Source organism: Staphylococcus sp. HMSC14C01, assembly GCF_001808085.1.
GTDB lineage: Bacteria > Bacillota > Bacilli > Staphylococcales > Staphylococcaceae > Staphylococcus > Staphylococcus hominis.
Genome location: NZ_KV792021.1, coordinates 115,343 through 158,097, shown reverse-complemented (window position 1 = coordinate 158,097; position 42,755 = coordinate 115,343). Strand labels below are relative to the sequence as shown.

The window sequence follows — 42,755 nt, the reverse complement described above, 5'->3', positions numbered from 1 at the left end:
TGTTAGAAATTATGTCCCAGCCTCTTTTTTACTTTAGTAGCTCATTCAACTATTAATAATCCTAAATATATAATCAACAACTATATTTATTTTATATAAATTAATATAATTTTTTAACTTAAAATAATTTGAATTATCACAAATGACATCACTATATAATAACGTTATAATATATATTAAAGGATGGGAGAAAGAATGGGTAAAAAACAAATTAGAAAAAATATCTTATCACAAATGAAAGACTTTGATAAAAAAAGTAAGCATAAAGCTGATATTTGGTTAATGAAACAATTAATTGAAAACGAAAAATTCAAAAATGCACATCGTATCGGTATATTTTTGTCTATGCCACACGAGATTAATACATACAATATTATTAATTTCGCTTTAGATAATGGAAAACAAATTTTTGTGCCCAATACAGATTACAGAAGTCGTAATATGAACTTTAAACAACTATTAGATTTGTCATCAATAGCTACCGATGATAAAGGCATTAATTATGTTAATGAAGATACATCTATTAGTAATGACATGGATTTACTTATTGTACCTGGAGTAGCTTTTCAAACAAATGGTTTTCGTATAGGGTATGGAGGAGGTTACTATGATAAATTTCTAAATCAACACGATATTAACTCAATTAGTCTTATATATGACTTCCAAATATCAGATTTCGATGTGGAAAAACATGATCAACCTGTAGATAATTTAATTATATGTAACACTAAATTTGGGAGGAATTAATGAATATTGATAAACTATATTGGAAATCAATTTATTATTGGATCAAATATTTTAACTATAAATTAGAACACACAGATAAAAATACAAATGAAATTTGGTTATTCAATAAGAAAAAAGAAGAACTTATTGTATTTAGAAAAGAAGTGAGTTCAACTCAAGAGATACGCTTCGACAAATCTAAAATAAATGATCATAAAGAGAATTTACAAAAAAAGTTAGGATTTAAAATTAAAAAAGTTGAGTTCTTCTACTTTTTAGAAACATCGATGAATATTGATAATTTCGATGAAACGCATCCTACTAAGTTGATTTATCATAGTATCACTAATAAAAAAGACTTAGAAAATACAATGCCTAATTTTATTTTAAAAAAACGCGTTAATAAAAAAGATAAAAAATCATCGTTAGATTATAAAAAGCGTGTACTTAATACGAACCTTGTTGATAAGTATATGATGATATTTTCACCAATGACTTATACACTTATAGCTATAAATGTCCTAGTATGGTTATATATGAAGATTTATCTAAATCATTTTTCAGATATTAAGCTACTAGATGTTGGGGGATTAGTACACTTCAATGTAGTGCACGGAGAGTGGTACCGTCTTATTACCTCGATGTTTTTACATTTTAATTTTGAACATATTTTAATGAATATGCTATCTTTATTCATTTTTGGTAAAATTGTAGAGACGATCGTTGGTCCATATAAAATGTTAGGTATCTATTTAATTTCTGGATTATTTGGAAACTTTGCTTCGTTATCCTTTAATATAAGTACAATATCTGTTGGTGCAAGTGGAGCCATTTTTGGTCTTATAGGGGCTATTTTAACGATGATGTACTTAAGTAAGACTTTTAATAAGAAAATGATAATACAATTGTTAGTTGTTGTATTAATATTGATTTTTGTCTCGCTATTTATGTCGAATATTAATTTAATGGCTCATTTAGGTGGTTTCATAGGTGGTATCCTTATGACATTAATAGGCTATTATTTTCATGAAAATCGTAATTTATTTTGGTTATTTTTAATTTTATTATTAGTACTTTTTGTTTTATTACAAATTAGAATATTTTCAATTAAAGAAGAAAATATTTACGATAAACTTATTAAAGACGAAATGATATCCTATAATTATGATGATGCTTTATCAATTGTTGAACATACAATCAATAAAGGATACGATGATGATGAAACATATTACTTAAAAGGTTTAATAACTGCTACTAAAAGTTCTAAAGCAGAGGCAATGGCTGATTGGGAAAGAGGCCTAAGAAGTCATCCTAACTCTGCATTATTAAACTATGAATTATCCATAGCTAATAGAGCATTAAATGATAACGATAAATCTTTAAAATATATAAAAAAAGCTTTGAAAATTGATGCCAATAACCAAAGCTATAAAAATTTAGAAAAAGAATTGAAAGATAGTAATGAATCGAAAAATTAACAATTTTTATGATGTCTTGCAACTTTTGAAACGTTATGGTTTTATTATATATTTTAAAGATAAAGAAGATATGTATGAAATGATGCAACAAGAAATACGTTCTCTTTACAATTATGATCTTTTAACAAATGAAGAATATCTAAAATGTATTTTAATAATTAATCAAAGAAGGAATGAGCATAAATGAAAAATATTATTTTAGCAGCTGATATAGGTGGAACAACATGTAAACTTGGTATCTTTGATACAAAATTAGAACGATTACATAAATGGTCTATTGAAACCGATACTTCAGACCATACAGGTCGAACTTTATTAAGGCAAGTCTTTGATTCTTTTAAAGAAGCAACTGAATCTTATCATTTTGATCTTCAAAATGTTATCGGAGTTGGTATAGGAGTTCCTGGTCCTGTTGATTTTGAAACGGGAATCGTACATGGGGCTGTTAATTTACATTGGCCTGGAAATGTAAATGTGAGAGAGATTTTTAGTGAATTTATAGATTGTCCTGTATATGTGGATAATGATGCAAATGTAGCTGCACTGGGTGAAAAGCATAAAGGTGCTGGTCAAGGTGCAAATGATGTAGTTGCTATTACACTTGGTACTGGTCTTGGTGGAGGCATCATTTCAAATGGTGAAATTGTACATGGTCATAATGGTTCAGGTGCAGAAATAGGTCATATTAGAACTGATTTTGATCAACGTTTTAATTGTAATTGTGGCAAATCAGGATGTATTGAAACTGTTGCTTCAGCTACTGGAGTGGTTAATTTAGTCAATTTTTATTATCCTAAACTAACTTTTAAATCATCTATTTTATCACTTATAAAAGAGAATAAAGTAACTGCTAAAGCTGTATTTGATGCAGCAAAAGCAGGAGATCAATTCTGTATATTTATAACAGAGAAGGTCGCAAATCATATCGCTTATTTATGTAGTATAATTAGTGCTACAAGCAATCCTAAATATATTGTTTTAGGTGGAGGAATGTCTACAGCTGGATTAATATTAATTGAAAATATTAAAACAGAATATCATAATTTAACATTTACTCCTGCTCAAAAAGATACTGAAATTGTCCAAGCAAAACTTGGAAATGATGCTGGTATCACTGGTGCTGCTGGACTAATAAAAACATATATAATTGAAAAGGATGGTGTTAAATAATGGCTATTATTGATGTAGTTGTTATACCAGTCGGAACGGAAGGTCCTAGTGTTAGTAAATATATTGCAGAAATCCAAACGAAACTAGAAGCATTTAAAAAGCAAGGTAAAATTGACTATCAATTAACCCCTATGAATACGCTTATCGAAGGTGATCTTAAAGATTTATTTGAAGTAGTTCAAGCAATTCACGAATTACCATTTGATAAAGGATTAGATAGAGTATGTACAAATATCCGTATTGATGATAGAAGAGATAAGTCTCGTAAAATGAATGATAAATTAAAATCTGTTCAAAAACATTTAGATAAACAAGGTGAATAATATGAGAATTTCTAATTTATCTTTAGGATTAGTTGATACAAACGCGTATTTTGTAGAAAGCGATAACAGTGTATTATTAGTTGATCCTGCTGGAGAATCTGATAAAATATTTAAGAAATTAAATCAAATCAATAAACCTTTAAAAGCAATACTACTTACACACGCTCATTTTGATCATATTGGTGCTTTAGACGATGTATTATCCAAATATGATGTACCTGTTTATATGCATAAAGAAGAATTTTCTTTCTTAACTGATCCTGAAAAAAATGGTTCTTCAAAATTTAAACAATATGGTATGCCACTCACTACTAGTAAAGCTCAACCAATTGCTTTAGATGAAGGTAATTTTACAATCGATGAATTTAAATTCAATGTTCTTCATACACCAGGTCATTCGCCAGGAAGTTTAACTTACGTTTTTGACGATTTTGCAGTAGTAGGAGATACATTATTTAATAACGGTATTGGAAGAACAGACTTATATAGAGGAGACTATGAAACATTAGTAGACTCAATTAAGGATAAATTATTTGAATTAGACGGAGATTTGCCTTTATTCCCAGGTCATGGTCAATACACTACGGTAGATGACGAACAACTCAATCCATATTTAGATGGACAATAAAAAAGTAATTTAAACACCTCTTACGTTTATATATGTAGGAGGTGTTTTTTTTGAAATTATTATTTCAAGAAATAATTAATAAAGCAATTTCAAAAAATGCAAGTGACGTACACTTTATTCCTTCAGAGGATAAAGTACATATTAAATTCAGAGTGAATGATATATTAGAGACATATGAAATGTTTAGTAATGACATTTATGAAAAATTATTAATTTATATGAAATTTAAAGCAAATTTAGATGTATCAACACATCAAATAGCTCAAAGTGGTAGATATACTTATCATGCTAAATCAATATTTTATTTAAGAATTTCTACTTTACCTTTGTCATTAGGAGTAGAAAGTTGTGTTATTAGACTTATCCCTCAATATTTCACTTCTAAAAGAGAGTATAAGGACTTTAATGACTTTAAATCTCTAATGAATAAAAAGCAAGGTCTCATTTTACTTACTGGTCCAACAGGTTCAGGTAAAAGTACTTTGATGTATCAATTAGTACTCTATGCTTTTCAAGAATTAAATTTAAATGTTATTACAATTGAAAATCCTGTTGAACAATTATTAAAAGGCATAACACAAGTGTCAGTAAATCATAAAGCCGGTATAGATTATGTTAGTTCATTTAAAGCAATATTAAGATGTGATCCAGATGTTATTTTAATTGGTGAAATTAGAGATGCTGAAGTGGCAAAATGTGTTATTCAAGCAAGTTTAAGTGGTCATTTAGTGTTAACTACTATGCATTCAAGCAATTGTAAGGGCGCAATACTCAGATTGTTAGAGATGGGGATTAGTGTTCAAGAAATTTCACAAGCAATAAATGTTATTTCAAATCAAAGATTAGTTACAACTACTTCAAATCAAAGAAAGCTTGTTTGTGAGTCTATTACAAATAATCAAATTCAATATTTTTTTGAACATAACCATACGCTTCCTAAGACATTTAATAATTTAAAAGAAAAATTGTTATCGCTATCGAAAGAAGGTCTTATATGTGAAGATGTGGTTGAAAAATATATTTAACAAACATTCTAAAGTTCTTAATGAAAACCAACAAATTATACTTCTAAATAATTTGAATAACTTACTTAAAAGTGGATTTACATTATTAGAAAGTTTTAATTTTATAAATTTGTATTTTAATTATAAAAATAAAGATATAGCAAATAAGATAGTTAAAATAATAAAAACAGGAGGAGAATGCGATCAAATATTAGAATTAATAGGCTATCCTAAATCTATTATCACTCAAATTCAATTTGCGCAGAAATATGGGAATATAAATGAAGCACTAGAGGAAGCAATGAATTATTTAAAAACAAATCTTCAAGCTAAACAACGAATATTAAAAGCTATTCAATATCCCATCATTTTAATTGCAATATTTATAACTATGTTAAGTATATTAAATTATACAGTTTTACCTCAATTTGAACATCTGTATTCAATGATGGATGTTAAACTCAATTTATCACAAACTATTATTACATATTTAATTAGTCATTTACCGCAAATTTTTCTTTTTGTTTTTTTTACTTTACTAACTTTATCCATCATTATATTTATCTTTCTTAATAAATTAGATATATCCAAAAAACTTACATTCATTTCTTACATACCAATTGTACGTTTTTATTATTCGACTATAAAAACATATCAACTTGCTAATGATTTAGCTTTATTTTATAAAAATGGTATTAGTATTCAACAAGTCGTAGATATGTACATTCATCTACAAAACAACTCATTTTTGAATTATATTGGTATCGTTATTCAAAATGAACTAAATAGAGGCATTAATTTACCCAATATTTTGATTAAAATACCATGTTATCAATATGATTTAATACAGTTTATTAAGCAAGGTGAGAAAAATAATAAATTAGATATTGAGTTGAAAATGTATTGTCAAATATTAATTCAAAGGCTCCAACAAACAGCTTTAAAACAGTCAAAAATTATCCAACCTATCGTATTTATATTCTTAGGAGCCTTTATAGTCAGCTTGTATCTAGTGATCATGTTACCCATGTTCCAACTTATGCAAAATATTAAGTAAAGTAAAATGGAGGTTTTTTATGAAAAAATTCAAAAATAAATTAAAAGCTTTTACTTTAATTGAGATGTTACTTGTACTATTAATAATTAGTGTTTTACTCATTCTTATTATTCCGAATATAGCTAAACAAATGTCACATATTCAATCAACAGGATGTGAAGCACAAGTGAAAATGGTCAATAGTCAAATTGAAGCTTATACTTTAAAACATAATAGAGTTCCTAATTCTATTGAGGACTTAGTAACTGAAGGGTTTATAAAACAAGGGCAATCATCTTGTAAGTCTGGAGAAACTATCAGTATTAAAAATGGAGAAGCAGTTGCAGAGTAAGAATATTAAAGCATTCACTTTTATAGAGAGCTTGTTAATCATTTTGATTTTAACAATCTTACTTAATGCAACTTTAAGGGTAAATGTATTTAACAATATTTCTTTGTCAGACGATTTAAAAGCAACACAATTTGTTAATCAATTAGAATATTTTAAATCTAAAGCGATGCATGATCATCAATCTATTACATTGTTAATTTCAAAACATTCCTCAATTATAAAAGTAATAGAAGCACATGGTGGGCGGTACAACTACAATATTGAAGATGGAAAAATAGTTGAAGTTAGAAATTTAGAGAAAATTACTTTTAATAAAGAAGGAAGAATAAATCAGTTTGGCTCTTTAATATTGAAAATCAATCAACATCAATATAAGTTGATTATTAATATTGAAAAAGGAAGAATTAGATATTTTAAAATTTAAAGCAGTGTTACTCATCGATAGTTTATTTAGCTTGTATATATTCACTACTATAGTTTTTACTTTAATTCCACTACTAATCAGTTTAAATCATACATTAAAAAGAGAATACCAAATTATTGAAATCAAGCAAACTATAATGAGTAGTATCAACCATTATGATAAAAAAACCCTTTCAAAAGGTATAAATTTAGGTGATTATCATATTAAACTTTATTCCAACAAAATATGTGGACTTCACAAAGAAACTGAAATCGAATCATGCGTTAAATATTAAATTAAAATCATTCACTTTAATAGAAATGTTAGTTTCATTATTTTTAACAACAATGATGTTAACATTTTTTCCTCAATTAATTAAATTGACTCATTCCTATTTATACGAGTCATATAATAGTTATCAAACAGAATATGCTTTTTTTCAGACAAATATAACTCAAATTATTTCGAAAAAGCATCATGCCCTTATAATTAAGGATAAACATACAATTATCATTGATAATGAATCGTCTAAAGATTATATAGAATTTAAAAACAACAAACTATTTTACAAAATTAATGGGAATGGCAATATCGTTTTACTAAATAACGTCATCAATGCAGAATTTCAAATTTTACCTTCTAACATCATAAAATTAAAACTAAAAATAGGTGATAAAAACGATTACTATGAAAAAAACTTATTTTTATAAAATGAAAGGATATATAAGTAGCTATACATTATTTATTCTTAGTATATATTTGATAATTATATCTACTTATTCTGCTCAATATAGTATAAAATTAAAAACAATACATAATATTCAAATATATTATGATAGTATAATAAGTGATAAACTTAAGAGAGGTGATTAGGATGACTCATTCTTATTTACCACTTATATTAACAGGCTTTATGGGTACTGGTAAAAGTACTATTGGCAAATATTTGGCTTCAAAATTACACTATTCATATATTGATTTAGATACATATATAGAAATGAAAGAATTTAAAACAATACCAGATATTTTTAATGAAATTGGTGAAAAAGGATTTCGTAAGTTAGAGTATAAATATTTAAATGATTGTATTGGTAAATATGATATTATATCAACCGGGGGAGGAATTATAGAAAACGATAATTCTATCTCACTTTTAAAAAATAAAACAGTTATTTGGTTAGATTGTGATATAGATATTATCTATAATAGAATTGCTAATGATCCACATAGACCAAATGCGAAAAACAAAAGTGAAAAACAATTAAAAGACTTGTATTTATCGAGAGTTTCAAGATATAATGAAATCGCATCCAAAAAAGTAGATAGTAGTAAAACAATTGAATGTGTATATAAAACAATTTTAAATCATATACCATGCGAATGATCAGTATTAGAGAGAATAACTTGAACTGATTCTATAGTTGTTTTGAAATTATGTCATGTTATCGCCGAAGGTGCAAGTAAACTACGAAACTCTCAGGCAAAAGGATAATACTGTTACGCAGTCCTGGATTTGTTATTTAGACAGGGTAGCTTCTGCTACTCTGCTTTTTTTATAAAAAAATAGGGGGTTTTTAAATGACAAACGAATTAAAAAAGACACCATTATATGAAACTTATGTAAATAGTGGTGCTAAAATAGTTGAATTCGGTGGGTGGGCTATGCCTGTTCAATTTACTAGTATTAAAGAAGAACATAACGCAGTTAGATACAAAGTAGGTATGTTCGATGTAAGTCATATGGGAGAAATTTTAATAGAAGGTGAAAATGCTAGTAAATTTGTTCAATATTTACTTTCGAATGATACTACTAATTTATCTGAAACTAAAGCTCAATATACAGCTTTATGTAATGATGAGGGTGGTATTATTGATGATTTAGTAACATATAAAATTGCTGATAACAAATACTTATTAATTGTTAATGCAGCCAATACTGATAAGGATTTCGAATGGATTCAAAAACATCAATCTAAATTTAATGCTACTGTAACAAATGTGTCTGAACAGTATGGTCAATTAGCGGTTCAAGGCCCTCAAGCAAGAACTTTAGTAAGTGAACTTGTTGATATTGATGTAAGTGAAATGAAGCCTTTTGAATTCAAACAAAATGTAACTATTTTTGGAAAAAATGTTATCTTATCTCAATCTGGATATACAGGTGAAGATGGTTTTGAAATTTATTGTAATTCAAATGATACAGTTGACATTTGGAATGGTTTTATTGATAAAGGCGTTGTACCTTGTGGTTTAGGTGCAAGAGATACACTTAGATTAGAAGCTGGTTTACCTCTTCATGGACAAGATCTCACTGAATCAATTACGCCTTATGAAGGTGGAATTGCTTTTGCTGCTAAACCTTTAATTGAAGATGAATTTATTGGTAAATCTGTTTTAAAAGATCAAAAAGAGAATGGGTCAAAACGACGTACTGTAGGTTTAGAACTTATAGATAAAGGCATTGCAAGAACGGGTTATACAGTAATGAATCTTGACGGAAAAGAAATAGGTGAAATTACTTCAGGAACTCAATCACCTTCTTCAGGAAAATCAATTGCTATGGCTATTATTGATCGTGATGAATTTGAGTTAGGTAAAGAATTACTAGTTCAAGTTCGTAAAAGACAATTAAAAGCTAAAATTGTTAAGAAAAATCAAATCGAAAAATAACTAAGGGGTGTGCAATGTGAGTCATCGTTATATACCATTAACTGATAAAGATAAAAAAGAAATGTTAGAAACAATTGGAGCAAATTCAATTACCGAGCTCTTTGGAGATATTCCAAAAGATATTTTACTTAATAGAGATTTGAATATAGATAGTGCAGAAGCTGAAACTTCACTTTTAAGAAGATTGAATACTATTGCAAATAAAAATATTACTAAAGAAACACATGTGAGTTTTTTAGGTGCAGGAGTATATGATCATTACACACCTGCAGTAGTAGACGCTATGATTTCTCGTTCTGAATTTTATACTGCTTATACACCTTATCAACCTGAAATTTCTCAAGGTGAACTACAAGCAATTTTTGAATTCCAAACATTAATTTGTGAACTTACTCAAATGGATGTCGCAAATTCGTCTATGTATGATGGCATAACTAGCTTTGCCGAAGCTTGTATATTAGCTTTTAATCATACTAAAAAGAACAAAATTGTAGTATCTAAAGGTCTCCATTATCAGGCTCTACAAGTATTAAAAACGTATATTAAAGTAAGAAAAGAATTTGAAATTGTTGAAGTTGATTTAAATGGAACGATTACTGACCTAGAAAAATTAGAACAAGCAATTGATGATGATACTGCAGCAGTTGCTGTACAATATCCTAACTTCTATGGATCAATTGAAGATTTAGAAAAAATTCATTCTTATATTGAAAATAAAAAAGCGTTATTCATTGTTTATTCTAACCCATTAGCATTAGGCGTTTTAACACCTCCAGGCCAATTTGGAGCAGATATTGTTGTTGGTGATACACAACCATTTGGTATTCCTACTCAATTTGGCGGTCCTCATTGTGGTTACTTTGCTACTACTAAAAAGTTAATGCGTAAAGTTCCTGGCAGATTAGTAGGACAAACGCAAGATGATGAAGGTAATAGAGGGTTTGTTCTTACTTTACAAGCTCGTGAACAACATATTCGTCGTGATAAAGCCACATCAAATATTTGTTCAAATCAAGCATTGAATGCTTTAGCATCCTCAATTGCTATGTCAGCTCTTGGTAAACAAGGTATTTATGATATTGCGGTTCAAAACTTAGAACATGCTAATTATGCTAAAAATCAATTTAAAAACAACGGTTTTGAAGTCCTAGATGGTACATCTTTTAATGAATTTGTTGTTAAGTTTAATCAACCTATCAAAGATGTAAATAAAAAATTAGCAGAACATGGTTTCATCGGAGGCTTTGACTTAGGTGAAGCTTCATCAGACTTTGACAATTATATGTTAATTGCTGTTACTGAATTAAGAACGAAAGAAGAGATTGATACATTTGTTGAGAAAGCTGGTGAGCTAAATGGTAGTAAGTAAATCTAGTCCATTAATTTTTGAAAGATCTAGAGAAGGTAGATATGCATATTCTTTACCACAAAGTGATATTAAAACAGACTCTGTTGAGAGTATTTTAGATGATAAATTTATTCGTAAAAATAAAGCAGAGTTTCCTGAGGTGGCAGAATTAGATTTAGTACGTCATTACACGGAACTTTCGAATAAAAACTTTGGGGTAGATTCTGGATTTTATCCCTTAGGTTCTTGTACTATGAAATATAATCCAAAAATCAACGAAAAAGTTGCTCGTATTTCTGGATTTGCAGAATCTCATCCACTACAAGAGGAAGAACAAATTCAAGGTTCATTAGAAATTATTTATAGTTTACAAGAAGAACTAAAAGAAATTACAGGTATGGATGAAGTAACTCTACAACCAGCAGCAGGTGCTCATGGTGAGTGGACAGCTTTAATGATTTTTAAAGCATATCATATAAAAAATGGTGAGGGCCATCGTAATGAAGTTATTGTTCCAGACTCTGCACATGGTACAAACCCTGCATCAGCTTCATTTGCCGGATTTAAATCAGTAACTGTTAAATCTAATGAACGCGGTGAAGTTGATATCGAAGACTTAAAGCGTGTCGTTAATGAAAATACCGCTGCTATTATGTTAACTAACCCAAATACTTTAGGTATCTTTGAGAAAAATATTATGGACATTCGTGAAATTGTTCATGAAGCAGGCGGGTTACTCTATTACGATGGAGCAAACTTAAATGCTATTATGGATAAAGTTCGTCCTGGAGATATGGGATTTGATGCTGTGCACCTAAACTTGCATAAAACATTCACAGGTCCTCATGGCGGTGGTGGCCCTGGTTCAGGTCCAGTCGGCGTAAAAAAAGAATTAGCAAGTTATTTACCAAAACCAATGGTGATTAAAGACGGTGATACATTTAAATATGATAATGATATTGAAAATTCAATCGGTCGAGTAAAACCATTTTATGGTAACTTTGGTATTTATTTAAGAGCTTATACGTATATTAGAACGATGGGTGCACAAGGATTAAAAGAAGTGTCTGAAGCAGCTGTCTTAAATGCGAACTACATTAAAGCTCGATTAAAAGATCGTTATGAAATCCCTTATGAACAATATTGTAAACATGAATTTGTCTTAAGTGGATCTAAACAAAAAGAATATGGTGTCCGTACTCTAGATATGGCAAAACGTTTACTAGACTTTGGCGTACATCCACCAACAATTTACTTCCCGCTAAATGTGGAAGAAGGTATGATGATTGAACCAACCGAAACTGAATCTAAAGAAACTTTAGACTACTTCATTGATGCAATGCTTCAAATTGCAGATGAAGTTGAAAGTGATCCTGATAAAGTATTAGAAGCACCTCATACAACTATCATTGATAGATTGGATGAAACAACTGCAGCTCGTAAACCAATTCTTAAATTTGAAGATTTACATCAAGAAAAACTTTAATATTGTAAATAATTTAATGAATGATTTAATTATCAGAAATAATAAAACTCTCAAGAAATTTCTTGAGAGTTTTATTTCTGATAATTATTTTTTAGTTTTAATTTTACCAGTCCATTTTTTATAGCCGCCTTTAAGCATGTATAAATCTTTATATCCATTTTTTTTCAAAATGCGAGCAACACGATAACTGGCAATACCATTTGCATCACAAAGATATACAGGTTGATCTTTACGTAAACCTTGAAATCTTTGTCTAAACATAGATATTGGAATATTGCGAGCACCATTAATATGACCATAATCATAATCAACTTTTTCACGTACATCAATGACTTGAGCTTTTCTTAAACCTTTATGAAATTCGTTTTGATCTAGTTCAGTTACAGCTCGTCGATTAAGAAAGAAATTTCCAACCATGTAAAGGATTATTAAAACTATAATTATTAATGCTATAATCAAAGATACATTCATATTGCATCCTCCCTAATTAACCGTTATTATTAATTATAAAGGTGTTAGCTCAATTTATCAAAAATTTTTTATTGTTTCATATTTCTAATACATTCTAAAGTAACATTAACGTTGAATTTATATAAATTAAGTTGTGATTGGAGTTTTTATATGACTGAAACATGGAATTTTATCAATACTGGGAGCCATGATCCTTATTATAATATGGCAATGGATGAAGCCTTATTAAATTTTGTTTCAAGAGGGGAAATTGATCCTGTAGTTAGATTTTATACTTGGAATCCTGCTACCTTATCTGTAGGTTATTTTCAAAGATTAAAAAAAGAAATTGATATCGATAAAGTGAAAGAAAAAGGATTTGGTTTAGTTCGCCGTCAAACTGGTGGTAGAGGCGTTCTACATGACAAAGAATTAACATATAGTGTTATCGTACCTGAATCTCATCCAAATATGCCTTCTACAATTACTGAAGCCTACCGTGTCATTTCAGAAGGACTTTTAGAAGGCTTTAAATTATTAGGATTTGATGCTTATTTTGCTATTCCACGTTCTAAAGAAGAGAGAGAAAAATTAAAACAACCAAGAAGTGCCGTTTGCTTTGATGCCCCAAGTTGGTATGAATTGGTCGTTGAAGGACGTAAAATTGCAGGTAGTGCACAAACACGTCAAAAGGGTGTTATTCTTCAACATGGGTCACTACTTCAAGATGTAGATGTAGACGAATTATTTGATATGTTTATTTTTAAGAATGATCGCTTGAAAGAAAAAATGAAAAAAGCTTTTGTAGATAAAGCTGTAGCAATAAATGATATATCAGATAGACACATCTCTATTGAAGAAATGGAAAAAGCATTTGAAGAAGGATTTAAAAAAGGTTTAAATATCGAATTTAAACCACTATCTCTAACTGAAAATCAATTAGCCGAAGTAAAAGTTCTTGAAGAAAAATATCGTTCAGAAGAGTGGTTATATAAAAAATAGATATAAAACAAGGAGGCTTAAGAGTACTAATACTCTTGAACCTCCTTGTTTTTATTTTCTTTGTCTTTTTTTATATTTTCGGACTGCTCTTCGATATTTTCTCTGATCTTCTGTAAGGAAGAAGAAATAATAGATAAAGTAAATAATAAGAGCAATCATTATAAGTGTGAAAATTGTTTTCATGAACGACATTACAAAAATATTTAGATTTAGCAGTAAACCTATAGCTGCTATAATTAAAACGAAATAAAATATAATATTTTTCAACTAAAAAACTCCTATTTTATGAACTACTAGAAACATTAATTTGTGATAACTTCATCTTACCTTGATTTATTTTCTTTTTATTGTTAGATTCATAGCCATTTTTAATATCTTTAAAAGCAGATTGAAGATTTTTGTTTATTTGTTTAATAGTTTTATCTTCGTTAGTATTATCATTTGATATATTACTTTTATCTGTATCACTTTTATATTTGCTATAGGCATCATCTATATCATTTGATAATGAATTTAGCTTTTCAAGATTTTGATTTTTATCATCTTTTTTAGTTTTATTTAAATCAAGTTGATTAAATTTATCGATAATCTTAGCAATATCTTGATAATAATTTGAAGAAGCTTGTAAAAAATTAGCTTCATTATTATTATCAACAGTTTTAGATACATTCTTTTTATCTTTATTTAATGCTTCTAACTGAGATTTTTGATTATTTATATCTTGATTTAGTTGTTGAATTTTTAATTTTAAATTATGATTCTCATCTCTTAAATTAGTTGTTTTATCTTCTAAAGGTCCTAAATTTTGAGAGCCACAGCCAACCAAAAACAAAGAAGCTCCTAAAATCGTTAATAATCTTTTCATGTAAATCTCCCTAAATCAAAATATCTTTAATATTTTAAGTATGTTATTATTTTAATGTATATAATAAAAATGTACAAACGTTATACAAGGAGTGGGTTAAATGGATAAATTAGCTAAAGTTCGTCATATATTAGAAAGTGAAAATCTTGATGCTCTTGTTATATTATCTGACTATAATAGACGTTATATTTCTGATTTCACTGGAACAAGTGGCGCTTTAATCATTTCTAATAATGAAAATAAGTTGATTACAGATTTCCGTTATATTGAACAAGCCACAAATCAAGCCACTCACTTTGAAATTGTAAATCGACGTAGTGGGATTATTGATGAGATAAAAGAAATTATAAAAAACAAGCAGTATAAAACAGTAGGTTTTGAAGGTCATTTAGTTAGCTATGATACGTTTCAAGAATTAAGCCAAATTGATACGAAGTACGTAAGTATAGGCAATGCCATTGAAAAAATTAGAGAAATTAAATCACCTGAAGAAATCGCTAAAATAAAATATGCGGCTAAGATCGTGGATGATACTTATAACTACATTTTAAATATTGCAAAAGTTGGAATGACTGAAAGAGAGTTAAAAGCATTGCTTGAAAGTAAAATGTTAGAACTAGGCGCTGATGGTCCATCATTTGATACAATCGTTGCTTCTGGTTATAGAGGGGCTTTGCCTCATGGAGTTGCTAGTGATAAAGTAATCGAAAAAGGTGACATGATTACTCTTGACTTTGGTGCATATTATAGAGGATACTGTTCAGATATTACTAGAACATTTGCGATTGGTGAACCTGATAAAAAATTGAAAGAAATCTATAATATCGTGCTTCAATCTCAAATAAAGGCAATTGAAGAAATCAAGCCAGGTATGACAACTAAGGAAGTTGATGCATTATCTAGAGATTATATTAAAGCACATGGTTATGGTAATGAATTTGGTCATTCTTTAGGTCATGGTATTGGTTTGGATATTCATGAAGGTCCAGTATTATCTAAAAATACTAATGATACAGTTCAAGTTAATAATTGTGTTACTATTGAACCAGGTATTTATGTAGATGGTCTTGGTGGAGTGCGTATAGAAGATGACATTTTAATTACTGAAAATGGGTGTGAAGTCTTTACTAAATGCACAAAAGACCTTATTATTTTATAGTAAGCGTATAATTGAGGAGGAAACTGAATGATTTCGGTTAATGATTTTAAAACAGGTTTAACTATTTCAGTAGATAATGGAATTTGGAAAGTAATTGATTTCCAACACGTAAAACCAGGTAAAGGTTCTGCTTTTGTTCGTTCTAAATTACGTAATTTAAGAACAGGCGCTATTCAAGAAAAAACTTTCCGAGCTGGTGAAAAAGTAGAACAAGCGATGATTGAAAATCGTCGTATGCAATATTTATATGCTGATGGAGATACTCATGTCTTCATGGATAATGAAACATTTGATCAAACAGAATTATCTGGCGATTACTTAAAAGATGAATTAAAATATTTAAAAGCGAATATGGAAGTTCAAATTCAGTCATATGAAGGTGAAACGATTGGTATTGAATTACCAAAAACTGTTGAACTTGAAGTTACTGAAACAGAGCCAGGTATTAAAGGTGATACTGCAACTGGTGCTACAAAATCTGCTACAGTTGAAACCGGTTATACTTTAAATGTACCATTATTCGTTAATGAAGGCGATGTGTTAGTTATTAATACAAGCGATGGTAGTTACATTTCAAGAGCATAATTAATAATTTTAAAATTTTAAATTAAAACAGGTTAATGCATATTTAATTATGGATTAACCTGTTTTTATATAAATAATGAAAAAGAATAATCAATATTTTAGTATCTAAGTTTTAATATAAATTTACTATATTATAATTACTTATATACTTTTTTAATCATAAGTTAGATCTCAGTTAAATGAACACGCTTGAATTGATTTTCACACTCAAGTAAAATAGATGGGTAGATGAAAACTAAGTCGAGGAGTCATTAAATTATGAACTTTAAAGAAATTAAAGAATTAATTCAAATTCTTGATGAATCAAGTTTAACTGAAATTAATATAGAAGATAATAAAGGTAGCGTAGTTAATTTAAAAAAACAAAAAGAAACTGAAATTATTACGCCTCAATATTCACAACAACCAACAGTGATGGCATCTCAACCATCTGTACAAACACCAATGGCAAATGAAATGTCTCAAACTAGTGAAGTAAACCAAGAAAATGAAATGTCAAACTACGAAACAATTAATGCCCCGATGGTAGGGACTTTTTATAAATCTCCATCACCTGAAGAGGAAGCTTATGTACAAGTTGGGGATAAAGTCACTAATGATTCAACTGTATGTATCTTAGAAGCCATGAAATTATTTAATGAAATTCAAGCAGAAGTCACAGGAGAAATCGTTGAAATTTTAGTGGAAGACGGACAAATGGTAGAGTATGGCCAGCCGTTATTTAAGGTGAAATAATGAAAAAAGTATTAATCGCAAATCGTGGTGAGATTGCAGTTAGAATTATTAGAGCTTGTCATGATTTAGGTATTCAAACTGTTGCTATATATTCTGAGGGAGATAAAGATGCATTACATACTCAAATCGCTGATGAAGCATATTGTGTCGGTCCAACTCAGTCTAAAGATTCATATTTAAATATTCCAAACATCCTATCTATAGCGACTTCAACAGGATGTGATGCAATTCATCCAGGTTATGGCTTTTTAGCCGAAAATGGTGATTTCGCTGAACTTTGTGAAGCTTGCCAATTAAAATTTATTGGACCAAGTTATCAATCCATTCAAAAAATGGGTATTAAAGATGTAGCTAAAGCTGAAATGATAGCAGCTAACGTGCCTGTAGTACCAGGAAGTGATGGATTAATTGATTCGATTGAAGATGCTAAAAAAGTGGCTAAACAGATAGGATATCCAGTTATTATTAAAGCTACTGCTGGTGGCGGAGGTAAAGGAATTCGCGTTGCACGAAATGAGAACGATTTAGAAAATGGTTACCGTATGACACAACAAGAAGCGCAAACAGCTTTCGGTAATGGTGGATTATACTTAGAAAAATTCATTGAAAATTTCCGTCATATTGAAATTCAAGTGATTGGTGATCAATTCGGTAATGTAATTCATTTAGGCGAACGTGACTGCACAATTCAAAGACGTATGCAAAAATTAGTAGAAGAGTCACCTTCGCCAATACTTACAGATGAAAAACGTAAAGAGATGGGTAAAGCCGCTATTCGCGCAGCTAAAGCAGTGAATTATGAAAATGCTGGTACTATAGAATTCATATATGATTTAAATGAAAATAAATTCTATTTTATGGAAATGAATACACGAATTCAAGTAGAACATCCAGTTACTGAAATGGTAACCGGTGTAGACTTAGTGAAATTGCAATTAAAAGTTGCTATGGGAGAACCGCTACCTTATAAGCAAGATGATATTACAATAAATGGCCATGCCATTGAATATAGAATTAATGCTGAAAATCCTTATAAAAATTTTATGCCTTCACCAGGTAAAATTACACAATACCTTGCGCCAGGAGGATACGGAGTAAGAATCGAATCAGCATGTTATACAAACTATACGATTCCACCTTATTATGACTCAATGGTAGCAAAATTGATTGTGCATGAACCTACCAGAGATGAAGCAATAATGACTGGGATTCGAGCACTAAGTGAATATTTAATTCTAGGAATAGATACAACAATTCCATTCCATCTTAAATTAATGAATAATGATATTTTTAAATCTGGAGATTATAATACAAACTTTTTAGAAAAGTATAATATTATGGCTGAGAGTGAATAGGAGGATAAAACAATGGTAAATGTAGCAGATTATTCACATGCTAATTTAGGTAAAGTAGAAATTGTACCAGAAGTTATTTCAGTAATAGCAAGTATTGCTGTTTCTGAAGTTGAAGGAGTGACTGGGCATTTTTATGAACTAAGAAAGAGTAATATTGAAAAAATAAGTCGTAAAAATTTAAATAAAAATTTAAAAGTTAATACTAAAGATGATGGTATTCATATTGATGTTTATTGCTCTATTAAACATGGAATAAAAATAGCTAAAGTTGCAAGTAAAATTCAGACTTCTATTTTTAATTCCATTAAAACAATGACTGCTATCGAACCCAAAGAAATTAACATTCATATCATGCACATTACAGCTGAATAAATCAAAGTTACCATAATACAAAGGAGTTTCTTATGAGTCGTAAAGAATCAAGAAAACAAGCATTTCAGACATTGTTTCAACTAGAAATGAAAAATACAGATTTAACAATCAATGAAGCTATAAATTTTATAAAAGACGATTATCCAGACTTAGATTTTGAGTTCATTCATTGGCTTGTTACAGGAGTGAAAGATCATGAACAAGTTTTAGATCAAACAATTGAACCAAAATTAAAAGACTGGTCTATACAACGATTATTAAAAACGGATCGTATTATTTTAAGAATGGCTACCTTTGAATTGCTTCATAGTGATACGCCCCCTAAAGTCATCATTAATGAAGCAGTAGAGCTAACAAAACAATTTAGTGATGAAGGTCATTATAAATTTATAAACGGTGTCTTAAGTAATATAAAATAAACATATTTGAGTGATGAATCATGTCAGAATATTTAAGTGTCTCTACTTTAACTAAATATATTAAATATAAATTTGATCAAGATCCCCACTTACAATCTATCCTCTTAAAAGGTGAACTCTCAAACTTTAAAAAACATTCTAGTGGTCATCTTTATTTTAATGTGAAAGATAAAAATAGTGTGATAAGTGCTATGATGTTTAAGGGAAATGCTTCTAAACTAACATTTGATCCTAAAGAAGGAGACGAAGTTTTATTAGAAGCTCGAGTTTCAGTTTATGAACGTAGAGGAAATTATCAAATTTATGTTAATAAAATGGAAATTGATGGTATAGGAAATTTATACCAAAAGCTAGAGCAATTAAAAGAAAAACTAAATAAGCAGGGAATTTTTAATCAAAATCATAAAAAAGCAATCCCTAGATTTCCTAAAAAAATTGCTATTCTTACAGCTGATACTGGAGCAGCAATCAGAGATATTCACACTACCATAGATAGTAGATACCCTCTAGTAGAAAAAATATCAATTAGTACATTAGTGCAAGGTATTAATGCTAAAAATGACATTATTGAAAAAATTAAGTATGCAGATACTTTAGGAGTAGATACCATCATTTTAGGCCGTGGAGGCGGCTCTATTGAAGATTTATGGAATTTCAATGAAGAAGAAGTTGTTCGAGCTATATATGAGTGTCATACACCAATTATCTCAGCTGTAGGACATGAAACTGATTTTACTCTTAGTGATTTTGTAGCAGATATGAGAGCAGCAACACCTACTCAAGCTGCTGTTATCGCTACACCAGATCAGTACGAACTCATTCAACAAATACATCAGTATCGATTTTCTCTTACTAAAAGTATTAAACAACTAGTAGAAAAACAACATAAACAATTAGATTATTTGTCATCATATTATAAATTTAAGCAACCTACATTATTATATGATCAACAGATTCAACGAAGAGACGATTTAGAGAAAAAACTAACACAACGTTTAACGTTAAATATTGAAAAAAATAGAAACAATATCACTGTATTGCGTCAACATTTTAATATAAGAAGATTAAATGATTTAATTGTACAATATCAAAAAATGAGCCGTAATAATGAAAATAGATTAATAAATTTAACATATAACTTAATTAATCATAATAAAGCTAATTTAAAAAATAAAATTGAGCAATTAAATCAACTTAGTCCAACTAATACAATGTTAAGAGGATATTCAATTGTTAATAAGGATAATAAAGTCATTACAAGCACACACGATTTAAATGAACAAGATGAAATCACATTATCAATGAAAGACGGTAATATAGATGCTATAGTTAAGAAAGTAAGGTGTGAAGATGAGTAAAGAACAACAAAGTTTTGAAGAAATGATGAAAGAATTAGAAAGTATAGTTCAAAAGTTAGATAATGAAACTGTTTCATTAGAAGAATCTCTTGATTTATATCAACGTGGTATGAAATTATCATCTGCTTGTGACAAAACTTTGAAAGATGCTGAAAATAAAGTAAATCAATTAATCAAAGAAGAAACAAAGGATGAAGATGATGTTGAAGAAATCAATGAATGAATTGATTGAAATTATAAATAATAATCTTGACGGTATTATAAAATCGTCTCCATTAAATACTAAACTAGAGGAAAGTATGCAATATTCACTTGATGCTGGTGGTAAAAGAATTCGTCCAGTGCTTGTATTACTCACTTTAGAAGTGTTAAATGAAAATTATAAAAAAGGGTTACAAACCGCACTGGCATTAGAAATGATTCATACTTATTCACTTATACATGATGATTTGCCTGCAATGGACAATGATGATTTTAGAAGAGGAAAATTAACAAATCATAAAGTGTACGGAGAATGGAAAGCGATTTTAGCGGGAGATGCCTTACTAACAAAAGCATTTGAACTAATTGCAAATGATAAAAACTTAGAAGCTGAAACAAAAGTAAAAGTTATTTCAAGACTAGCACATGATAGTGGCAATCTCGGCATGGTCGGTGGCCAAACCTTAGATATGGATAGTGAGAATACTCCAATAGAATTACATACTCTAGAGCAAATTCATAAGGCAAAAACTGGAGCTCTTTTAAAATTTTCTATTTTAAGTGCTGCGGATATTGCCAATGTAAATGATGAAACTTTAAATACATTAGATTGTTTCAGTGAACACTTAGGCCTAATGTTTCAAATAAAAGATGATTTATTAGATGTTTATGGTGACGAGAAAAAATTGGGTAAAAAAGTGGGAAGCGATGTAGAAAACCATAAAAGTACTTATGTTTCTTTACTTGGTAAATCAGGCGCTGAAGAAAAACTAAAATATCATAAAGATGCTGCAATAGATGCAATTAATCAATTGAAATCACAATATGATGTTGAACCGCTTCTAGAAATTGTAGATTTATTTTATTCACGTGACCATTAATAGTTAGAGTTTTTCTCTTTAAAGATTACTAAAACAATAATCTTTAAAGAGTTTTTTGTTTTAGTAATCTACTTTTAATGATTTATAATGCATAAATGTATATAAATTTAAATTTAATTTAAATAGAAAATATGATAATACGTATCATAAATAATAATATCTTTCTTCAAATCAACCTTTCTAAAGGATAACTTTAGTAGTAGTTAAAATAACGTTGTGTTAAAATCATTGTATAAATATTCGAAACTAGGAGTGTTCATAATGGCAAAAAAATCTGTAAGACATATAAAAATAAGAGAGATTATTTCAAGTGAACAAATTGAAACACAAGATGAACTTGTAAAACGTCTAAATGAATACGACCTAAATGTTACTCAAGCGACTGTCTCTCGTGACATTAAAGAATTGCAATTAATTAAAGTACCTGCTTCATCAGGACAATATGTATACAGCCTCCCCAACGATAGAAAGTACCATCCTTTAGAAAAATTAGGTAGATACTTAATGGATTCATTTGTAAATATTGAAGGAACAGGAAACCTACTCGTACTAAAAACGCTTCCTGGTAATGCTCAATCTATCGGAGCAATCTTAGATCAAATTGATTGGGATGAAGTATTAGGAACTATTTGTGGTGATGATACCTGTCTATTAATATGCAGAGATGAAGAAGCAAGTCATACAATTAAAACAAGAATTTTCAATTTATTATAAGGATGCGATTAATCTATGTTACAAACCTTATCAATAAAGCAATTTGCAATTATAGATGAACTCGAAATTCATTTTTCTGATGGTTTAACTGTGCTTAGTGGTGAAACTGGATCTGGTAAATCAATTATTATAGATGCAATAGGCCAACTTATTGGTATGCGTGCCTCTTCTGATTTTGTAAGACATGGAGAGAAAAAAGCAATTATCGAAGGGATTTTTGATATTGATAATAGTAAAGAGGCCATTTCAGTTTTAAATGAGTTAGATATTGATATTGATGAAGACTTTCTATTAGTAAAAAGAGAGATTTTTAGTTCGGGAAAAAGTATTTGTCGTATTAATAATCAAATTGTTACGCTTCAAGATCTAAGAAAAGTGATGCAAGAACTTTTAGACATACACGGCCAACATGAAACGCAAACGTTATTAAAACAAAAATATCATTTAAAATTATTAGATGATTATGCTGAAAATCAATATAGCCGTGTTAAAGAACAATATGAAACGACATTTAATGAATATAAAGAAAAGAAAAAAGAACTTGAAGAATTACAGTCTGCTGATCAAGCATTATTGCAACGTCTTGATTTAATGAAGTTTCAATTTGAGGAATTGCAAGAAGCTTCTCTAAAAGAAGGTGAAATTACTCAATTAGAATCTGATATAAAACGAATCCAAAATTCTGAAAAATTAAGTTTAGCATTAAACAATGCGCATGTCACACTTACAGATGAACATGCTATCACCGACCGTTTATATGAATTAAGTAATCATTTACAAACTATTGATGACATTATTCCAGGTAGATTTAAAAAACTTAAAGCAGATATTGATCAGTTCTACTATACCTTAGAGGATGCTAAACACGAACTATACGATGAAATGTCAAATACTGAATTTGATGAACAATTACTTAATGAATTAGAATCTAGAATGAACTTACTGAATAATCTTAAACGTAAGTACGGTAAAACTATTGATGAACTTATTACTTATCAATCTAAATTAGAAAGTGAAATTTCTAAGATTGAAAATTATGAAGAAAGTACTTCTCAATTAAAAGAAGAAATTGACTTGCTTTATGAAAAAGTAATAAAATATGGACAGTCATTATCGAAGGAAAGACGAATTGTAGCTCGAACGTTACGGGATCATATCGTGGCTGAAATTCAAAATTTACAAATGAAAGATGCTAACCTCGAAATTTCATTTCAGCCCTTAGAAACTCCTACAATAGAAGGAATTGAGTTTGTAGAGTTTCTAATTAGTCCTAATAAGGGAGAACCACTTAAAAGTTTAAATAAAATAGCTTCTGGCGGAGAACTTTCTCGTATTATGCTAGCGTTAAAAAGTATATTCGTTGAATCAAGAGGTCAAACTGCTATTTTGTTTGATGAAGTTGATTCGGGGGTTTCTGGTCAAGCAGCTCAAAAAATGGCTGAAAAAATGAGAGATATTGCAAAATATATTCAAGTTATCTGTATATCTCACTTACCGCAAGTAGCTTCTATGAGTGATCATCACTTATTAATTAGTAAAATGACTAAGAATGATCGTACAACAACTCAAGTGAAAGAGTTAAAAAAAGAAGATAAAATTGACGAAATTGCCCGTATGATTTCTGGAGCAAGTGTAACTGAATTAACAAGAGAAAATGCTAGAGAAATGATTGCTCAAAATCATAAATAGTTTATAATTAAATAATTTAAATTAAGGTTGGATGTCGAAAAGAAATAGAACATATTGAGTATAATGTTATTTTTTATATTCAAATTGTTTATTCACACTTTTCAATTCTAACCTTTAAATCTGATTAATAAGGAGTAGCAAAATGTCTGAAAAACAATATGACTTAGTTGTTTTAGGTGGTGGGACAGCAGGATACGTAGCAGCGATTCGTGCTTCTCAATTAGGAAAAAAGGTAGCAATTGTAGAGAAATCTTTATTAGGTGGCACATGTTTACATAAAGGGTGTATTCCTACTAAAGCGCTACTTAAATCTGCTGAAGTGACTCGTACTGTTAGACAATCTTCAGAATTTGGTATAGACACAAACGGTTTACATATTAATTTTGAAAAAATGATGAATCGAAAAACGGATATTGTTAATCAAATGCATAATGGCGTTCAAAGTTTAATGCAAAAAAATCATATTGATATTTATAATGGTATTGGACGTATTATGGGAACTTCTATATTTTCTCCACAAAGCGGAACAATCTCTGTTGAATACGAAGATGGCAGCTCAGAGTTACTTCCAAATCAATTTGTACTTATCGCTACAGGGTCACGACCTCAAACATTACCATTTTTAAAAATTAATCATCGAAATATTTTATCGAGCGATGATATATTACAAATTGATACACTTCCAGACAGTATTGCTATTGTTGGGGGCGGCGTGATTGGCCTTGAATTTGCTTCCTTACTAACTGATTTAAATGTAAATGTTAAAGTAATTGAAGCAGGTAAACGTATATTACCTTCTGACAGTAAATCCATTTCTACATTTTTAAAAGATAGTTTAATTGAACGAGGTGTAGAATTTTTTGAAGATTGCCAACTAAGTGAAGAGAATATCATACATAAAAATGATGTCATCCAAATACATATAAATGAAAAAACTACTATTACAGTTGATAAAATATTAGTTGCAGTAGGTCGCGTACCTAATACAAGTGATATTGGTATTCAAAATACTAAAATTCAATTAGATACTCATGGGTATATCAAAGTAAATGAATTTCAACAAACGAATGATAAGCATCTTTATGCAGCAGGTGATTGTATCGGAACATTACAATTAGCTCACGTAGCTTCTAAAGAAGGAATCACTGCAGTTGAACATATGTTTAATAATCATCCGCTTCCAGTGAATTATCATTTAATGCCCAAATGTGTTTATACTTATCCAGAAGTCGCATCTATCGGTTTGAATATAGAAACTGCTAAATCTCAAAATATTAAGGCAACAAGTTATAAAGTTCCTTTTAATGCTATTGGAAAAGCAGTTATTGAAGAAACTAAAAATAAACGTGGTTTTTGTGAAATTATATTAAATAAGGACAATGGAGATATTATTGGTCTAAGTATGGTAGGCCCACATGTCACGGAGTTAATAAATGAAGTTGCTTTATTACAATTTATGAATGGATCAACATTAGAATTAGGATTAACGACTCATGCACATCCGTCATTGTCTGAAATATTGATGGAACTTGGACTAAAGGCTGAAAATAGAGCAATACACGTTTAAAGGAGGAAATAAAAATGATTGACTACAAATCTGTGGGACTTACAGATGAAGATTTGAGAGAAATATATAAATGGATGGACTTAGGACGAAAACTAGATGAACGCTTATGGTTACTTAACCGTGCTGGAAAAATACCATTTGTAGTAAGTGGTCAAGGACAAGAAGCCACTCAAATTGGTATGGCGTATGCAATGAAAGAAGGAGATATTTCATCTCCGTATTATAGAGATTTAGCTTTCGTTACATATATGGGGATTTCACCTTATGATACAATGTTAGCTTCTTTCGGTAAAAAGGATGACATTAATTCTGGAGGAAAACAAATGCCTTCTCATTTTAGTCATAGAGAAAAAGGTATTTTATCTCAAAGTTCTCCGGTAGCAACACAAATCCCTCACTCAGTAGGAGCAGCATTAGCATTAAAAATGAATCAACAATCTAATATAGCAACTGCTACTGTAGGAGAAGGTAGTTCTAATCAAGGAGATTTTCATGAGGGATTGAATTTTGCTGGAGTCCATAACTTACCGTTTGTATGTGTAATTATCAATAATAAATACGCAATTTCAGTACCAGATTCATTACAATATGCAGCAACGCATCTATCTGATAGAGCAATAGGTTATGGTATTCATGGAGAAATCGTAGATGGAAATGATCCAATTGCGATGTACAAAGCAATGAAAGAAGCAAGAGAAAGGGCACTTAATGGCGAAGGGGCAACATTGATTGAAGCTATTACCACTCGAATGACTCCTCATTCTTCTGATGATGATGATACATATCGTTCTAAAGAAGAAAGAGATGCTTTTAAGACATCTGACTGTAATCTTAAATTCAAAAATGAATTACTCGATTTAGGCATTATTGATGAAGATTGGTTAAACGAATTAGATAACGCACATAAATCTATTATAGATAAAGCTACAAAAGATGCTGAAAATGCTCAATATCCAGATGTAGAAGAAACATATCAATATGTGTATGATCCAGAAGGAGATATTTTCAATGACTAAAATGAGTTATATAGAAGCCATTCAAAATGCACAAGACTTGGCTATGGAAAAAGATAATAATATTTTTATATTAGGAGAAGATGTAGGACGAAAAGGTGGTGTATTCGGTGCGACACGTGGTTTACAAGAAAAATATGGAGAACTGCGCGTAATTGATACGCCTTTAGCAGAATCAAATATTATCGGTACTGCAATTGGTGCAGCAATGCTTGGCAAACGTCCTATAGCTGAAATTCAATTCGCAGATTTTATTTTACCAGCAGTTAATCAAATTATTAGTGAAGCCGCTAAAATGCGATATCGTTCTAATAACGATTGGCAATGTCCTTTAACTGTTCGTGCACCATTCGGTGGTGGCGTACATGGTGGTTTATATCATTCTCAAAGTATTGAGAGTATCTTTGCGTCTACACCTGGATTAACAATTGTAATTCCTTCAACTCCATATGATGCGAAAGGTTTATTATTATCTTCAATTGAATCAAATGATCCAGTATTATTTTTTGAACATAAAAAAGCATACCGATTTTTAAAAGAAGAAGTACCCGATTCTTACTATACTATTCCTTTGGGCAAAGCTGATGTTAAACGTGAAGGTGATGATATTACAGTTTTCACTTATGGTTTATGTGTTAACTATTGTATTCAAGCAGCTGATATTTTAGAGGCAGATGGCATTAATGTTGAAGTAGTTGACTTAAGAACAGTTTATCCATTAGATAAAACAACGATTATTGAACGCGCTAAACGAAATGGTAAGATTTTGCTTGTAACTGAAGATAACCTTGAAGGTAGTGTCATGTCTGAAGTTTCAGCAATCATAGCTGAACATTGTTTATTCGAATTAGATGCACCAATTATGCGGTTAGCTGGTCCTGATGTTCCATCAATGCCATTTTCTCCTAACTTAGAAAATGAAGTAATGATGAATCCTGATAAGATATTAAAAAAAATGCGTGAGTTAGCACAATTTTAGGGAGGTAACATAATGGATGTTAAAATGCCAAAATTAGGAGAAAGTGTCCATGAAGGTACAATCGAACAATGGTTAGTTTCTGAAGGGGATCATGTAGATGAATATGAACCACTATGTGAAGTAGTTACAGATAAAGTAACAGCAGAAGTTCCTTCAACTATTTCTGGTACAATTACAGAGTTAATTGCTACTGAAGGTGAAACGATTGAAATCAATCAAATCATTTGTAAAATTCAACCCGATGATACATCTTTAAATTCTAATCAAGACGATACTAATGAAACACCTAGTCAAACACAAAGTAATTCTGTAAAGAGTCAGTCTAAGCCTTCTAACACAAATCAATCATCTACGAATTCGATCAATAATGGAAGATTTTCTCCAGTCGTATTTAAGATAGCTTCAGAAAACGATATTGATTTATCACAAGTACCTGGCACAGGATTTGAGGGTAGAGTAACTAAAAAAGATATTGAAACTTATATTCAAGAAAATAACCAGCAAGACTTAAAAGAAACACCTACCACTCAGATAACCAATCATTCCGAAACGAGTTCAAGAAATAATAACGCTTCATCAAATGAACCATTAGACGATTATACAGTACCAGTTAAAGGCGTGCGAAAAGCAATTGCCCAAAATATGGTTACCAGTGCCACTGAAATTCCACATGGCTGGATGATGATAGAAGTCGATGCTACAAACCTTGTGAAAACTAGAAATCATTATAAGACTGTGTTTAAAAAACAAGAAGGATATAATTTAACATTCTTTGCTTTCTTTGTAAAAGCTGTAGCAGAAGCTTTGAAATCTAATCCATTACTTAACAGCAGTTGGGATGGTAATGAAATTATAATTCATAAAGACATCAATATTTCGATAGCTGTAGCTGATGAAGACAAATTATATGTTCCTGTAATTAAAAATGCAGATGAAAAATCAATTAAAGGTATTGCTAGAGAAATCAATCAACTAGCACAAAAAGCTCGAAATCAACAACTGACTCAAGAAGACATGACTGGTGGTACTTTTACAGTTAATAATACTGGGACATTGGGTTCTGTATCTTCAATGGGTATTATTAATCATCCTCAAGCAGCAATCTTACAAGTAGAATCAATTGTTAAAAAACCTGTTGTCATCGACGATATGATAGCTATAAGAAATATGGTTAATTTATGTATTTCAATTGATCATCGTATTTTAGATGGTGTTCAAACTGGACGATTTATGTCGCAAGTAAAAAATCGAATTGAAAGCTATTCAATTGAAACAACAAATATTTATTAAAAGTTTGTTATATTACAACCAACCTATTTGAACTATATGTTGGAAATTAGTAAAATGACAATAAATAATAATTGACTGAAAGGTGATTCTAAATGGATTTAAATTTTGATTTATATATGAATGGTGTTGTAGAACAAGCTAGAAATGAAATTGAATCTGCTGGTTATGAACAATTAACTACTTCAGATGAAGTTGATAAAGTATTTAAACAAGATGGTACTACACTAGTAATGATAAATTCAGTTTGTGGATGTGCAGGAGGTATAGCGCGTCCAGCCGCAAGTCACGCACTTCACTATGATAAGTTACCTAATAGATTAGTTACTGTATTTGCTGGTCAAGATAAAGAAGCAACTCAGCAAGCAAGAGACTATTTTGAAGGATACGCACCTTCAAGTCCTTCATTTGCACTTATGAAAGATGGTAAGATTACTGAAATGATAGAACGCCATCAAATAGAAGGTCATGACGTAATGGATGTTATCAATCAACTTCAAAAGTTATTTGATAAGTATTGTGAAGAAAGATAAGAGGAACAATACATGCTAACTTTAAATCCTTATAGAATTGGATTTAGAACACTTAAAACAGCTGTAGGAATTACATTAGGCGTTATTTTAGCTAAATGGATAGGACTTGATAACTATGCTTCAAGTGCTATCCTCATCGTTCTATGTATTAAACATACTAAAGTTCACTCACTACAAGCAATTAGTTCTCGATTCGTTTCGTGTTTATTAATGTTATTTTTTGGTTCATTTATTTTTAATTTACTTGGTCAAAATGCAGTCGTTTTAGGATTAATTGTTTTATTATTTATTCCACTTACAGTGATGTTGAATGTTCAAGAAGGTGTAGTGACAAGTTGTGTCATTTTACTTCACGTATTTAATGCCAAAGTTATTGGTCTTCATTTAATTATTAATGAAATTTTACTTCTTATAATTGGTTTAGGAATAGCATTTTTAATGAATTTAATTATGCCTAGTCTAGATAATACATTAGGTAATTTTAAGAAGGAAATTGAAAATGAAATTAAAGCAATATTTAAACAATATAGTGAAGCATGTTTAAATATTAATAAACAATTGTCAATTTCTTTTGATACATTAGAAAACAATATTCGTAAGGCTAAATCTATTGCGTTTAGAGACGTTAAAAATCACTTTGTGCGAAATGAAAACTCATATTATCACTATTTTGATATGAGAGAAGAACAACTAGAAATACTACGCAGAATCCAAACATTAATTCATAATACTTCATCTAATGATCCTTTGTTAGAGACTGTTGCCCATTTAATGGCTGAAATTGGAGATAATGTTAATAGTAATGATTATACTGTGTTAAGACTACATTCATTATATGAGATACGTTTAAAATTAGACGAATTGCCATTGCCAGAATCACACCAATCTTTAAAATCAAGAGCAAGTATGATGCAAATTTTAAATGAATTAGAAGAATATTTAAATATTAAATCTCAATTCGGCTCTTTAAAATTACATAGTGAAATATAACACCTAAGACTAACTTCTAATCAAAGTAAAAAGACAAACTTCCTTTATATACAACAAGTTTGTCTTTTTTATTTGCATAAATTTGAGAAATAATAATAAAAACTATCGTCAAATTTGAATTTTTTGTCGATAGTTTCTAATCTAATTAATTTTTAATGCATGAGAGGAACAAGACTTGTAAGTAACAATGCAGCTACAACTGCAATTAACATGATAATGATAATAATCTTTAGCACTTTATTATTCAATGTAAACGCTCCTTGAAACCTTTAAAATAATTTAATTATTCGTTATATTAATAACTTATAGTATATAAAATAACCTTAAATGATTTCGATAAAAATGGCAATCAATTTATTTACTCTAATTGTCATAGTCAGTTAAAATATTATCTATATAAGAAAGGGGTTTTTATAATGATTAATAGTCGCCGTTTACTTAATACTTTTTTAGAGTTAGTGCAAATTAATTCTGAAACTGGGAATGAAGAAACGATACAACCCATTCTAAAAAAGAAATTTGTAGATTTAGGATTAAATGTTGTAGAAGATAATGCGTCTAAAAGAGAATGGTTAGGGGCAAATAATTTAATTTGTACCTTACCAAGTAGTAAAGGAAAAGAACATGTTTCTAAAATCTATTTTACTAGCCATATGGATACAGTTGTTCCAGGTATTAACGTTAAACCAATCCTTAAAGAAGATGGCTATGTATATTCAGATGGTACAACTGTACTAGGAGCAGATGATAAAGCAGGTATAGCTGTTTTGTTAGAAACGATTCAAACTATAAATGAACAACAATTACCTCATGGACAAATTCAATTTATTATCACTGTAGGAGAAGAAGCAGGTTTAAAAGGTGCTAAAGAATTAGATCAAAACTTAATAGATGCAGAGTTCGGCTATGCTGTCGATGCCAGCCAAGCGGTTGGAACAACAGTGGTGGGTGCCCCAACTCAAATGATTATCAATACAACTATATATGGGAAAAAAGCACATGCTAGTAAACCCAATCAAGGTATAAGTGCAATTCATATTGCAGCTAAAGCGATTAATAAAATGCGTTTAGGTCAGATTGATCAAGATACTACAGCTAATATTGGTAAATTTTATGGCGGTTCTGCTACAAATATTGTTGCAGATAAAGTCATTTTAGAGGGAGAAGCTCGTTCGCATAATGATAAAAGTTTAGAATATCAAGTCAACCATATGAAAGAGACTTTCGAAACGACAGCAAAAGAATTAGGCGGTAAAGCAAACGTTGAAATTTCTAAGAGTTATCCAGGTTTTAGAAGAAACGATTCTGAGACTGTAACTCAATATGCTATAAAGAGTGCGAAAACTTTAGGCCTTTCAGGTAAAACTGTTATTGCTGGCGGAGGTTCAGATGGAAGTATTATTAACACGTATCATATTCCAACTGTCATATTAGGTGTAGGATATGAACACATTCATACTACTTCTGAACGTATTCCTGTAGCTGCTTTAAATCAACTTACGAATCAATTGATTAAAATTGTTGAATTAGTAGCGAAATAATATTTTACTTTAGTGAAGTCATTTATATTTTTGTGATACAATACTAATGAAATTATTGAATAAGAGAGGTAAGTAATATGACTCAACAAATAGGTGTAGTAGGTTTAGCTGTTATGGGTAAAAACCTTGCATGGAATATCGAATCACGTGGTTATAGCGTATCTGTTTATAACCGTTCTAGTGATAAAACAGATTTAATGATTAAGGAATCAGAAGGTAAACAAATTCATCCAACGTATTCTTTAGAAGATTTTGTAAACTCTTTAGAAAAACCACGCAAAATATTATTAATGGTTAAAGCTGGTCCTGCTACAGATGCAACAATAGATAGCTTATTGCCTTTATTAGATGACGATGACATTTTAATTGATGGCGGTAATACAAACTATCAAGATACAATTCGTCGTAACAAAGCACTCGCTGAAAGTGGTATCAACTTTATTGGAATGGGTGTTTCTGGTGGTGAAATCGGTGCGTTAACTGGTCCATCTTTAATGCCTGGTGGTCAACAAGAAGCTTACAACAAAGTAAGTGATATTTTAGATGCCATTGCTGCTAAAGCAAAAGATGGTGCTGCATGTGTAGAATATATTGGACCAAATGGTGCAGGACATTATGTAAAAATGGTTCATAATGGTATCGAATATGCTGATATGCAATTAATTGCTGAAAGTTATGCAATGATGAAAGAATTATTAGGTATGTCTCATGAAGAAATTTCTAAAACTTTTAAAGAATGGAATGCTGGAGAATTAGAAAGTTATTTAATTGAAATAACAGGCGATATTTTCACTAAATTAGATGAAAATAATGAGCCTCTTGTAGAAAAAATTCTTGATACTGCTGGTCAAAAAGGAACTGGTAAATGGACATCAATTAATGCATTAGAATTAGGTATACCATTAACAATCATTACTGAATCTGTATTTGCACGTTTCATTTCTTCAATTAAAGAAGAACGCGTGAAGGCATCGAAAGTATTAAGTGGTCCTAAATCAAACTTTGATGGAAATAGAGAAGAATTCTTAGAAAAAATCCGTAAAGCGTTATATATGAGTAAAATTTGTTCATACGCCCAAGGTTTCGCCCAAATGCGTAAAGCGAGCAATGAAAACGAATGGAACCTTAAATTAGGTGATTTAGCAATGATTTGGCGTGAAGGTTGTATTATTCGTGCCCAATTCTTACAAAAAATTAAAGACGCATATGACAATAATTCAGGTCTTCAAAACTTATTATTAGACCCTTATTTCAAAGGTATTGTTACTGAATATCAAGATGCACTTAGAGAAGTAGTTGCTACTGGTATTAAAAATGGCGTACCAACACCTGGTTTCTCAGCAAGTATCAGCTATTATGATAGCTACCGTTCAGAAGATCTACCTGCTAATTTGATTCAAGCACAACGTGATTATTTTGGGGCACATACTTATGAACGTAAAGATAAAGATGGTGTTTTCCATACTCAATGGACTGAAGAATAATTATTGCATGATTAAAAATCTGGGACATCATTAAGTGTCTCAGATTTTTTTATTATGATAGGTTTGTATAGATGTCTTAATAAATATAGTCTTGTTATTTTAATTTATATTTAATCGATATATCCCAAGTTGACATTTAGAGACTCGATTAGTACGATAAATATAGGTGTAAACGTTTTCTAAAAAACTGGATTATCCATATATAATGTTATTACATATTATTTTATATTTCTATAAATCCAGAAAAAATTAGATTATATATTAAAGACTAACATTGACTATTAAAATAACTAACTCGAATACTATGATTTATTATTTCAAAGTTCATTTATTTACATAATATTTTCAAAGGAGCGATATAAATGGAAAAAAATTGGTGGAAAGAAGCCGTAGCATATCAAGTGTATCCAAGAAGTTTTAATGATAGCAATAATGATGGTATTGGTGATTTACCAGGGATGGTAGAAAAGTTGGATTATCTGAAAGATTTAGGTATTGATGTCATTTGGCTTAGTCCTATGTATAAATCTCCAAACGACGATAATGGTTATGATATTAGTGATTATCAAGATATTATGGAAGAATTTGGAACAATGGAAGACTTTAATCATTTGTTATCTGAGGTTCATAAGCGTGGAATGAAATTAATTTTAGACCTTGTTGTTAATCATACATCTGATGAACACCCATGGTTTATAGAATCTCGTTCTAGTAAAGATAATCCTAAACGAGATTGGTACATTTGGGCAGATCCTAAACCTGACGGTTCTGAACCTAATAATTGGGAGAGTATTTTCAATGGTTCAACATGGGAATATGATGACACAACAAAACAGTATTATTTCCATTTATTTAGTAAAAAGCAACCTGATTTAAATTGGAGTAATCCTGATGTTAGAGAAGCTGTTTTTAAAATGATGAATTGGTGGTTCGAAAAAGGAATTGATGGTTTTAGAGTCGATGCGATCACTCATATCAAAAAAACATTTGAAGCTGGTGATTTACCTGTTCCAAAAGGAAAACAATACGCTCCAGCATTTGATGTTGATATGAATCAACCAGGCATTCAAGATTGGCTTCAAGAAATGAAGGACAAATCACTTAGTCATTATGACATTATGACTGTTGGAGAAGCAAATGGCGTGAATCCAGATAATGCAAAAGAGTGGGTTGGAGAAAAAGAAGGTAAATTTAATATGATTTTCCAATTTGAACATTTAGGTTTATGGAGTACTGGAGACTCTAAATTTGATGTTTTATCTTATAAAAATGTATTAAACCGTTGGCAAAAACAACTAGAGGGTATAGGATGGAATGCACTATTTATTGAAAATCATGATCAACCTAGACGTGTTTCTACTTGGGGAGATGATACAAAGTATTGGTTTGAATCTGCTACTAGCCATGCAGTGGTATATTTCTTACAACAAGGCACACCTTTTATTTATCAAGGTCAAGAAATTGGTATGACAAACTATCCATTTGAAAGTATTGAAACATTTAACGATGTTGCTGTAAAAACAGAATATCAAATTGTTAAATCTCAAGGTGGAGATGTTAATCAGTTATTAGATAAATATAAAATGGAGAATCGTGATAATTCTAGAACACCTATGCAGTGGACTAATGAAGTAAATGGAGGTTTTACTGAAGGTACGCCATGGTTCCCAGTCAACCCTAACTATAAAACAATAAATGTAGCACAACAATCCGAAGATTCAGATTCCGTTCTTAATTTTTATAAACGTCTAATTAAATTAAAAAAATCCGATGATATATATACTTATGGTGAATTTAATTTAATCGATGATGCGAATGAGAATATTTTTGCTTACACACGTAAACTTAATAATAAGACAGTTCTAGTTGCAGGAAATTTAACAGATCATGTTGCATCATTAAATTTACCATTTGAAGTTGAAGCATCTCAAATTAAGCTACACAATTATAAAAATGATTTAGATATCACTAATATGAAACCTTTTGAAGCATTCGTAGCCGAACTTTAATAGTAAAGCGTTAGATGACATAAGTTTAATAACTTAGTCATCTAACGCTTCTTTTATTCTATATCATAAGTTTCTTGTTTAATAGGTAGCCATAATTGTATTTTAGTGAACGGGTCCTCGAATGAGAGATCAAAAGGATAAATTTCAACATATAAGCTATTTTTTTCATAGGGTAGAGTAAGTTGTAAGCTGGATTCAATATAATACCAAGCTTCATTAACAGTATAATCCACTTGACCTTGCAAATTAAATTTTGCATAGTGTCGCCCTGGTAACAATCGGCTTTCTAAGTGAGCTGGATAACGTTCACTAGGTACGCCCACAAATAATTCTACACCTTCATCTAAAGGACATGTAATAACAAATAACTCATATGGACTTATATTATTATATCGTTTTAATTCTTTTATTTTACCATCTAAATATAAATCTTCTAAAAAGTCAGGAACTTTGTAAGGGTTAGATAGTTGATTAGCCTCAATATATTTTACATATCCAACTAAAGGTGTGTCTTTAGTCGTTTCTAGTCTGTAAGGGTATGGTGCTCTTTCTGTAGTTGTTAATTTAATATACAAGCGTTCATTCATTTTTAGTTCTTCTTTTTTAGTAGAAGCTTGAATAGGAGATATTCCATGAAAATCACTAAAATCATTTGCAAAGTCATTTGAACTTAAATAATTATAGCGTTTTGCTACATCAACTAATCTCGAAGAACTTTGTATCATTTCTTTAGCAGCTTCAGTCATTTTTCGAGAGTGAGCATAACTTTCAGGAGGTTGTCCAACAATCATTTTAAACGATTGATCAAGATGGTAAGGAGAGAGACCAACGTAATCACTTAAATCTTGCAAATTAAAAGGCTCTAATAAATGATCTTCTATATATACAATTGCCTGTTGTATCTGCTTGATAACGTCCAAAACTTTCACTCCAATAAATTTACAATCAATACTAATATTTTACATTATTTTATAAAAATATACATCAATAATATAAAATTAAATTAAATTTTTAAATGACTCTTTCAATATTCAATTTAAAAAGGACAAGACCTTATTTTCAATGAGTGAAAATAATATAATGTGTCTTATCCTTTATACATTTATCACATGAAACGTCTAGTATATCTGTTTATTGAATATCGTCCCACCAATGATTTCCGTCTCTGCTTAATAATAAATCACTTTCGATAGGGCCATTTGTCCCTGATTTATAGTTAGGGAAGTTTGGATCAATCATAGTCCAATGTTCTTGAATAGCGTCTACAAATTTCCATGTAGATTTAAGTTCTTCCCAATGTGTAAAGTTCGTTGCATCACCTTTAAGACAATCGAATAACAAGTTTTCATATGCATCTACTGTGTTCATTTTATCTTGTGCACTCATAGCATAAGACAGTTGAACAGGCTTTGTTTCGATACCTTGAATACTTTTCTTAGCATTTAAGTGTAATGAAATACCTTCATTAGGTTGAATATTAATAACTAATAAATTAGAATCTAGTAATCGATCCGTTTGATAATATAAATTCATAGGAACTTCTTTAAATTCTACAACAACTTGTATACATTTAGACTTCATACGCTTACCAGTACGAATGTAGAATGGTACACCAGCCCAACGGAAGTTATCGATAGTTAATCTTCCAGAAACAAAGGTTGGTGTATTGGAATCAGATGCAACACGATCTTCATCTCTATAAGCGATAACACGTTGGTCATTAATAGTTCCTTCTCCATATTGTCCACGCACAAAGTTTTGATTGACTTCTTCAGGTTTTAATTGTCTTAAAGATTTTAATACTTTCACCTTTTCAGCTCGAATATCTTCACTTTTAAGACTAATAGGTGCTTCCATTGCTAGTAATGCAACCATTTGTAACATATGGTTTTGTACCATATCTTTTAATGCACCGCTCGATTCATAATAACCTCCACGATCTTCAACACCTAGTATTTCTGAAGAAGTGATTTGTATATTAGAGATATACTTATTATTCCAAAGAGGTTCAAACATCGCATTAGCGAATCGTAGAACTTCGATATTTTGCACCATATCTTTACCAAGATAGTGATCAATTCTGTATATTTCTTCTTCTTTAAATGATTGTCGTAATTGATTATTTAATTTTTCAGCAGATTTAAAATCACTACCAAATGGTTTTTCAATTACAAGGCGTTTAAATCCTTTAGTTTCAGTTAAGCTAGAAGCTTTTAAATAATCAGAAATTGGTCCAAAGAATTGAGGTGCCATTGCTAAATAGAATAGGCGATTACCTTCTAATTTAAATGTATCATCAAGTTCATTAGAGAATGCTAATAATTCATGATAACTTTCTTCTTCATTGACATCATTTTTAAAATAAAAAACATGTTCTATGAATTCATCGAGTCGATCAGTATCTTTGACGTGCGTTTGAATAGATTGTTTAACTTGTTCACGGAAAAAGTCGTTAGTATAATCTCTTCGACCAACGCCAATAATGGCAATATGTTCATCTAAATTATCTTGTTGATATAAGTGGAATAAAGAAGGGAATAATTTTCTATGACTCAAATCTCCAGTTGCGCCAAATATAGTAATTAAACAAGGGATATGTTTAGTGTGTGTGTTCAAATTCAAAACCTCAATTCTTTAATTGCTATGATTAATTCATTATAAATTAAAACTGTTTTTCTTGATATGTTTTTGCCTAAAATTGTTGATAATATTTACAACATTAAACTAAATAACATACAATTTATTTTTTATAAGTTACATTATACCCTAAATTCTGATAAATTCATTTATTTTATTTCATATGATAACAAACTTATAGACGTATGATAAAATATATTGAAGAAAGAGGAGGCAAATGCATGGAAGTTACATTTTTTGGAACGAGTGCGGGTTTACCTACTAAAGATCGTAATACTCAAGCGATTGCTTTAAACCTAGAACCTTATTCAAATTCAATATGGTTATTCGATGTAGGAGAGGGGACTCAACATCAAATTTTGCATCACTCGATAAAATTAGGCAAAGTTGATCATATTTTTATCACGCATATGCATGGCGACCACATTTTTGGATTACCTGGATTATTAACAAGTCGTTCATTCCAAGGTGGAGAAGATAAGCCATTGACGTTAATAGGGCCAACAGGTTTGCAACAATTTATTGAAACCGCTTTGAAATTATCTGAATCTCATTTAAACTATCCTATTACATATATTGAAATTGATAATAATTTTACATATCATCATAATGGCTTTACAGTTTCATCAAGGTTATTAAATCATGGTATACCTTCATATGGTTATCGAATTGAGGCTCCTACAACACCAGGTACAATTGATGTAACTGCATTAAAGGCCATTGGACTAGAACCGGGTCCTAAATATCAAGAAGTAAAAATGTTTGATAAATTTGAATATAATAATCAAATTTATCTTTCTAAAGACTTTAAAGGTCCAGCCAAACCAGGACCTATTGTTACTATTTTTGGAGATACGAAACCATGTGATAACGAATATATACTTGCAGAAAATGCGGATATTATGATTCATGAAGCAACATATATTGACGGTGACAAAATTTTAGCAAATAACTATCATCATAGTCACATTGACGATGTATTTAGGTTAATTCATCAGTCTAATGTGAAGAAAAGTTTTATTACCCATCTAAGTAATCGATATAATTTAGAAGATATAGAAGAGATAAACCGTGCATTAAAAGAAATGAAAGATACACCAAATTTTGAGTTTGTTAAAGACTTTGATACATTCAAATTTTAAATAATAATAGCGTTTTAAATGCTACGTAAAAACTAAAAAATAGCTATAACGATATGTATGACTTAATTTTCGTTATAGTTATTTTTAATATTTATTACTCATCTTCACTTTTAGAAAGGGCGATACTTCTATGAACTGCAGCATCTAGACAGGCTTTAAAAATACTCTCAATATCATGTCGATCAAGTTCATTTAATCCAGCTTGTGTTGTGCCACCTTTAGAGGTAATATTTTTTCTAAGTTGTTCCATACTTAAATCCGATCGTTCAATCATCTTACTTGTTCCAATAATGAGATTCTTAATGGATTCTTCAACTTGTTTTTTTTCAAGACCTAATGATGTTCCTGCTTTAACATATTGTTCAAATACATGATATAAAAAAGCTGGTCCGCTTCCTGTAATAGCCGTCACTTGATGTAAATATTCTTCGTCAACTTCAATAACTGAGCCAAAAGCACTAATTAATTCTGTTACTTCATCTTTAGAATGAGGATCGAAATTACCAGAAAAACTAATACCTGTTACTGAATGACCTACCTGTGCATTTGTATTGGGCATAATTCTAGCAACGGGATTATTCGTTTCTAACTTTTCTCGGATATAATTTATCGATAAACCAGCCATAATAGATATAAAACGATGGTCTGATTGTATATGTGATTTAATACGTGATGCGACCATTTCAAAATCATGAGGCTTAGTACCTAGAAAAACATAATCTGCATCTTTTAATAAAAATGCATCATCGTAACTATATTTTACTCCTAATTCTTTCGCAAATGATTTTAACGTATTTTCATTTGATTTATTTGTTAAATAAATATCGTTATGATTTAATATTTTAGAATCAATAATTCCTTTAAAAATGGCTTGTGCCATGTTACCAGCGCCATAAAATACTAACTTCATAAAACAGCACCATCCTTACCCTTAATTGATAAAACTATAGTAACATATTCAATATAATTATTATCAAAAATTAACTATACTTGTTAGATAGGAGAGAGTCATCCGTGATTGTAGGTAAACATTTCATCGTAACTGGAGGAACTAGTGGCTTAGGTTTAGAAATAACGAAAGAATTATTAAAAAAAGGCGCATATATTACCCTCATTGTTCGTAGTACGGAGAAATTCGAAAATATTAATTTTAATCCGTACAAACATCGTGTTTCAATGATTAAATGTAATTTACAAGATATTTCACAAATAGATAATATTTCTAAATCTCTTTGTTATCCGATTGACGGAATCATTTATAGTGCAGGTTTAGGCTTTTTTAAATCAATACAATCTCATTCGTTAGAAGAAATCATGGAAACTTATGATGTAAATGTGCTTGGTTTTATTACATTATTTAAAACTGTTAAACCCTATTTAACAATGAACGCTTCTATAGTGGCTATTTCAAGTCAGGCAGCATTTGTAACGCAAGCGAATGCTGCATTTTATGGCTCATCTAAAGCTGCTTTAAATGGCGTATTAAATGCTCTAAGAATTGAGGAACAAGACTTTCATGTAATGACTGTTAATCCAGGTCCCATTAATACACCATTTCATAAAAAAGCAGATCCATCATTGAAGTATGCTAATAAATATGCATCACTAATGATAGATCCCAAAATACTCGCAGAAGACATCGTTAAAGGTATCATCCCTCGTAAAGTAGAAATTAACAAGCCGCTATGGATGAATCCACTATTAAAACTTTACCAATTAGCTCCTAGAAAAATTGAAAAATATTTTACTTCATTGTTTAAAAATAAAATATAATTTAACCTAAAAAAGTGATGAAGCATTCATCATAGATACTTCATCACTTGTACTTTACATCAACGATTGTTTATAAGAATTTATAATAATGATTCCTTACTCAAGATGCTGAGTATATTCCAAATCTTTCACACGGTGACGTGCAGATTTAATTTGATCCAAACTTACTGTTTTATTAAAATTAGCAATATTATCTTTTAATTGTGAAACAGAACTTGCACCAACAATAATAGAACCTAATGCATCATGGGATTTTAAATATTCGAATGATAAAGCACTTAAATTACTTTCAACTTCCTTAACAGAAGCAATCGTTTCTCCTAATTCATGATAATTATAGTCAAAAATACCATCAGAGAATTTCTGATCAAGTACATTAACACTATTTGAAGTAAGTAACCCTTTAAACACGGGACCACGTGCTAAAACTTTTACGCCATGAGAATGAATATGATTTAAAAGACGTTCTGGACGATTATCAATAAGATTAAATTGAGACATAATCGTTTCTATTTGACTGTGTTTTAAATAATACTCAATCACGTTAGGTCTAATAGAAGAGATTCCATAAGCTTTGATTACACCTTCTTTTTTCAGTTCATCGAATGCACTAATCGTCTCATCTAGGGGATCATCAATTGTACCTCCGTGAAGTTGATAAAGATCTAACTGTTCTAAGCCTAAACGTTTTAAAGAACTTTTAACACTTTCTTTAATATATTTTTTTGAAGGATCCCAAGTAGTACTACCATCATTAAGTGGTCTATTTCCTACTTTTGTTCCTATAACAATATCATCTCTATTTTGATATTTCTTTAAAGACTTTCCAACAATGTCTTCATTGACCCCTCTATCATAAATATCTGCGGTATCAAAATATGTGATACCATTTTCAATTGCACACTCAATAATTTCTTCTGCATGATGATATTCTGTGCCTAAACTCATACAGCCTAAACCTAGTTCCGAAATTTCAATGCCACTTTTTAATATATTTTTTTGCATGAACAATCTCCTTCCGATACACTTTAGTTAACGCATTTATCTTATCAATTTATTAACTTAATGAAAAGGGACGTGGATATAATGGACTTTAATGAAAAAACTTTTGATAGAACAGTCATTTATAATGGTAAAATTATCGATCTAGAAATACACGATGTGGAATTACCAGACGGAAAAACTTCCAAGAGAGAAATTATCAAGCATAATGGTGCTGTGGCAATTTGCGCTATTACTCCAGAAAAAGAAGTATTATTGGTTAAACAATATCGTAAACCTATTGAAAAACCCTTGTTAGAAATTCCAGCAGGTAAACTAGAAGAAGATGAAGAAAGAGAAGAAGCAGCTAAACGCGAATTAGAAGAAGAAACTGGCTACAAAGCTAATCA

47 protein-coding genes and 1 riboswitch (1 of these 48 cut by a window edge) are annotated in these 42,755 nt (G+C 30.1%); of the genes, 39 read left to right on the top strand and 8 right to left on the bottom strand.

Annotated features, from left to right (window positions below; all coding sequences use genetic code 11):
• Nucleotides 1-195 precede the first annotated feature (195 nt).
• From HMPREF3131_RS03240 to gcvPB, 15 genes are all read left to right on the top strand, one after another.
• Nucleotides 196-747 carry a 5-formyltetrahydrofolate cyclo-ligase gene (locus HMPREF3131_RS03240; RefSeq protein ID WP_017176231.1) on the top strand — a complete coding sequence of 184 codons (552 nt, stop codon included), beginning with the start codon at nt 196-198 and terminating at the stop codon, nt 745-747.
• Nucleotides 747-2,204 (top strand): rhomboid family protein, encoded by a 1,458-nt coding sequence (locus HMPREF3131_RS03235; protein ID WP_070436457.1) that lies wholly within the window; start codon nt 747-749, stop codon nt 2,202-2,204. Before HMPREF3131_RS03240 ends, HMPREF3131_RS03235 begins: the two co-directional genes overlap by 1 nt.
• Nucleotides 2,188-2,391: a YqgQ family protein gene (locus HMPREF3131_RS03230; protein ID WP_017176233.1), complete on the top strand. Its 204-nt coding sequence runs from the start codon at nt 2,188-2,190 to the stop codon at nt 2,389-2,391. Before HMPREF3131_RS03235 ends, HMPREF3131_RS03230 begins: the two co-directional genes overlap by 17 nt.
• Nucleotides 2,388-3,374: an ROK family glucokinase gene (locus HMPREF3131_RS03225; RefSeq protein WP_002449785.1), complete on the top strand. Its 987-nt coding sequence runs from the start codon at nt 2,388-2,390 to the stop codon at nt 3,372-3,374. Before HMPREF3131_RS03230 ends, HMPREF3131_RS03225 begins: the two co-directional genes overlap by 4 nt.
• Complete coding sequence (locus tag HMPREF3131_RS03220; protein ID WP_017176234.1) at nt 3,374-3,697, top strand: MTH1187 family thiamine-binding protein; 324 nt, start codon at nt 3,374-3,376, stop codon at nt 3,695-3,697. The genes HMPREF3131_RS03225 and HMPREF3131_RS03220 overlap by 1 nt, the downstream gene beginning before the upstream one ends.
• Nucleotide 3,698: 1 nt before the next feature.
• Nucleotides 3,699-4,325, top strand: a complete 627-nt coding sequence (locus HMPREF3131_RS03215) for an MBL fold metallo-hydrolase (protein ID WP_017176235.1) — start codon at nt 3,699-3,701, stop codon at nt 4,323-4,325.
• Nucleotides 4,326-4,375: 50 nt separating this feature from the next.
• Nucleotides 4,376-5,350 (top strand): competence type IV pilus ATPase ComGA, encoded by a 975-nt coding sequence (gene comGA, locus HMPREF3131_RS03210; RefSeq protein ID WP_017176236.1) that lies wholly within the window; start codon nt 4,376-4,378, stop codon nt 5,348-5,350.
• Nucleotides 5,328-6,386: a competence type IV pilus assembly protein ComGB gene (gene comGB / locus HMPREF3131_RS03205; RefSeq protein ID WP_048681721.1), complete on the top strand. Its 1,059-nt coding sequence runs from the start codon at nt 5,328-5,330 to the stop codon at nt 6,384-6,386. The genes comGA and comGB overlap by 23 nt, the downstream gene beginning before the upstream one ends.
• A 19-nt stretch (nt 6,387-6,405) precedes the next feature.
• On the top strand, nt 6,406-6,717 hold the full coding sequence (gene comGC, locus HMPREF3131_RS03200) for a competence type IV pilus major pilin ComGC (protein ID WP_017176238.1): 312 nt from the start codon (nt 6,406-6,408) through the stop codon (nt 6,715-6,717).
• Nucleotides 6,707-7,141: a competence type IV pilus minor pilin ComGD gene (gene comGD / locus HMPREF3131_RS03195; protein ID WP_017176239.1), complete on the top strand. Its 435-nt coding sequence runs from the start codon at nt 6,707-6,709 to the stop codon at nt 7,139-7,141. Before comGC ends, comGD begins: the two co-directional genes overlap by 11 nt.
• 191 nt (nt 7,142-7,332) lie before the next feature.
• Nucleotides 7,333-7,830 (top strand): competence protein ComG, encoded by a 498-nt coding sequence (locus HMPREF3131_RS03190; protein ID WP_017176240.1) that lies wholly within the window; start codon nt 7,333-7,335, stop codon nt 7,828-7,830.
• A gap of 164 nt (nt 7,831-7,994) precedes the next feature.
• Nucleotides 7,995-8,504, top strand: a complete 510-nt coding sequence (locus HMPREF3131_RS03180) for a shikimate kinase (RefSeq protein WP_017176242.1) — start codon at nt 7,995-7,997, stop codon at nt 8,502-8,504.
• Nucleotides 8,501-8,622: riboswitch (glycine riboswitch) on the top strand. It overlaps the preceding gene by 4 nt.
• Nucleotides 8,623-8,698: 76 nt before the next feature.
• Nucleotides 8,699-9,790, top strand: a complete 1,092-nt coding sequence (gene gcvT, locus HMPREF3131_RS03175; protein WP_017176243.1) for a glycine cleavage system aminomethyltransferase GcvT — start codon at nt 8,699-8,701, stop codon at nt 9,788-9,790.
• A gap of 16 nt (nt 9,791-9,806) precedes the next feature.
• The gene (gene gcvPA, locus HMPREF3131_RS03170) at nt 9,807-11,159 is read left to right on the top strand and encodes an aminomethyl-transferring glycine dehydrogenase subunit GcvPA (RefSeq protein ID WP_017176244.1); all 1,353 of its coding nucleotides are present in this window, start codon (nt 9,807-9,809) and stop codon (nt 11,157-11,159) included.
• On the top strand, nt 11,146-12,624 hold the full coding sequence (gene gcvPB / locus HMPREF3131_RS03165; RefSeq protein ID WP_017176245.1) for an aminomethyl-transferring glycine dehydrogenase subunit GcvPB: 1,479 nt from the start codon (nt 11,146-11,148) through the stop codon (nt 12,622-12,624). Before gcvPA ends, gcvPB begins: the two co-directional genes overlap by 14 nt.
• 84 nt (nt 12,625-12,708) lie before the next feature.
• On the opposite strand, the gene HMPREF3131_RS03160 is transcribed toward gcvPB, so the two are convergent.
• A complete protein-coding gene (locus HMPREF3131_RS03160; protein ID WP_070436456.1) occupies nt 12,709-13,095 on the bottom strand; it encodes a rhodanese-like domain-containing protein in 387 nt (128 codons plus the stop codon).
• 150 nt (nt 13,096-13,245) lie between these two features.
• Here HMPREF3131_RS03160 and HMPREF3131_RS03155 point away from each other — a divergent pair, with 150 nt between their 5' ends.
• The gene (locus HMPREF3131_RS03155) at nt 13,246-14,076 is read left to right on the top strand and encodes a lipoate--protein ligase family protein (protein ID WP_017176246.1); all 831 of its coding nucleotides are present in this window, start codon (nt 13,246-13,248) and stop codon (nt 14,074-14,076) included.
• A gap of 51 nt (nt 14,077-14,127) precedes the next feature.
• Here the strand turns inward: HMPREF3131_RS03155 and HMPREF3131_RS11455 are convergent, their stop codons facing one another.
• Nucleotides 14,128-14,343 (bottom strand): SA1362 family protein, encoded by a 216-nt coding sequence (locus tag HMPREF3131_RS11455; RefSeq protein WP_017176247.1) that lies wholly within the window; start codon nt 14,341-14,343, stop codon nt 14,128-14,130.
• Nucleotides 14,344-14,359: 16 nt separating this feature from the next.
• Nucleotides 14,360-14,941 carry a putative periplasmic lipoprotein gene (locus HMPREF3131_RS03145; protein WP_017176248.1) on the bottom strand — a complete coding sequence of 194 codons (582 nt, stop codon included), beginning with the start codon at nt 14,939-14,941 and terminating at the stop codon, nt 14,360-14,362.
• Nucleotides 14,942-15,041: 100 nt separating this feature from the next.
• Between HMPREF3131_RS03145 and HMPREF3131_RS03140 the strand changes: the two genes are divergently transcribed.
• The 17 genes from HMPREF3131_RS03140 to HMPREF3131_RS03060 all read left to right on the top strand — a co-directional run bounded on the left by HMPREF3131_RS03140 (nt 15,042) and on the right by HMPREF3131_RS03060 (nt 30,778).
• A complete protein-coding gene (locus tag HMPREF3131_RS03140) occupies nt 15,042-16,100 on the top strand; it encodes a M24 family metallopeptidase (protein ID WP_061544221.1) in 1,059 nt (352 codons plus the stop codon).
• Between the two features lie 27 nt (nt 16,101-16,127).
• Nucleotides 16,128-16,685, top strand: coding sequence for an elongation factor P (gene efp, locus HMPREF3131_RS03135; protein ID WP_002449752.1), 558 nt, complete (start codon nt 16,128-16,130; stop codon nt 16,683-16,685).
• Between the two features lie 258 nt (nt 16,686-16,943).
• Nucleotides 16,944-17,420 (top strand): acetyl-CoA carboxylase biotin carboxyl carrier protein, encoded by a 477-nt coding sequence (accB, locus tag HMPREF3131_RS03130; RefSeq protein ID WP_019835214.1) that lies wholly within the window; start codon nt 16,944-16,946, stop codon nt 17,418-17,420.
• On the top strand, nt 17,420-18,775 hold the full coding sequence (accC, locus tag HMPREF3131_RS03125; RefSeq protein ID WP_017176250.1) for an acetyl-CoA carboxylase biotin carboxylase subunit: 1,356 nt from the start codon (nt 17,420-17,422) through the stop codon (nt 18,773-18,775). Before accB ends, accC begins: the two co-directional genes overlap by 1 nt.
• 12 nt (nt 18,776-18,787) lie before the next feature.
• Nucleotides 18,788-19,147 (top strand): Asp23/Gls24 family envelope stress response protein, encoded by a 360-nt coding sequence (locus HMPREF3131_RS03120; RefSeq protein WP_017176251.1) that lies wholly within the window; start codon nt 18,788-18,790, stop codon nt 19,145-19,147.
• 32 nt (nt 19,148-19,179) lie between these two features.
• Nucleotides 19,180-19,566 carry a transcription antitermination factor NusB gene (nusB, locus tag HMPREF3131_RS03115; protein WP_017176252.1) on the top strand — a complete coding sequence of 129 codons (387 nt, stop codon included), beginning with the start codon at nt 19,180-19,182 and terminating at the stop codon, nt 19,564-19,566.
• Nucleotides 19,567-19,586: 20 nt separating this feature from the next.
• On the top strand, nt 19,587-20,924 hold the full coding sequence (gene xseA, locus HMPREF3131_RS03110) for an exodeoxyribonuclease VII large subunit (RefSeq protein WP_048787740.1): 1,338 nt from the start codon (nt 19,587-19,589) through the stop codon (nt 20,922-20,924).
• A complete protein-coding gene (locus HMPREF3131_RS03105; protein ID WP_017176254.1) occupies nt 20,917-21,147 on the top strand; it encodes an exodeoxyribonuclease VII small subunit in 231 nt (76 codons plus the stop codon). Before xseA ends, HMPREF3131_RS03105 begins: the two co-directional genes overlap by 8 nt.
• Nucleotides 21,125-22,006, top strand: a complete 882-nt coding sequence (locus HMPREF3131_RS03100) for a polyprenyl synthetase family protein (protein ID WP_019835216.1) — start codon at nt 21,125-21,127, stop codon at nt 22,004-22,006. Before HMPREF3131_RS03105 ends, HMPREF3131_RS03100 begins: the two co-directional genes overlap by 23 nt.
• Before the next feature lie 261 nt (nt 22,007-22,267).
• The gene (gene ahrC / locus HMPREF3131_RS03095; protein WP_002449839.1) at nt 22,268-22,720 is read left to right on the top strand and encodes a transcriptional regulator AhrC/ArgR; all 453 of its coding nucleotides are present in this window, start codon (nt 22,268-22,270) and stop codon (nt 22,718-22,720) included.
• Between the two features lie 15 nt (nt 22,721-22,735).
• Nucleotides 22,736-24,409 (top strand): DNA repair protein RecN, encoded by a 1,674-nt coding sequence (gene recN / locus HMPREF3131_RS03090; RefSeq protein WP_049434811.1) that lies wholly within the window; start codon nt 22,736-22,738, stop codon nt 24,407-24,409.
• Nucleotides 24,410-24,551: 142 nt separating this feature from the next.
• Nucleotides 24,552-25,976: a dihydrolipoyl dehydrogenase gene (gene lpdA, locus HMPREF3131_RS03085; RefSeq protein ID WP_070436455.1), complete on the top strand. Its 1,425-nt coding sequence runs from the start codon at nt 24,552-24,554 to the stop codon at nt 25,974-25,976.
• 14 nt (nt 25,977-25,990) lie between these two features.
• Entirely contained in the window at nt 25,991-26,992 is a 1,002-nt protein-coding gene (locus tag HMPREF3131_RS03080) for a thiamine pyrophosphate-dependent dehydrogenase E1 component subunit alpha (RefSeq protein ID WP_070436454.1), read from the top strand.
• The gene (locus HMPREF3131_RS03075) at nt 26,985-27,968 is read left to right on the top strand and encodes an alpha-ketoacid dehydrogenase subunit beta (protein ID WP_002449713.1); all 984 of its coding nucleotides are present in this window, start codon (nt 26,985-26,987) and stop codon (nt 27,966-27,968) included. The genes HMPREF3131_RS03080 and HMPREF3131_RS03075 overlap by 8 nt, the downstream gene beginning before the upstream one ends.
• Nucleotides 27,969-27,980: 12 nt before the next feature.
• The gene (locus HMPREF3131_RS03070) at nt 27,981-29,258 is read left to right on the top strand and encodes a dihydrolipoamide acetyltransferase family protein (protein ID WP_070436453.1); all 1,278 of its coding nucleotides are present in this window, start codon (nt 27,981-27,983) and stop codon (nt 29,256-29,258) included.
• 92 nt (nt 29,259-29,350) lie between these two features.
• The gene (gene brxB, locus HMPREF3131_RS03065) at nt 29,351-29,788 is read left to right on the top strand and encodes a bacilliredoxin BrxB (protein ID WP_017176260.1); all 438 of its coding nucleotides are present in this window, start codon (nt 29,351-29,353) and stop codon (nt 29,786-29,788) included.
• A 12-nt stretch (nt 29,789-29,800) separates the two neighbouring features.
• Nucleotides 29,801-30,778: an aromatic acid exporter family protein gene (locus HMPREF3131_RS03060; RefSeq protein WP_070436452.1), complete on the top strand. Its 978-nt coding sequence runs from the start codon at nt 29,801-29,803 to the stop codon at nt 30,776-30,778.
• 152 nt (nt 30,779-30,930) lie between these two features.
• Here the strand turns inward: HMPREF3131_RS03060 and prli42 are convergent, their stop codons facing one another.
• A complete protein-coding gene (gene prli42 / locus HMPREF3131_RS11290; RefSeq protein ID WP_017176262.1) occupies nt 30,931-31,026 on the bottom strand; it encodes a stressosome-associated protein Prli42 in 96 nt (31 codons plus the stop codon).
• 168 nt (nt 31,027-31,194) lie between these two features.
• Between prli42 and HMPREF3131_RS03055 the strand changes: the two genes are divergently transcribed.
• The 3 genes from HMPREF3131_RS03055 to HMPREF3131_RS03045 all read left to right on the top strand — a co-directional run bounded on the left by HMPREF3131_RS03055 (nt 31,195) and on the right by HMPREF3131_RS03045 (nt 35,812).
• Entirely contained in the window at nt 31,195-32,319 is a 1,125-nt protein-coding gene (locus HMPREF3131_RS03055) for a M20/M25/M40 family metallo-hydrolase (RefSeq protein ID WP_070436451.1), read from the top strand.
• A gap of 77 nt (nt 32,320-32,396) precedes the next feature.
• Entirely contained in the window at nt 32,397-33,803 is a 1,407-nt protein-coding gene (gene gndA / locus HMPREF3131_RS03050) for an NADP-dependent phosphogluconate dehydrogenase (protein WP_070436450.1), read from the top strand.
• 362 nt (nt 33,804-34,165) lie between these two features.
• On the top strand, nt 34,166-35,812 hold the full coding sequence (locus tag HMPREF3131_RS03045; RefSeq protein WP_070436449.1) for a glycoside hydrolase family 13 protein: 1,647 nt from the start codon (nt 34,166-34,168) through the stop codon (nt 35,810-35,812).
• A 53-nt stretch (nt 35,813-35,865) separates the two neighbouring features.
• On the opposite strand, the gene HMPREF3131_RS03040 is transcribed toward HMPREF3131_RS03045, so the two are convergent.
• Together HMPREF3131_RS03040 and zwf are read right to left on the bottom strand one after the other, a co-directional pair.
• A complete protein-coding gene (locus tag HMPREF3131_RS03040) occupies nt 35,866-36,732 on the bottom strand; it encodes an AraC family transcriptional regulator (RefSeq protein WP_002449782.1) in 867 nt (288 codons plus the stop codon).
• A 211-nt stretch (nt 36,733-36,943) separates the two neighbouring features.
• Entirely contained in the window at nt 36,944-38,428 is a 1,485-nt protein-coding gene (gene zwf / locus HMPREF3131_RS03035) for a glucose-6-phosphate dehydrogenase (RefSeq protein ID WP_070436448.1), read from the bottom strand.
• A 242-nt stretch (nt 38,429-38,670) separates the two neighbouring features.
• Here zwf and rnz point away from each other — a divergent pair, with 242 nt between their 5' ends.
• On the top strand, nt 38,671-39,591 hold the full coding sequence (rnz, locus tag HMPREF3131_RS03030; RefSeq protein ID WP_019835224.1) for a ribonuclease Z: 921 nt from the start codon (nt 38,671-38,673) through the stop codon (nt 39,589-39,591).
• 94 nt (nt 39,592-39,685) lie between these two features.
• Here the strand turns inward: rnz and proC are convergent, their stop codons facing one another.
• Entirely contained in the window at nt 39,686-40,501 is an 816-nt protein-coding gene (proC, locus tag HMPREF3131_RS03025; RefSeq protein ID WP_070436447.1) for a pyrroline-5-carboxylate reductase, read from the bottom strand.
• 107 nt (nt 40,502-40,608) lie between these two features.
• Between proC and HMPREF3131_RS03020 the strand changes: the two genes are divergently transcribed.
• Entirely contained in the window at nt 40,609-41,364 is a 756-nt protein-coding gene (locus HMPREF3131_RS03020; RefSeq protein WP_070436458.1) for an SDR family NAD(P)-dependent oxidoreductase, read from the top strand.
• Nucleotides 41,365-41,460: 96 nt separating this feature from the next.
• Here HMPREF3131_RS03020 and HMPREF3131_RS03015 read toward each other — a convergent pair whose 3' ends face one another.
• On the bottom strand, nt 41,461-42,369 hold the full coding sequence (locus tag HMPREF3131_RS03015) for an aldo/keto reductase (protein ID WP_049420512.1): 909 nt from the start codon (nt 42,367-42,369) through the stop codon (nt 41,461-41,463).
• An 81-nt stretch (nt 42,370-42,450) separates the two neighbouring features.
• On the opposite strand from HMPREF3131_RS03015, the gene HMPREF3131_RS03010 reads away from it, so the two are divergent.
• Nucleotides 42,451-42,755 carry the 5' portion of an NUDIX domain-containing protein gene (locus HMPREF3131_RS03010; RefSeq protein WP_049420513.1) on the top strand. 238 nt of this gene lie beyond the right edge of the window, so 305 of the gene's 543 nt are visible here — the first part of the coding sequence; it begins with the start codon at nt 42,451-42,453; its stop codon lies beyond the right edge, outside the window.

Coding starts and splice junctions, on each gene's coding strand:
- HMPREF3131_RS03180 (WP_017176242.1), top strand. CDS start 7,995: ATGACTCATTCTTATTTACCACTTATATTAACAGGCTTTATGGGTACT.
- HMPREF3131_RS03100 (WP_019835216.1), top strand. CDS start 21,125: ATGTTGAAGAAATCAATGAATGAATTGATTGAAATTATAAATAATAAT.
- HMPREF3131_RS03145 (WP_017176248.1), bottom strand. CDS start 14,941: ATGAAAAGATTATTAACGATTTTAGGAGCTTCTTTGTTTTTGGTTGGC.
- HMPREF3131_RS03075 (WP_002449713.1), top strand. CDS start 26,985: ATGACTAAAATGAGTTATATAGAAGCCATTCAAAATGCACAAGACTTG.
- comGC (WP_017176238.1), top strand. CDS start 6,406: ATGAAAAAATTCAAAAATAAATTAAAAGCTTTTACTTTAATTGAGATG.
- HMPREF3131_RS03015 (WP_049420512.1), bottom strand. CDS start 42,369: ATGCAAAAAAATATATTAAAAAGTGGCATTGAAATTTCGGAACTAGGT.
- HMPREF3131_RS03105 (WP_017176254.1), top strand. CDS start 20,917: ATGAGTAAAGAACAACAAAGTTTTGAAGAAATGATGAAAGAATTAGAA.
- HMPREF3131_RS03240 (WP_017176231.1), top strand. CDS start 196: ATGGGTAAAAAACAAATTAGAAAAAATATCTTATCACAAATGAAAGAC.
- HMPREF3131_RS03220 (WP_017176234.1), top strand. CDS start 3,374: ATGGCTATTATTGATGTAGTTGTTATACCAGTCGGAACGGAAGGTCCT.
- gcvPB (WP_017176245.1), top strand. CDS start 11,146: ATGGTAGTAAGTAAATCTAGTCCATTAATTTTTGAAAGATCTAGAGAA.
- HMPREF3131_RS03045 (WP_070436449.1), top strand. CDS start 34,166: ATGGAAAAAAATTGGTGGAAAGAAGCCGTAGCATATCAAGTGTATCCA.
- HMPREF3131_RS03215 (WP_017176235.1), top strand. CDS start 3,699: ATGAGAATTTCTAATTTATCTTTAGGATTAGTTGATACAAACGCGTAT.
- HMPREF3131_RS03225 (WP_002449785.1), top strand. CDS start 2,388: ATGAAAAATATTATTTTAGCAGCTGATATAGGTGGAACAACATGTAAA.
- ahrC (WP_002449839.1), top strand. CDS start 22,268: ATGGCAAAAAAATCTGTAAGACATATAAAAATAAGAGAGATTATTTCA.
- HMPREF3131_RS03160 (WP_070436456.1), bottom strand. CDS start 13,095: ATGAATGTATCTTTGATTATAGCATTAATAATTATAGTTTTAATAATC.
- comGB (WP_048681721.1), top strand. CDS start 5,328: ATGTGGTTGAAAAATATATTTAACAAACATTCTAAAGTTCTTAATGAA.
- accB (WP_019835214.1), top strand. CDS start 16,944: ATGAACTTTAAAGAAATTAAAGAATTAATTCAAATTCTTGATGAATCA.
- HMPREF3131_RS03140 (WP_061544221.1), top strand. CDS start 15,042: ATGGATAAATTAGCTAAAGTTCGTCATATATTAGAAAGTGAAAATCTT.
- recN (WP_049434811.1), top strand. CDS start 22,736: ATGTTACAAACCTTATCAATAAAGCAATTTGCAATTATAGATGAACTC.
- accC (WP_017176250.1), top strand. CDS start 17,420: ATGAAAAAAGTATTAATCGCAAATCGTGGTGAGATTGCAGTTAGAATT.
- gndA (WP_070436450.1), top strand. CDS start 32,397: ATGACTCAACAAATAGGTGTAGTAGGTTTAGCTGTTATGGGTAAAAAC.
- proC (WP_070436447.1), bottom strand. CDS start 40,501: ATGAAGTTAGTATTTTATGGCGCTGGTAACATGGCACAAGCCATTTTT.
- HMPREF3131_RS03080 (WP_070436454.1), top strand. CDS start 25,991: ATGATTGACTACAAATCTGTGGGACTTACAGATGAAGATTTGAGAGAA.
- HMPREF3131_RS03070 (WP_070436453.1), top strand. CDS start 27,981: ATGGATGTTAAAATGCCAAAATTAGGAGAAAGTGTCCATGAAGGTACA.
- nusB (WP_017176252.1), top strand. CDS start 19,180: ATGAGTCGTAAAGAATCAAGAAAACAAGCATTTCAGACATTGTTTCAA.
- brxB (WP_017176260.1), top strand. CDS start 29,351: ATGGATTTAAATTTTGATTTATATATGAATGGTGTTGTAGAACAAGCT.
- rnz (WP_019835224.1), top strand. CDS start 38,671: ATGGAAGTTACATTTTTTGGAACGAGTGCGGGTTTACCTACTAAAGAT.
- lpdA (WP_070436455.1), top strand. CDS start 24,552: ATGTCTGAAAAACAATATGACTTAGTTGTTTTAGGTGGTGGGACAGCA.
- HMPREF3131_RS03235 (WP_070436457.1), top strand. CDS start 747: ATGAATATTGATAAACTATATTGGAAATCAATTTATTATTGGATCAAA.
- HMPREF3131_RS03120 (WP_017176251.1), top strand. CDS start 18,788: ATGGTAAATGTAGCAGATTATTCACATGCTAATTTAGGTAAAGTAGAA.
- HMPREF3131_RS03060 (WP_070436452.1), top strand. CDS start 29,801: ATGCTAACTTTAAATCCTTATAGAATTGGATTTAGAACACTTAAAACA.
- HMPREF3131_RS03055 (WP_070436451.1), top strand. CDS start 31,195: ATGATTAATAGTCGCCGTTTACTTAATACTTTTTTAGAGTTAGTGCAA.
- xseA (WP_048787740.1), top strand. CDS start 19,587: ATGTCAGAATATTTAAGTGTCTCTACTTTAACTAAATATATTAAATAT.
- gcvT (WP_017176243.1), top strand. CDS start 8,699: ATGACAAACGAATTAAAAAAGACACCATTATATGAAACTTATGTAAAT.
- efp (WP_002449752.1), top strand. CDS start 16,128: ATGATTTCGGTTAATGATTTTAAAACAGGTTTAACTATTTCAGTAGAT.
- HMPREF3131_RS03155 (WP_017176246.1), top strand. CDS start 13,246: ATGACTGAAACATGGAATTTTATCAATACTGGGAGCCATGATCCTTAT.
- HMPREF3131_RS03230 (WP_017176233.1), top strand. CDS start 2,188: ATGAATCGAAAAATTAACAATTTTTATGATGTCTTGCAACTTTTGAAA.